This is a genomic window from Devosia riboflavina (genome assembly GCF_000743575.1).
In the GTDB taxonomy this organism is placed as follows: domain Bacteria; phylum Pseudomonadota; class Alphaproteobacteria; order Rhizobiales; family Devosiaceae; genus Devosia; species Devosia riboflavina.
In genome coordinates this window covers 402279-459949 of sequence record NZ_JQGC01000001.1, presented here as the reverse complement: position 1 = coordinate 459949, position 57671 = coordinate 402279, and the positions used below count along the sequence as shown (strand labels likewise).

At 62.5% G+C, this 57671-nt stretch carries 53 protein-coding genes (2 of these 53 cut by a window edge); 39 read left to right on the top strand and 14 right to left on the bottom strand.

Translation table 11 applies throughout. The features are described from left to right. The 10 genes from JP75_RS01975 to JP75_RS01930 all read left to right on the top strand — a co-directional run. Positions 1–544, top strand: the 3' portion of a protein-coding gene (locus JP75_RS01975) for an aspartate/glutamate racemase family protein (RefSeq protein WP_035078284.1). 158 nt of this gene lie to the left of the window's left edge; 544 of the gene's 702 nt are visible here — the last part of the coding sequence; the start codon falls outside the window, past its left edge; it ends in the stop codon at positions 542–544. A 292-nt stretch (positions 545–836) separates the two neighbouring features. Next, positions 837–1805 carry an ABC transporter permease gene (locus tag JP75_RS01970; protein WP_035078282.1) on the top strand — a complete coding sequence of 323 codons (969 nt, stop codon included), beginning with the start codon at positions 837–839 and terminating at the stop codon, positions 1803–1805. A 12-nt stretch (positions 1806–1817) separates the two neighbouring features. Beyond that, a complete protein-coding gene (locus tag JP75_RS01965; protein WP_035078280.1) occupies positions 1818–2756 on the top strand; it encodes an ABC transporter permease in 939 nt (312 codons plus the stop codon). A gap of 13 nt (positions 2757–2769) precedes the next feature. Next, the gene (locus tag JP75_RS01960; RefSeq protein ID WP_035078279.1) at positions 2770–3963 is read left to right on the top strand and encodes an amidohydrolase family protein; all 1194 of its coding nucleotides are present in this window, start codon (positions 2770–2772) and stop codon (positions 3961–3963) included. Next, positions 3960–5450, top strand: coding sequence for an amidohydrolase family protein (locus JP75_RS01955; protein WP_035078278.1), 1491 nt, complete (start codon positions 3960–3962; stop codon positions 5448–5450). The genes JP75_RS01960 and JP75_RS01955 overlap by 4 nt, the downstream gene beginning before the upstream one ends. Further along, positions 5443–6429: an ABC transporter ATP-binding protein gene (locus tag JP75_RS01950; protein WP_035078277.1), complete on the top strand. Its 987-nt coding sequence runs from the start codon at positions 5443–5445 to the stop codon at positions 6427–6429. The genes JP75_RS01955 and JP75_RS01950 overlap by 8 nt, the downstream gene beginning before the upstream one ends. After that, on the top strand, positions 6426–7388 hold the full coding sequence (locus tag JP75_RS01945; protein WP_035078275.1) for an ABC transporter ATP-binding protein: 963 nt from the start codon (positions 6426–6428) through the stop codon (positions 7386–7388). The genes JP75_RS01950 and JP75_RS01945 overlap by 4 nt, the downstream gene beginning before the upstream one ends. Positions 7389–7475: 87 nt before the next feature. Then, positions 7476–9044 carry an ABC transporter substrate-binding protein gene (locus JP75_RS01940; RefSeq protein ID WP_035078272.1) on the top strand — a complete coding sequence of 523 codons (1569 nt, stop codon included), beginning with the start codon at positions 7476–7478 and terminating at the stop codon, positions 9042–9044. 59 nt (positions 9045–9103) lie between these two features. Further along, positions 9104–10576: an amidohydrolase family protein gene (locus JP75_RS01935; protein ID WP_035078269.1), complete on the top strand. Its 1473-nt coding sequence runs from the start codon at positions 9104–9106 to the stop codon at positions 10574–10576. Between the two features lie 22 nt (positions 10577–10598). After that, positions 10599–12068 (top strand): amidohydrolase family protein, encoded by a 1470-nt coding sequence (locus JP75_RS01930; RefSeq protein WP_035078267.1) that lies wholly within the window; start codon positions 10599–10601, stop codon positions 12066–12068. 66 nt (positions 12069–12134) lie between these two features. Here the strand turns inward: JP75_RS01930 and JP75_RS01925 are convergent, their stop codons facing one another. The 5 genes from JP75_RS01925 to JP75_RS01905 form a co-directional block, all read right to left on the bottom strand. After that, positions 12135–13259, bottom strand: a complete 1125-nt coding sequence (locus JP75_RS01925) for an epoxide hydrolase family protein (protein WP_035078265.1) — start codon at positions 13257–13259, stop codon at positions 12135–12137. Between the two features lie 78 nt (positions 13260–13337). After that, positions 13338–14003, bottom strand: a complete 666-nt coding sequence (locus JP75_RS01920; protein ID WP_051960130.1) for a helix-turn-helix domain-containing protein — start codon at positions 14001–14003, stop codon at positions 13338–13340. A gap of 82 nt (positions 14004–14085) precedes the next feature. After that, positions 14086–14826 carry a 3-oxoacyl-ACP reductase family protein gene (locus JP75_RS01915; protein WP_035078263.1) on the bottom strand — a complete coding sequence of 247 codons (741 nt, stop codon included), beginning with the start codon at positions 14824–14826 and terminating at the stop codon, positions 14086–14088. Positions 14827–14917: 91 nt separating this feature from the next. Then, positions 14918–15505, bottom strand: a complete 588-nt coding sequence (locus JP75_RS01910) for a TetR/AcrR family transcriptional regulator (RefSeq protein WP_035078261.1) — start codon at positions 15503–15505, stop codon at positions 14918–14920. A gap of 50 nt (positions 15506–15555) precedes the next feature. Continuing rightward, the gene (locus JP75_RS01905) at positions 15556–16527 is read right to left on the bottom strand and encodes a bestrophin family protein (RefSeq protein WP_035078259.1); all 972 of its coding nucleotides are present in this window, start codon (positions 16525–16527) and stop codon (positions 15556–15558) included. Positions 16528–16710: 183 nt separating this feature from the next. Here JP75_RS01905 and JP75_RS01900 point away from each other — a divergent pair, with 183 nt between their 5' ends. The 6 genes from JP75_RS01900 to JP75_RS01875 all read left to right on the top strand — a co-directional run bounded on the left by JP75_RS01900 (position 16711) and on the right by JP75_RS01875 (position 22273). Beyond that, the gene (locus tag JP75_RS01900; RefSeq protein ID WP_035078253.1) at positions 16711–17466 is read left to right on the top strand and encodes an SDR family oxidoreductase; all 756 of its coding nucleotides are present in this window, start codon (positions 16711–16713) and stop codon (positions 17464–17466) included. A gap of 14 nt (positions 17467–17480) precedes the next feature. Continuing rightward, positions 17481–17945, top strand: coding sequence for a carboxymuconolactone decarboxylase family protein (locus JP75_RS01895; protein WP_035078249.1), 465 nt, complete (start codon positions 17481–17483; stop codon positions 17943–17945). Further along, positions 17935–18810 carry a sigma-70 family RNA polymerase sigma factor gene (locus JP75_RS01890; protein WP_035078247.1) on the top strand — a complete coding sequence of 292 codons (876 nt, stop codon included), beginning with the start codon at positions 17935–17937 and terminating at the stop codon, positions 18808–18810. Before JP75_RS01895 ends, JP75_RS01890 begins: the two co-directional genes overlap by 11 nt. Positions 18811–19054: 244 nt before the next feature. Further along, on the top strand, positions 19055–20578 hold the full coding sequence (locus JP75_RS01885) for a DUF4153 domain-containing protein (RefSeq protein WP_051960129.1): 1524 nt from the start codon (positions 19055–19057) through the stop codon (positions 20576–20578). 7 nt (positions 20579–20585) lie between these two features. Continuing rightward, positions 20586–21281 (top strand): response regulator transcription factor, encoded by a 696-nt coding sequence (locus JP75_RS01880; RefSeq protein ID WP_035078245.1) that lies wholly within the window; start codon positions 20586–20588, stop codon positions 21279–21281. Continuing rightward, positions 21278–22273, top strand: a complete 996-nt coding sequence (locus tag JP75_RS01875; protein ID WP_035078243.1) for a sensor histidine kinase — start codon at positions 21278–21280, stop codon at positions 22271–22273. The genes JP75_RS01880 and JP75_RS01875 overlap by 4 nt, the downstream gene beginning before the upstream one ends. A gap of 4 nt (positions 22274–22277) precedes the next feature. Here JP75_RS01875 and JP75_RS01870 read toward each other — a convergent pair whose 3' ends face one another. Continuing rightward, positions 22278–23012 carry a phosphotransferase enzyme family protein gene (locus tag JP75_RS01870; RefSeq protein WP_035078241.1) on the bottom strand — a complete coding sequence of 245 codons (735 nt, stop codon included), beginning with the start codon at positions 23010–23012 and terminating at the stop codon, positions 22278–22280. A 59-nt stretch (positions 23013–23071) separates the two neighbouring features. Beyond that, positions 23072–23818 carry an SDR family NAD(P)-dependent oxidoreductase gene (locus tag JP75_RS01865; protein ID WP_035078239.1) on the bottom strand — a complete coding sequence of 249 codons (747 nt, stop codon included), beginning with the start codon at positions 23816–23818 and terminating at the stop codon, positions 23072–23074. Between the two features lie 477 nt (positions 23819–24295). Here JP75_RS01865 and JP75_RS01860 point away from each other — a divergent pair, with 477 nt between their 5' ends. The 8 genes from JP75_RS01860 to JP75_RS01825 all read left to right on the top strand — a co-directional run bounded on the left by JP75_RS01860 (position 24296) and on the right by JP75_RS01825 (position 32209). Then, a complete protein-coding gene (locus JP75_RS01860; protein WP_035078237.1) occupies positions 24296–25873 on the top strand; it encodes an ABC transporter substrate-binding protein in 1578 nt (525 codons plus the stop codon). Positions 25874–25944: 71 nt separating this feature from the next. Beyond that, the gene (locus JP75_RS01855) at positions 25945–26925 is read left to right on the top strand and encodes an ABC transporter permease (protein ID WP_035078235.1); all 981 of its coding nucleotides are present in this window, start codon (positions 25945–25947) and stop codon (positions 26923–26925) included. A 4-nt stretch (positions 26926–26929) separates the two neighbouring features. Further along, positions 26930–27871, top strand: a complete 942-nt coding sequence (locus JP75_RS01850; RefSeq protein ID WP_035078232.1) for an ABC transporter permease — start codon at positions 26930–26932, stop codon at positions 27869–27871. Next, complete coding sequence (locus tag JP75_RS01845; RefSeq protein ID WP_035078229.1) at positions 27871–29511, top strand: ABC transporter ATP-binding protein; 1641 nt, start codon at positions 27871–27873, stop codon at positions 29509–29511. The genes JP75_RS01850 and JP75_RS01845 overlap by 1 nt, the downstream gene beginning before the upstream one ends. 16 nt (positions 29512–29527) lie before the next feature. Then, positions 29528–30139, top strand: coding sequence for a TetR/AcrR family transcriptional regulator (locus JP75_RS01840; RefSeq protein ID WP_035078226.1), 612 nt, complete (start codon positions 29528–29530; stop codon positions 30137–30139). Positions 30140–30191: 52 nt separating this feature from the next. Further along, positions 30192–30710, top strand: a complete 519-nt coding sequence (locus tag JP75_RS01835; RefSeq protein ID WP_035078222.1) for a sigma-70 family RNA polymerase sigma factor — start codon at positions 30192–30194, stop codon at positions 30708–30710. Further along, complete coding sequence (locus JP75_RS01830) at positions 30710–31474, top strand: anti-sigma factor family protein (protein WP_341872258.1); 765 nt, start codon at positions 30710–30712, stop codon at positions 31472–31474. The genes JP75_RS01835 and JP75_RS01830 overlap by 1 nt, the downstream gene beginning before the upstream one ends. 12 nt (positions 31475–31486) lie before the next feature. Next, a complete protein-coding gene (locus JP75_RS01825) occupies positions 31487–32209 on the top strand; it encodes a Bax inhibitor-1/YccA family protein (protein ID WP_035078218.1) in 723 nt (240 codons plus the stop codon). Positions 32210–32281: 72 nt separating this feature from the next. Here the strand turns inward: JP75_RS01825 and JP75_RS01820 are convergent, their stop codons facing one another. Both JP75_RS01820 and JP75_RS01815 read right to left on the bottom strand, forming a co-directional pair. After that, positions 32282–33448, bottom strand: a complete 1167-nt coding sequence (locus tag JP75_RS01820) for a hypothetical protein (RefSeq protein WP_035078215.1) — start codon at positions 33446–33448, stop codon at positions 32282–32284. An 11-nt stretch (positions 33449–33459) separates the two neighbouring features. Beyond that, complete coding sequence (locus JP75_RS01815; RefSeq protein ID WP_035078212.1) at positions 33460–34431, bottom strand: aldo/keto reductase; 972 nt, start codon at positions 34429–34431, stop codon at positions 33460–33462. Between the two features lie 193 nt (positions 34432–34624). Between JP75_RS01815 and JP75_RS01810 the strand changes: the two genes are divergently transcribed. The 10 genes from JP75_RS01810 to otnI all read left to right on the top strand — a co-directional run bounded on the left by JP75_RS01810 (position 34625) and on the right by otnI (position 45398). Beyond that, positions 34625–35629, top strand: coding sequence for a GntR family transcriptional regulator (locus tag JP75_RS01810; RefSeq protein ID WP_035078205.1), 1005 nt, complete (start codon positions 34625–34627; stop codon positions 35627–35629). Between the two features lie 24 nt (positions 35630–35653). Beyond that, positions 35654–37192, top strand: a complete 1539-nt coding sequence (locus JP75_RS01805) for an ABC transporter substrate-binding protein (RefSeq protein ID WP_035078201.1) — start codon at positions 35654–35656, stop codon at positions 37190–37192. A 66-nt stretch (positions 37193–37258) separates the two neighbouring features. Beyond that, positions 37259–38431, top strand: a complete 1173-nt coding sequence (locus JP75_RS01800; protein WP_035078198.1) for a M24 family metallopeptidase — start codon at positions 37259–37261, stop codon at positions 38429–38431. 30 nt (positions 38432–38461) lie between these two features. Further along, a complete protein-coding gene (locus JP75_RS01795) occupies positions 38462–39442 on the top strand; it encodes an ABC transporter permease (RefSeq protein WP_035078192.1) in 981 nt (326 codons plus the stop codon). A gap of 5 nt (positions 39443–39447) precedes the next feature. Further along, complete coding sequence (locus JP75_RS01790) at positions 39448–40302, top strand: ABC transporter permease (protein ID WP_035078564.1); 855 nt, start codon at positions 39448–39450, stop codon at positions 40300–40302. A gap of 16 nt (positions 40303–40318) precedes the next feature. Then, positions 40319–41263, top strand: coding sequence for a succinylglutamate desuccinylase/aspartoacylase family protein (locus JP75_RS01785; RefSeq protein WP_035078189.1), 945 nt, complete (start codon positions 40319–40321; stop codon positions 41261–41263). A gap of 66 nt (positions 41264–41329) precedes the next feature. Then, positions 41330–42334, top strand: a complete 1005-nt coding sequence (locus JP75_RS01780; RefSeq protein ID WP_425277247.1) for an ABC transporter ATP-binding protein — start codon at positions 41330–41332, stop codon at positions 42332–42334. Next, the gene (locus tag JP75_RS01775; protein ID WP_035078186.1) at positions 42324–43298 is read left to right on the top strand and encodes an ABC transporter ATP-binding protein; all 975 of its coding nucleotides are present in this window, start codon (positions 42324–42326) and stop codon (positions 43296–43298) included. Before JP75_RS01780 ends, JP75_RS01775 begins: the two co-directional genes overlap by 11 nt. A gap of 9 nt (positions 43299–43307) precedes the next feature. Further along, the gene (locus JP75_RS01770) at positions 43308–44543 is read left to right on the top strand and encodes a metal-dependent hydrolase family protein (protein ID WP_035078183.1); all 1236 of its coding nucleotides are present in this window, start codon (positions 43308–43310) and stop codon (positions 44541–44543) included. Between the two features lie 66 nt (positions 44544–44609). Next, positions 44610–45398 (top strand): hydroxypyruvate isomerase, encoded by a 789-nt coding sequence (gene otnI, locus JP75_RS01765; RefSeq protein WP_035078181.1) that lies wholly within the window; start codon positions 44610–44612, stop codon positions 45396–45398. Here otnI and gmd read toward each other — a convergent pair. The 4 genes from gmd to JP75_RS01745 all read right to left on the bottom strand — a co-directional run bounded on the left by gmd (position 45305) and on the right by JP75_RS01745 (position 50714). Next, complete coding sequence (gene gmd / locus JP75_RS01760) at positions 45305–46450, bottom strand: GDP-mannose 4,6-dehydratase (protein ID WP_051960125.1); 1146 nt, start codon at positions 46448–46450, stop codon at positions 45305–45307. The genes otnI and gmd overlap by 94 nt on opposite strands. A 39-nt stretch (positions 46451–46489) precedes the next feature. Then, positions 46490–47830 carry a UDP-glucose dehydrogenase family protein gene (locus JP75_RS01755; protein WP_035078180.1) on the bottom strand — a complete coding sequence of 447 codons (1341 nt, stop codon included), beginning with the start codon at positions 47828–47830 and terminating at the stop codon, positions 46490–46492. Between the two features lie 138 nt (positions 47831–47968). Continuing rightward, positions 47969–50155: a putative bifunctional diguanylate cyclase/phosphodiesterase gene (locus tag JP75_RS01750; RefSeq protein WP_051960123.1), complete on the bottom strand. Its 2187-nt coding sequence runs from the start codon at positions 50153–50155 to the stop codon at positions 47969–47971. 130 nt (positions 50156–50285) lie between these two features. Continuing rightward, complete coding sequence (locus tag JP75_RS01745) at positions 50286–50714, bottom strand: hemerythrin domain-containing protein (protein ID WP_051960121.1); 429 nt, start codon at positions 50712–50714, stop codon at positions 50286–50288. A gap of 236 nt (positions 50715–50950) precedes the next feature. On the opposite strand from JP75_RS01745, the gene JP75_RS01740 reads away from it, so the two are divergent. The 4 genes from JP75_RS01740 (at position 50951) to JP75_RS01725 (ending at position 53876) form a co-directional block, all read left to right on the top strand. Beyond that, complete coding sequence (locus JP75_RS01740) at positions 50951–52108, top strand: HPP family protein (protein ID WP_084587376.1); 1158 nt, start codon at positions 50951–50953, stop codon at positions 52106–52108. Between the two features lie 179 nt (positions 52109–52287). Then, positions 52288–52677, top strand: coding sequence for a hypothetical protein (locus tag JP75_RS01735; RefSeq protein WP_035078179.1), 390 nt, complete (start codon positions 52288–52290; stop codon positions 52675–52677). Between the two features lie 61 nt (positions 52678–52738). Next, positions 52739–53290: a copper chaperone PCu(A)C gene (locus JP75_RS01730; protein ID WP_051960119.1), complete on the top strand. Its 552-nt coding sequence runs from the start codon at positions 52739–52741 to the stop codon at positions 53288–53290. Next, entirely contained in the window at positions 53283–53876 is a 594-nt protein-coding gene (locus tag JP75_RS01725; RefSeq protein ID WP_051960117.1) for an SCO family protein, read from the top strand. The genes JP75_RS01730 and JP75_RS01725 overlap by 8 nt, the downstream gene beginning before the upstream one ends. Positions 53877–54395: 519 nt before the next feature. Here JP75_RS01725 and JP75_RS01720 read toward each other — a convergent pair. After that, positions 54396–56183: an adenylate/guanylate cyclase domain-containing protein gene (locus JP75_RS01720; protein WP_035078170.1), complete on the bottom strand. Its 1788-nt coding sequence runs from the start codon at positions 56181–56183 to the stop codon at positions 54396–54398. Positions 56184–56311: 128 nt separating this feature from the next. Between JP75_RS01720 and glpK the strand changes: the two genes are divergently transcribed. After that, on the top strand, positions 56312–57671 hold the 5' portion of the coding sequence (gene glpK / locus JP75_RS01715) for a glycerol kinase GlpK (protein WP_051960115.1). 170 nt of this gene lie beyond the right edge of the window; only the first 1360 of its 1530 coding nucleotides appear in the window; it begins with the start codon at positions 56312–56314; the stop codon falls past the right edge of the window.

Genomic DNA, 57671 nt, shown 5'->3' with positions numbered 1-57671 from the left:
CGTTCCCGCCATGCTGGCCGATATTCGCGCGGCAGAGGAGGCCGGCGCCGAGGCCACGGTCATCGCCTGTTTCGACGATCCGGGACTCGATGCTGCTCGTGAATTTGCCGCCGGTCCCGTGCTTGGCATCTGTCAGGCCGCCGTGCAGGCCGCCATGGTGGTAGCAAAGCGCTTTTCCATCATTACCACATTGCCGCGCTCCGTGCCCGCTATCGAAGATTTGGTGCTGCGCTATGGCGCCAGCCAGCATTGCCGCCGCGTCCGCTGTATCGACCTGCCGGTACTGACGCTCGAATCCGAGCCCGAGCGCGCCTTCGATCTGCTGCTCGCCGAAATCGCAAGGGCGCGTGATGAAGACCGCGCCGAAGCTGTGGTTCTGGGCTGCGCCGGCATGTCGGAAATGACCGATGCACTGACTGCTGCCACGGGCGTTGTCGTTATCGATGGCATCGTCGTCGCCATCAAGGCGGCCGAAGCGCTGGTCGGGGCGGGGCTGCGCACCTCCAAAGCCAATTCCTACGCCTTTCCCCGCCAAAAGGACTGATGCCTCTCGCGAGATGGGCCTCGTCAACGCGATTGCCGAGAGCTTTGAGGCAATTTTGTCTGTTATAGTGTCAGCATAATTGTCGACAATAGAATTGACAAAGGCATTTTCGACCGTAAGGATGACGGTCACGCGGTCGGGAGAGGGCCGCTGGAGGATGGAGGAAAAGATGGGTTTTGCCGGGAGCGCCATGGCGTCCCGAATTGACGGAATGACCGGTGGGGCCGGTCAGTGCCTGGTCCTGTGCCCGGCTCCGGTCTCAATGCTCTCTTTGCCAAACGGGAAATAGCCAATGCTGGTCTTCATCATCAAAAAGCTAGCCAATGCTCTACTGGTGATGCTGACCGTGGCCTTTCTGGCCTTCCTGATTTTCCGTCTGGCGGGCGATCCCGTGGATATGATGTCCACCGAGCAGACAACCCAGGCCGATAAGGAACTGCTGCGCGAAAAGCTCGGCCTCAACGACAATTTCTTCGTCCAATATACCCGCTTCGTCGCCAATGCGGCCCAGGGTAATTTCGGCATCTCCTACCGCAATGGGCGGGAAGTCCTGGGCCTCATCGCCGAGCGTTTCCCCGCCACCATGGAGCTGGTGATCGTCGCCACCATCCTCTCGCTCCTGATCGGCCTGCCTCTTGGCGTGCTGACGGCAATAAAACGGGGCGCCTGGTATTCCGAGGTCCTGCAATTCGGTTCGATTATCGGGGTGTCGCTACCGAGCTTCGTGGTCGGCATCCTGCTTATTCTGGTGTTTTCCGTCTCGCTTGGCCTGCTGCCCGCCTTCGGGCGTGGCGACGTCGTCGAACTTGGGTGGTGGTCGACCGGCTTTCTCACCCGCACCGGCCTCCTGGCGCTGATCCTGCCCTCGATTTCGCTCTCGCTCTATCAGGTGACCCTGGTGATGCGGCTCGTGCGCGCCGAAATGCTCGAGGTCATGCGCTCCGACTTCGTCAAGTTCGCCAGGGCCCGCGGCATTCCACGCTTCCGCATCTATTTCCGCCACGCCCTGCGCAATTGCCTCATGCCTGTCGTGACCCTTACGGCCATGAATATCGGCACCTTGATCGCCTTCGCCCTCATCACCGAAACCGTCTTCCAGTGGCCGGGCATGGGCATGTTGTTCATCCAGGCCGTGACCTTCGTCGATATCCCGGTCATGGCGGCCTATCTCTGCATTGTCTCCTTCATCTTCGTTTTCCTCAACACCATGGTCGACATCCTCTACGCGGTGATCGATCCCCGCTTGCGCGGCGCCCAGTAGGGGAGGCGAACCATGTCGATCCAGTCAACGCCCCAACGTCCCTCGCTTATCGAGCGCGTCCGTCGCAGCGATCTCTGGTGGTCATTTTCTCACTCGGTTCCGGCGCGCTTTGCCGCCGTGCTGCTGACCGTGCTCGTGCTCTCTGCCTTCCTCGCCCCGCTTATTGCACCGCAAAATCCCTATGATGCGATGCAGCTCGACATGTGGAAGTCCGAACTGCCGCCGATCTGGGTCGAGGGCAGCGAATGGCCCTATATCCTGGGCACCGATACCCAGGCGCGCGACATGCTCTCGGTCATGCTCTACGGCACGCGCACGTCGCTGCTGATCGGCTTGGCTGCCGTATCCTTCTCGCTGCTGATCGGTCTCAGCTTCGGCCTCATCGCCGGCTATTTCGGCGGCGTGGTCGATAACCTTCTTATGCGTATCGGCGACGTGGTCCTCTCCATCCCGACCATCCTCATCGCCATTCTCGTCTCAGCGATCGTTCGCCAGATGCTGCCGCCGGACCTGCGCGAAATTGGTGCATCGGCGGTTCTAGTGCTGGCTATTACGCTATCGGGCTGGGTGCAATATGCCCGCACGGTACGCGCCCAGACCATTGTCGAGCGCGGCAAGGAATATGTCATGGCCGCGCGACTGCTGCGCGTGCCGCCCCGCCGCGTCATGGTCAAGCATATCCTGCCCAATACGCTGACACCGGTTTTCGTCGCCGCGACGCTCAGCTTCGGCATGGCCATTCTCACCGAGGCGACGCTGTCTTTCCTCGGCATCGGCATGCCGCCGGGCCAGCCGTCCCTCGGCACGCTGATCCGTATCGGCAATCAATATCTGTTCTCGGGCATGTGGTGGATCGTCATCTTCCCCGTCATGCAGCTCTGCCTGCTGGTCATTTCGGTGAACCTCTTGGGCGATTGGCTGCGCGATGCCCTCAATCCCAAGCTGCGATAGTCGAGGGTAAGAAATGCACGACCTGCACCTCAAAAATGTCCGCCCCCTCGGCGAGGCCAACTGCGACATTCTCATCAAGAATGGCGTTATCGTCGAAATCGGCAAGGTTGCCGACCAGCCCGGCATGCCGGTGGAAGATGGCGGCAATGCCATCGTCTGGCCGGGCCTCATCGATGCCCATACCCATCTCGACAAGACCACCTGGGGCATGGGCTGGCACGAAAACAACCGCGAAGCCGTGCTGCGCAGCCGCATCGACTTCGAGCGCGAAAATCGCATCGCCCTCGGCATGGACCCGCATATCCAGTCCATGCGCCACGCCATCGGCCTTGCCGCCAATGGCGCAAGCCATATCCGCAGCCATGTCGATATCGACACCACACATGGGCTGAGCCTGGTTGAAGGTGTCGAGCGCACCCGCGAAGCCCTCAAGGGCATTATTGACATCGAATTGGTCGCCTTCCCGCAGTCCGGCGTCATGGGTCGTCCCGGTACTGTTGAGCTGCTCGATGCGGCCCTTGCCAATGGTTGCGAAGTTCTGGGCGGCATCGATCCCTGCGGTATCGATCGCGACCCCAAGGGCCAGCTCGGCGTGCTCTTTGATCTCGCACTCAAGCATGGCGTCGATGTCGACATTCATCTCCATGAAGTGGGCGATCTCGGCGCCTTCACCATGGAGCTGATTTTCGAGCGCGTCCGCGCCAATGGCATGCAGGGCCGTTTCGGCATCAGCCACGCCTTTGCGCTGGGCATGAGCGACACTGTCCGCGCCGGCAAGCTCATCGACGAAATCGCCGAACTCGACATCGCCATTCTCACCACTGGCGCGCCCTCGGCCACTGTTCCCTCGGTCAAGCGCCTGCGCGAGGCCGGGGTGCGCACCGGTGCCGGTTGCGATGGCATCCGCGACACATGGGGCCCCTGGGGTCAGCCCGATATGATGGACCGCGCCCGCATCATCGGCATGAAGACTGCCGTGCGCTCAGACATCGACCTCAGGCACATGCTGGAACTCGTTTCCCAGGGCGGCGCCGATGTCATGCGGCTCGAAAACTATGGCGTGAAGGTGGGCGCCAAGGCCGATTTCACCCTGCTGGTTGGCGAAACCGTCGCCCATTCCGTTGTCGAGATCGCCCCGCGGCCCATGGTCGTCAAGGGCGGCCGCGTCATTGCCCGCAACGGCACCTGCATCGTGGACATGCCATGAGCGCATTGGAATCCCTCAAGCTCGGCGCAAGGCCAGAGGGGCGCACGCTCCTCACCGCCGCCTGGGTTCTCGCCCATGAGGAGAACGGCCCCGTCCTCCTCAAAAATGGCGAAGTCGTCATCGAGGGCAACAGCGTCATCTTCACCGGCCATGGTTTTGCCGGCGAAGTCGCCCGTCGCGTTGATTTCGGCCGCGCCCTGATTTCGCCGGGCCTCATCGATCTCGACGCCCTTTCCGATCTCGACACCACCATCCTCGGCATCGACCATTTTCCCGGCTGGAAAAAGGGTCGCGTCCTGCCGCTGACCTATGTCGAAAAAGGGCCGTACGAAATGTATACGCCCGAGGAACTGGCCTTCCAGAAGCGCTTCGCCTTCGGCCAATTGCTCCTCAATGGCATCACCACCGCTGCCCCCATCGCCTCGCTCTTCTATCGCGAATGGGCCGAAACCGTCGCCGAGTTCGATGCCGCGGCCGATGCCGCCGGCGAACTCGGTCTCCGCGTTTATCTCAGCCCCGCTTACCGCGCCGGCGGCATGGTCCTCCACGCCCCGGGCGACATGCGTCCGCATTTCGATGAGCAACGCGGCCTTGATGGTCTCGCTGATGCCGTCTCCTATATCGAGCGCCAGTCGGGCCGCCACGAAGGCCTGATCCAGGGCCTTCTCGCCCCCGACCGTGTCGAAACCTGCACCACGGCGCTGCTCCGCGCTACCTTTGCCGAGGCCGAAGCGCTCGATTGCAAGGTTCGTCTCCATATGGCCCAGGGCACGATGGAGATGGATGTCGTCAAATCCCTGCACGGCACCACCGGCCCCGTCTGGTTGGCGCGCGAAGGCCTCCTCAGCAATCGCCTTATCGCCCCCCATGCCACCGTTGCCACCGACGAAGACCTTGCGCTTTACGCCGAACATGGCGTTTCCATCGTCCATTGTCCGCTGGTGTCAGGCAGGGGCGGGGGCACGCTCAGATCCTTCTCACGCGTCCGCGACATGGGCATCACCATTGCGCTGGGCACCGACACGACGCCGCCCGACATGATCATGAACATGCTGGTCGGCCTCATCGCCTGCCGCATCAATGACGGCGCGCCCGAACGCATCCTCTGCCGCGATCTCTTCGAGGCCGCGACCCTCGGCGGCGCCAAGGCTCTTGGCCGCGCCGACATCGGCCGCCTCGCCCCCGGCAGCAAGGCCGACATCGCGGTCTTCCGTCTCGATGACGTGCACATGGCCCCCTCCATCGACCCGATCACCACTTTGGTGACCGGCGGCTCCGGCAAGGTGACGCAAGCCGTCTTTGTCGATGGCCGCCTCTCCATGCGCAACGGCGAAGTCGCCGGCATCGACATGGCCGCAGCGCGTGATCAGGCCCAGGCCCAGTTCGATCGCCTCATCGCCCAATATCCGGCCCGTTCCTATGGGCATCCGCCGGTTTCGGAAATTTTCCCGCCCAGCTATCCCGAACGGGAGCAACCGCATGGCTGACGACAAGCGACCCTGCCTCGAGGTCAAAAACCTCGTCGTCGAATTTCCCAATCGCCACGGCACGCTGACCGCGCTCAACGATGTGTCGCTCAGCATCGCGCCGGGTGAAATCCTCGGCGTCGTCGGCGAATCCGGGGCCGGCAAGTCCATGACGGGCCTTGCCATCCTCGGCCTCCTCGAACGCCCCGGCCGTGTTGCGTCGGGCGATATCCTCCTCGAAGGCCGCTCCATAACCGGCCTCAGCGACAATGAAATGGAAAAAGTCCGCGGCCGCGAGATCGGCGCGATTTTCCAGGACCCGCTGACCTCGCTCAATCCGCTCTTCACGGTGGGTAGCCAACTCGGCGAAACCATCCGCCAGCACCTGCCCAATACGTCCAAGGCTCAGGCCCGCACCCGCGCCATTGAGCTCCTGCGCGAAGTGGGCATTCCCGGCCCCGATGAGCGCGTCGATCACTATCCTCACCAGTTTTCCGGCGGCATGCGCCAGCGCGTCGTCATTGCTCTGGCTCTCGCTGCGCGGCCAAAACTCATCATCGCCGATGAGCCGACCACCGCCCTCGACGTGTCGATCCAGGCCCAGATTACCGGCCTCCTGCGCCGCCTCTGCAAGGAAAACGGCACGGCGGTCATGCTGGTGACCCACGACATGGGCGTTATCGCCGAAACCGCCGACCGGGTCGCCGTCATGTATGCCGGCCGTCTGATCGAGATTGGCCCGGTGGAACAGGTGCTTAAGCACCCATCGCACCCCTATACCCGCGGCCTCATGGCCTCCATTCCGGCCCTCGGTGCCCGCGTCGAAAAGCTCAACCAGATCGATGGCGCCATGCCGCGCCTCAATGCCATTCCGCCCGGCTGCGCCTTCAATCCGCGCTGCCGCGAGGCGGGCCCGCGCTGCCGCCAGGACCTGCCGGCATTGGCGCCGACGCCCGCCGGTATGGCTGCCTGCTGGCTTCACAATGGAGGCGTCGCATGACCCGCTCCGCTATTTCTGCGCTCGACGTCGTCCATCTCGACAAGACCTTCGACGTCTCGGCCTCCTTCCTCAATCGCCTGCTCTACGGCCGCAAGCGCCAGATGCTGCATGCCGTCAACGATGTCAGCTTTTCCGTCCCCCTGGGCGGCTGCGTCAGCCTCGTGGGCGAATCCGGTTGCGGCAAATCCACCGTCGCCCGCCTCGTCACCGGCCTCTACGATCCAACCGCTGGCGAAATTCGTTTCGCGCCCGGCAAGTCAGGCGCACCGCTTTCGGCGCAGATGATTTTTCAGGATCCCTATGCTTCGCTCAACCCGCGTTGGCGAGTGAAGAACATTATCGCTGAGCCGCTGCGGGAGTTAAAACTGCGCAATTCCGAGGTCGAGATCGCCGAGCGCGTCGCTGAACTCCTCGGTATTGTCGGCCTCAACATCGCCGATGGCGAAAAATTCCCGCATGAATTCTCCGGCGGCCAGCGCCAGCGCATTTCCATCGCCCGCGCTCTCGCGTCCGAGCCCGAATTCCTCGTCTGCGACGAGCCGACCTCGGCGCTCGACGTCTCGGTTCAGGCGCAGATTCTCAACCTGATGCGCCGCCTTCAGGATGAGCTGGGCCTGACCTATCTCTTCATTAGCCATGACCTCAGCGTCGTGCGCCACATGTCCGATCGCATCGCGGTCATGTATCTCGGCCGCATTGTCGAGGAAGCGGAGACGGAAGTCCTCTTCGCAGATCCCAAGCACCCCTACACGCGCCTGCTGCTTGAAACCATTCCCGATGTGAACGAGCCGCATCGCGACCGCGAAGTGGTGGCCGGCGAAGTGCCCAGCCCTCTTGCGCCGCCGCCCGGCTGCACCTTCCACACACGCTGCCCCCTGGCCCAGGCCCAATGCAAGGCCGGACGCCCGGAGCTGCGAGACAAACCCGATGGCAGTCGCGTCGCCTGCCACTTCGCCTGAGGAGGGAAAGCTCAGGCCGGGACGAACCCGTTCCGGGGCCCAACACCCCCGGAACACCGAGAATAACGACATAACAGGAGAGAACGGATGTCTGTCGTAAAAACTATGCTGGCCGCCCTGGCGGTTTCGCTCTCGATGGGGGCGATGGCAGCGCAGGCCGAAACGGTCAAGTGGGGCTCGCGAGCCGATATCTACTCGCTCGATCCCAACTCGATCCCCTCGACCTCGAACCTCGCCTTCCTCAACCACATCTATGAAGGCCTCGTGCGCTACGACAAGACCTTCCAGATCGAGCCGGCTCTGGCCACCTCGTGGGAACTGGTCGACGGAAAATTCTGGCGCTTCAAGCTGCGCGAGGGCGTAAAATTCCACGACGGCGCTGACTTCACCGCCGATGACGTGGTCGCCTCCTTCCAGCGCGCTGCCGATCCGGCCTCGCCGCTCAAGGGCAATATGCCGCTCTATCAGGGCATCAGGAAGATCGACGATTTTACCGTCGAAGTCGATGTCAGCACCACTTCGTCGCTGTTCCTCAACGACATCACCAATATTTTCGTCTTCGACGCCGGCTGGCTCAAGGACAACAATACCGAAAAGCCGTCTGACTTTGCCCAGGGCATCGAAGGCTATGCCACGAGCCACACCAATGGCACCGGCCCCTTCATGCTCGAAAGCCGCGCGCCCGACAGCAAGACCGTGCTCATCGTCAACGATGGTTGGTGGGACGAGAAGCACCACAATGTCGATCGTCTCGAATTCATCCCGATCACTTCGGCGGCCACCCGCATCGCGGCGTTGCTCTCCGATGAAGTCGATCTGATCGACAGCGCCCCGATCCAGGATCTCGATCGTCTCAAGGCCGACCCGACCAAGACGGTGATCAGCCTCACCGAACTGCGCACGGTCTTCGTCGCCTTCAACCGCAACGAAACGCTGCTCGATGGTCGCCCGAACCCGTTCAACGACATCCGCGTCCGTCAGGCTTTCGAAGCCGCCATCGACCGCGACCTGATCAACCAGCGTATCATGCGCGGCCTTGCTCGCCCGTCCGGTTCGATGATCGCTCCCGATATCGCGGGCTATTCGGCAGCCCTTGATACCTATGAGCCGGCCGATCCGGCCAAGGCGCAGGCTCTCCTCAAGGAAGCCGGTCAGGAAGGCGCTGCCTTCACCTATACCTGCATGAACGACGAGAGCATCAACGAGGAAGACTTCTGCCAGGGCATTGCCAATATGCTGACCCGCGCAGGCTTTGCTCCCACCATCGATATGGGCCCGCGCGCCGTGCAGTCGCCCAAGCGTTCCAAGGGTGAAGTCGAAGTCTTCAACATTAGCTGGGCCAATGAACCGACGCTGGACGCCTTCTCGCTGCTCTCCCAGGTGCTCGCCACCCGCGATGGCGCCTATGGCGTATCCAACTATGGTGGCTGGTCGGTGCCAGCGCTCGACGATCTCGTCAAAGAGGCTGCTGCCGCGACCGATCCCGCCGAACGTCTGGCTCTTGAAGAGCAGGCCCTGCGCATCGCCAAGGATGAACTGCTCATGATCCCGCTGCATCAGCAGCCCATCGCCTGGGCTACCGGCAGTCGTATCGAAACCATTGACGTGCGCGCCGACAACAAGGCCCGCCACTGGTTCACGGTGGTCGGCGAGTAGCCAAAAATCCCCGGCGCCCTACAGGGCGCCGGTTCTTTCTTGTCGACGGGGAAAAGACTATGGCCGGCCTCAACGATCTCACGCTGGGCGCCCGACCGGGTGGCAAAACCTTGCTGACCGCCGAATGGCTTGTTGCCCATGAGGGCGGTACGCACGTCCTCATTCGCAATGGCGAACTGGTCTTCGAAGGCAACCGCATTCTCTATGCCGGCCGCCGCTTTGAAGGCGAAGTGGCCAATCGCATCGATCTCGGCGCAGCCCTGATCAGCCCGGGTTTCATCGACCTCGATGCCTTGTCCGATCTCGATACCTATACCCTTGTCACCGACAATCAGCCCGGCTGGCCGCGCGGTCGCGTCTGGCCCGAAAGCTACGTTGCCCGTGGCCCCTATGAAATGTATTCGCCCGAGGAACTGGCCTTCCAGAAGAGGTTCGCCTTCGCGACGCTTCTTCTCAACGGCATCACCACGGCGCTGCCCATCGCCTCGCTCTATTATCGCGAATGGGCCGAAACCGCCGAAGAGTTCGATGCAGCAGCCGAAGCCGCGGCCGCCCTTGGCCTTCGCGTCTTTCTCGGTCCTGCCTATCGCTCCGGCGGCGCCGTCGTCGACAATACCGGCATCTTTCATATGCGTTTCGACGAGGGCAGGGGGCTTGCTGGCCTCGATACGGCTCTCGGTTTTATCCGCCGTCATCACCGTACCCATGGTGGCCTCATCAACGGCCTTCTTGCTCCGGACCGAGTGGAAACCTGCACGCAAACGCTGCTTGAACGCACCATGGACGCCGCCCGCGAGCTCGATTGCCCCGTCCGCATCCATATGGCGCAGGGCAAGTTCGAGCTCGATATGATGGATCGTCTCCATGACGCGACCGGTCCGCAATGGCTTGCTCGCCTTGGCCTCCTCAACGACCACCTGATCGCCCCGCACGGCACCTACGCTACCGAGCGCGATGTCGCCCTTTACGCCGAGCACGGCGTCAGCCTCGCTCATTCGCCACTTGTCTCCGCCCGTATGGGTAGTGTCCTCAAATCCTTCGCCAGTTTTCGCGCTGCCGGCGTCAATATAGGCATGGCCACCGATACCGCCCCCGCGGATATGTGGATGAACATGCTGGTCGGCCTCATCGCCTGCCGCATCGCCGAACATTCAAACGCCGCCAGCTCGGCCGACTTTTTCAATGCCGCCACGCTCGGTGGCGCCAGGGCCCTTCGCCGCAACGATCTCGGCCGCCTCTCCGCCGGCTCGCTGGCCGATATCGCCATCTTCCGCCTGGACGATGCTTATATGACGCCCTCGGTCGACCCCATCACTACCCTGCTCATGGGTGGCAATGGCAAGGTGACCGAAGCCGTTTTCGTCGATGGCCGCCTTTCCATGCGTCATGGCAAGGTGCACGATTTCGACCTTGTCGCCGCACGAGAGCAAGCGCAGCGCCAGTTCGAAGGCCTCATCGCCAAGTATCCCGATCGGAGCTGGAAGCATCCGCCCGTGGAAGAGATCTTCCGCCCCAGCTTTCCGCTGCGCTGACCTTAAAGACCAGGAGCAAACCATGGCAGGTACTGTCTTCATCAACGGCACCGTGGTCCCGGTCGATGCCGATAGGCGGATTATAGAAGACGGCGCCGTCCGCGTGGTCGGCGACCGCATCACCGCTGTCGGTCCGAAGTCCGAAGTCACCATCGAGCCAGATGATCGCGTGGTCGATTGCCGCGGCAAGCTTATCATTCCGGGGCTCATCGACGCCCATGGCCATGCCGGCCACTGCCTCATCCGCAGCATTGGCGTCGACACTAACCCGCTTTGGATGAAGATCGTCACCCCGGTCTACTACCACTATGTCACGCGCGAATTCTGGTATGCCGATGGCCTGGTCTCCGGCCTCGAACGTCTTACCTCCGGCGTCACCACGTCGGTGAGCATCATCACGTCCATGCCGCGCAGCGACGATCCGCAATTCGCGATCAACCACGCTCGTGCCTATAGCGAGATCGGCCTTCGCGAAATCATCTGCACCGGCCCGGCCGGTCTGCCGTGGCCACGCACAGTTACCCGTTGGGAAACCGGCGAACCCGTTCGCCGCAGCGTCTCCTTTGACGAGATGATGGAAGGTACTGAGGCCACCATTCAAGCCCTCAATGGCAGCGCCAATGGCCGCATCCAGGTCTATGTGACCCCTTTCACCATCGTGCCCTCGCTCGACCCCTCAAACATGTCGACGCCCGACCAGGCGGTTTCCCTGACCCAGGCCGATCGCGACCAGGCCCGCGCTGTGCGCGAACTGGCGCGCAAGCATGGCGTCCGCATTCATTCCGACGCCTTTGCCGGTCATATTCGCCTCGCCTTCCAAGACAAGGAAAATGCCCTTCTTGGACCTGATATCCACCTCCAGCATTGCTGGGGCATTTCCCATGAGGAAATCGACATCCTCGCCGAAACCGGCACCCACGTCACCCATGCCCCGCCGGGCCGCTCCACCCCGGTCATCGAAATGCTCGCCCGCGGCGTCAATGTCGCTGTCACGTCGGACGGCACTGCGCCTAGTCGCTATTTCGACATGCTGCAGATCGCGCGCTCCTTCCAATCGACCCAGCACGTGCTGCGCAATCACGATCGCTACTATTTCCCGCCGGGCAAGGTGCTCGAAATGATCACCATCGACGCTGCCCGGGCCTTGGGCATGGAAAAGGAAATCGGCTCGCTCGAAGTCGGCAAGAAGGCCGATATCGTCGTCATCGACATGAACCAGCCGCACCTGACCCCCAATTGGCTCCCGGTCCACCGTCTCATTCATCAGGCAGTCGGCTCCGATGTCGAGACGGTTATGGTCGATGGTGACTTCGTTCTGCTCGACCGCAAGCCGGTCAATGTCGACATGTCTGCGGCCCTCGCCGAGGGCAATCGGGAGGCGCAGGCCCTGGTCAAGCGCGCCGGTCTTGAGCAGCATCTGCGTGATCCCGGCTGGGGCCAATTCTATCGTAGTTTTGAGACGCGCGTTGAATTGCCGGATCTGCCGATCTGAAACGTCCGCAAGAACGAAAGCCGACCACTCTTCACGAGCGGTCGGCTTCTTGTTGCTGGCCCCGTTTCAGCGCTTCAGGCTTGCGAAAAAGCTCGTGACTTCTTCGGCCCAGACCTGCGGCACTTCCATGGCTGCGAAGTGCCCACCACTGTCGAGTTCAGTCCAGCGGGCGATGGTATTGCCCTCTTCGGCAAAGCGGCGGATGGCGACTTCATCGCGGGCGAAGACAGCGACGCCGGTGGGAACGCCCGAATTGGGCTTTGGCGACCATGCTTCCGGATCATGCGCGTTTTCGTAGTAGAGCCGGATCGAGGAGGCCGCGGTTCCTGTGAACCAATAGACCAGCACATTGGTCAGGAACTTGTCCTTGGCCACGGCATCCGGACTGTCACCGAAGCCGGCGAACATGTCGCCCAGCCAGGCGATGAGGCCGGCCGGAGAGTCCGAAATCCCATAGGCCACGGCTTGCGGACGGCTCGATTGCAGGGCATTGAAGCCAAAACGTTCGGCCATGAACTGCTGCAGACGCTGCAGACGCGCGGTTTCGGCCTCGGTGAAGCTAGCGAATTCGGCAGGCTCGATCGGGCCCATCGGAATGAAGCCCATGGTAGCGGCGTTGACATGCACACCGATGACGCGATCCGGTGCTGCACGGGCAATGGTGGGAGCAATCACCGCGCCGGCATCGCCGCCCTGCACGCCGAAGCGCTGATAGCCAAGGCGAGACATCAGTTCGAGCAGCGCCGCGGCAATGCGGTTGTCATTCCAGCCGGCCTCGCGGGTCGGACCGGAAAAGCCAAAACCCGGGAGCGAAGGGATGACGAGATCGAAACCGGCACTGCTGAGCGGCGCGATGGCGTCGAGGAATTCGACGAATGAACCCGGCCAGCCATGCAGCAGGAGGAGCGGCGTGCCATTGGGCGTTGCGGTCTTGACGTGCAGGAAATGGATGGTTTGGCCGTCGATTTCAGTGATGAACTGGGGGTGCTGGTTGATCGCGGCTTCCTGCGCGCGCCAGTCATAGCCATTGCGGAGACGCTGGATCGCGCTGGTGACGAAGTCGGCGGTCGGGCCGGCAGCCCAGCCGGCGCCGAGGGCCTCGCTAGCGAGAATGGTATTGGCCAGGCGCTGATTGAGATCGGCCAACTGGGCTTCCGAGATGGCGATCTTGAAGGGGCGGATGTCGGTCATTTGCTGCGTCCTTGCTGGGGTGAAAGTGCATCCTTTCTAGCCAGCGGGCCGGTCGCGGGATTGAAGATTTCCGACAACTTATCGCGGGGCGATCTGACCGGGCGTTTGGCCCATGATCGCCTTGACAGAGCGGATCATGTGCGGCTGGTCGGCATAGCCGAGCGCGAAGGCGACATCGGCGGCCGGGCGCCCCTGTTGCAACAGGGTGAGTGCCTTTTGCGCCCGCTCGATCTGGGTAAAGGTCTTGTAGGTAAGGCCGGTGGTTTTCAGGAAATGCCGCTGCATGGTTCGCTCCGACATGGCCATGGGATGACCGGAAACGAGGGAGGCGACCAAGCTATTGTCCTCGACAATGCCGTTGCTGAGCAGCTTTGCAACAAACCGGTCGACATTGTCGAAGGTGGGGATTTCGATGATATCGCCGCCGAGCGAGAAGCGGTCGCGGCCGACATTGGAGAGCACGACGCCTTCGTCGAGCATCTTTTCGCCCGGCATCAGCGACATGAAGCTACTTGGCTTGAAGGCGATCGACAGGATCTCGTCGCCTTCTGCGAAGTGATGTGTGACCGCCGATGTCGTGAGACCGGTCCGCAGCACGGTTGTACCAGCCGCAGATTTGAGGATCACGAAATCCCAGCAGCCATCCGGCTGCATGAGCATGCTGCCGCTGGTGTTGAAAGTGGTGTGTGTCACCGCTTCCACCACCGGCGACGACCAGCCATCGAGTTTTGCGACAGTGTGCATGCCCGTCCGCCCGAGTTACGCCCCGGCAATCTGACCGGGTTTGGGAATTTGCGCAATCATCAGGCGGAACGGGCTGGCAAAGCTAGGCGGTCATGGCGCCGTCGATGGTGAGACCCGTGCCGTTGATAAAGCCGGCATCGGGACCGGCGAGATAGGCAACGAGAGCTGCGGGTTCGGAGGCGTCAGCCATGCGACCGGCCGGCACCATGCTGATGATGTAATCTTCCCGTCCTGCGGTCATGTCGGTCCGCGTGGGGCCGGGCTGAATGGCATTGACCGTGATGCCTCTGGGCGCGAATTCATGGGCCAGCGAGCGGGTCATTGCCGTGACGGCGGATTTGGACATGCCATAGACCGTCGATCCCGGCACTCTGGCGCTGACGGCGGTGTTGCTCGATACATTGATGACGCGTCCGCCAGCCTGCATGTGCCTCGCGGCTTCCTGCATGGCAAAGAATGGCGCACGGACATTGACGGCAATTGTCCGATCGAAATCGCTCGCGGTAAAATCGTCGATCAACGCATGGGCGATAATGCCGGCATTGTTGACGAGGATGTCGACGCCGCCAAGTTTTTCGGCTGCGGTGCGGATGGCGGCCTGGAGACTCGTCACGTCCGCGCTGTCCGCCTGTAGCGCGAAAGCCTTACCGCCTCCGGCGACTACCTCATCGATAAGCGCTTGTGCCGCGTCCGGGCTCGAAGTGTAGGTGAAGGCGACATGCGCGCCTTGCTCGGCGAGTTTTCGCACGATGGCAGCGCCGATGCCGCGCGAACCGCCGGTAACAACGGCGCGTTTGTCGAGGAGGGGGAGATATGCCGACATGCTGGATTCCTTTCGTCAGGCATGGATAGTCATTTTCTGGACTGATTAGTCCAAAATTAGGTGCGATAATTGGCGTTGAGGCTGGGAGCGGTTAGCGCATGGCTTTGAGCGCCTCTATGGTGAAATCAGCCACCCTGGCGAGTTCATCGTGGCTGGCGCCGGCCTGGGCCCGCACGGTGAGGCCTTGCAAGGTGGCATAGAGGAAACTGGCAGCTACCGCATTATCGACCCTGGCTGCAATTTCTCCCGCATCTTTTGCCGCGCCGACCAGTTGGGCCAGCATGTCTTCGACACTGGTAGCGGTATTGCGCGCCAGTTGCGTCACTTCCGGATTGTTGCGGCCGAAGGCTGTCGTGGCATTGATGCCCATGCAGCCGCGAGCGTTCTCCTCGTCGCTGCGGCGGGTGAAAATGGCGAGAAAGCCATGCAGCACCTTGAGGGGCGAAGGATTGTCCCCGAGGTGGTCGAAGAAGTTCTTGTTGTCGAGCTTGTGGTAGCAGCGCAGGCTTTCAAGAAAGAGCGCCTGCTTGTCGCCAAAGGTGTCGTACATGGACTGCCGGCCGATATTCATACCCTTGAGCAGGTCGTCGGTCGAAGCGCCTTCATAGCCCTTGGTCCAGAACACCTGCAGTGCTCCGGCAAGGGCGGCATCGCGATCGAATTCCTTGGGTCTGGCCATGGCGGGGAAATAGTCATTCTGGATCGTGGAGTCAAGAATGGCCTTCTCTATTATGTTGCAATGCCATTGATCGCGGGCAGGGGTTTTGGAATCTCGCTCTCACCCAACAGGGTCCGCAGCTCGATTTCGAGATCGCGGCAAATCTGCGAGATCGGCACGTCATTGGCATTGCCTTCAAATGGGTTGGACGTGCTCTCGCCGACCTGATCGAGCGACATGTACATCCAGCCGATCAGCGTGCTGAAAGGCACGGCTAGCCAGATGCCGATGCCCATTTCGGAAAAGAGCGCCACGACGCCGAAGGGCAGAAAGGTGCAGAAGCACCAGACCAGCATGGCGCTGACGATGGCATATTGGCGGGGATAGGGATTGTTCTTGATGCGGTCGCAGCGTGCCTGCTGGTCATGGCAATCGCGCAGTAGTTTTGTCAGCTCGACATAGATCTGCGGTGGCAGGCTTCCGGCCCTGAACAAGGCATTGAAGGCTTCGGCCTGGCGCGACAACAGGTCGATCTCTGGCCGCGTGCCGTCCGAGACTTTAGCCGCTTCGGGCGCGAGCCGCGCCAGCTCGGCGTTCAAGTTCGTCGTGTCTTCGAGGATATGATAGCGGCGGCGATATTCGATATTGGCGCGCCGGCTCATCGATTCCCAAGGCATTGGCCGGCGCAGGCCGAACCGCAGGGCGGTGAGCCAGGCGATGTGGCGATGGATGAGGATTTTCGCCACCTGCGGCTCACAGAAACCGCGACAGAACCCGGCCAGCATGCGGCTGGTCGCGGCAATCTGGGCAAAGGCCTGCAAGCCTTCGGCGCTGCGGCCAAGAACTTGCGAATTCTTGAAACCGGCGACGAGGGAGACGGTGGTACCCAGCATCACGACGACCTGCCAGGGTAAAGCAAAACCCTGTATCGGCGGCAAGAGGAACAGGGCTATGGCCAGGAGGCTGAGCAGGACCATGTAGACCACGCTGCGGCGCGACCACATGGCGAATTCGACGACGCGATACGACCGGCCCACATGCATGCGGCCTCTCCCTTTGGGTGGTGATACGGCGAAGACGAGACAGGCTATGCCTGTGTGACATCGCTGGCGAGGCGCGGGGCGAAAATTTTCGCGCCCATGTCACACCGGCTCACAGCCATCTCGTCTTTGCAGCAGAACCATCGGTCGGCTTATCGGCCGACGCTCGCTCGCAAGGATAGGAACATGAAAATCGTCGTTATCGGCGGCACCGGCCTCATCGGGTCCAAGGTCGTCCGGCTGCTTTCGGAGCGAGGCCACGAAGTCATCGCAGCCTCACCCAAATCCGGCGTCAATACCATGACTGGGGAAGGTCTGGACGCTGCCCTGCTTGGTGCCGAGGTTGTGCTTGATCTCGCCAATTCCCCGTCGTTCGAGGACAAGGCGGCGCTCGATTTCTTCGTGACCGCGGGCACAAATCTTCTCGCCGCGGAAGCCCGCGCCGGCGTCCGCCACCATGTGGCGCTGTCGGTCGTTGGCACCGAGGGCCTGCAGGAGAGCGGCTATTTTCGCGGCAAGCTGGCGCAGGAGCGGCTGATCAAGGCCTCTCCCACGCTGTACACGATCGTTCACGCCACCCAGTTTCTCGAATTCCTCGGCAGCATCGCCAATTCCGTCGGCGCTGACGCTGCAATCCCGCTCAGTACGGCGCTGATCCAGCCCATCGCCTCCGATGATGTCGCCGCCTTTGTCGCCGAGGCGGCGCTGGCGCAGCCGATCAACGGCACGATTGAAATCGCTGGGCCGGAAAAATTCCGGCTAGCGGACCTTGTTGCCCGCTATCTCGGCGACATCGAAGACAACCGGAAAGTCCAACCCGATCCGGAAGCAAAGTATTTTGGCGCCCGGCTCGATGAAGCCTCGCTTCTACCCCGCGGCGCCGCGCGCCTTGGCGCCGTGACCTATGCCAACTGGCTCAAGACTAGCCGTCCCACTCGCTAAATCAGGAAACCACCATGCACCCACGTATCGAAAATCATTTCGCGCTTGCGCCCGCAGCCATCAAGGCCATGATGACGCTCGAAACGGCCATTGCCGCCAGCGGGCTCGACAATACGCTGATCGGACTGATCAAGCTGCGCGCTTCGCAGATCAATGGCTGCGCCTATTGTATCCACATGCATGTCGAACATCTGCGTCAGGCAGGGGAGACCGAAATGCGTCTGCACTTGCTGAGCGCCTGGCGTGAAGCCCCGGTCTACTCCGAGCGGGAGCGCGCCGTGCTCGCCTGGACCGAAGCCCTGACGCTGCTGCCGCAAAATGGCGCTGCCGACGAAGACTATGCGCCAATCGCCACCCAGTTCTCTCCCGAGGAACAGGTGAACCTGACCCTCGCCATTGGCGCCATCAATGCCTGGAACCGGCTGCAGGTCGGTTTCCGCATCCGTCCGGTTGTCAGCGAGGGACAACATGCCGCCTGAGGCGGCCAATGATTTCGAGGTGCACCGGTCCCGACTGGTGCGCCTTGCCTATCGCATGCTGGGCAGCCGGGCCGCGGCGGAAGACGTAGTGCAGGATGCCTGGTTGCGCTGGTCGCAGGTCGACAAGGCGACAGTGCGCGAAGCCGGGGCTTTCCTATCGCGCATCGTCACGCGCCTCTGCCTCGATGAAATGAAGTCGGCCCGCGCCCGACGCGAGCATTATGTCGGCTCATGGCTGCCCGAGCCCATGCTTGAGCCCGAAGAACCCGAGGTCGATGCCGACGAATTGACGATGACGCTGATGCTGGCGCTCGAGCGCCTGTCGCCGCTCGAAAGGGCAGCCTTCCTGCTCCATGAAGTGTTCGGTCAGCCGCTCAACGAGATCGCCGCAACGCTCGGCCGGGATGCGACCTCGGTTCGCCAATTGGCCTCCCGGGCCCGCAAGCACGTGCAGGAGGCGCGTCCGCGCTATCCCGTCGACCGCGCTGAGGGCGACCGTCTTGCCCAGGCCTTTTTTGTCGCTGCGCACAATGGTGACATGACCACGCTTGAAACGCTCCTTGCCCAAGGCGTCGTCATGCATTCCGATGGCGGCGGCAAGGTCTTTGCCTTCATCAATCCCATCGAGGGCCGCGAACGCGTCCTGCGTCTCTATGAGGGAATGTTCCGCAAATATGGAGCGGGCTGGACCGAGATGGTCGAGCCGGTCTGGATCGACGGACTGCCCGGCTTTATCAGTCGGGAACACGGCTCCTTGTTGCAGACGACTGCGCTCCATATCGAGGATGGCAGGATCCTCGGCATCTATATCACGCGCAATCCGGACAAACTGACATCGGTTCGGGATCGCCTGCGCGAAAACTGAGCGACACGGGTTTGACGCGGCAAACCTGACTTTCTCCGATCCATCTGCACAAAAACTGCTGGCGACGATGTCAGGTTTGCACCCATGCGCAATCCTGATCGCCCATTGCTCCGTCCCGCCATTCAGCTTCCCAGCCGCATCATCAATGATAGCTGGTGGCTCGTGGCCGACCTCCCCATCCCATGCACCAGGGGGCAGGGGAGATCGGGTTGCGCCTTTCTCGTCATCGAAGGAGGCAAGCACGATGCAAGAGACCGATCAGTTTCACCCCGCGCCCAAGACGCTCGCGCTGGCCATGGCGGCCGGCTTCACGACACTCTTTCTGGTGGCGGTCAGTGACCTCCTGCTGTTCGATGCGGAGCCGGGTATCAACCTGTTCCTGGCGACGCTGGTCATTGCTTTCGCGATCACTGCCTTTGCGTGGCGAAGGGGGCGCATTCGAGAGGGCGCTCTTGGCTTCGTAACCGCGGCGGTCCTTGCTCTGCCTTTGGTCGAGCTACCATCGCTACTCGGCCTTTTGCTTGCCGGCCTCGGCCTTGGTCTGTCGGCGCTGATCGCCATCAGATTGCTGCCCGGTCGGCTCGAGCAGATGCCTCAAACGGTCATGCGATTTCTTCTGCCCGCCCCCATCACTCTGGCGCGTGATGCGGTGGCAATCAGGATCACGGCCCAGCCCCAGCTTTGGCAAAAAATCTTGCTTGGGCTCTTGGCCTGGATCGTGCCTCTCGGGCTCGGGCTGGTTTTCGTCGTCCTTTTTGCCGCCGCCAACCCTTTGGTCGAAGCCTTGCTCGCGGGGCTACGTGCGGATCGGGCATTTGACCTCCTCAATCCGATACGCGTGGTGTTCTGGCTCGTCATGGCGGCGGGTATCTGGGCCCTTCTCAGGCCAAGATTGCTGCGCCGGAAAAAGGCGCGCCTGGGAACACCGCTCTTTGCGCCGCGCGAGACGACCTGGCTCGGCCATGCGGCGATCCTGCGGTCGCTCGTGATCTTCAATGCGCTCTTTGCCGTCGAGACCGTGCTCGATCTCGCCTTTCTCTGGGGCGGCATGGAATTGCCCAATGGCATGAGCCACGCCGAATATGCCCATCGCGGCGCCTATCCACTCATCGTCACGGCATTGCTGGCTGCGGCATTCGTGCTGGTCGCCATGCGTCGGGACGGACCAGGCCAACGCAACGCGCTCATTCGGGGCCTCGTCTATGCCTTTATCGGCCAGAATATTCTGCTCTGTCTTTCGGCCATGCTGCGGCTCGAACTCTATGTCGAAGTCTATTCGCTGACCGGGTTGCGGCTAGCGGCCGGCATCTGGATGGGCCTTGTTGCCGTCGGGCTTGTGCTCATCCTGTTGCGCATCTGGTGGAAGCGCTCCAATGCCTGGCTCGTCGCCTGTAACCTCGTCTCTTTGCTCGTCGTACTTTACGGCACGGCTTTGATGGACGTTTCCGCCCTCATTACTCGCTTCAACGTCGCCCATAGCCTCGAAGTCACCGGCGAGGGCCTGGCACTCGACCTCAGCTATGTTAGCGAACTAGGCCCATCCGCCATTCCGGCGCTCGACACATTTATCTCCGCGCTAAAGCCAAATCTGCCGACCTGGCTTGCCGCAACTCATCTGCGCGAAAACCTTCATTATGAGTTTGGTTTCCGGAGGACCGACTGGCGAAGCTGGTCCTGGCGCCAGCAGCGGCTGGCCGACTATCTCGCGTCACGCCCGGTTGCCTATGACCCGCAGACGCTGCAAAACAATGCCTCGGGATCAAGGTAGCGGTTTGATGAGCAACAGAATTCTCGTCGTCGACGACGAGCCGCATATTCGCGATGTCATCACTTTCGCATTGGAACGAGCGGGCATGGCCGTTTCCATCGCCCGCGATGGCTCGGAAGCCCTCATTGCCTGGCGGCGCACCTCACCGGATCTGATCGTGCTCGATATCGGCATGCCTGAACTGGATGGGTTGGACGTGTGTCGGCAAATCCGCAAGACGTCCGATGTGCCAATCCTGTTCCTCTCCGCGCGTGACGAGGAAGTCGACCGGATCATCGGGCTCGAGATTGGTGGTGACGATTATGTCAGCAAACCTTTCAGCCCAAGGGAGCTGGTCGCGCGCGTCAAGACGATCCTCAAGCGCACTTCCGGCCCATCGACACAAGCATCAGACCAGATGGTTCGCGGGCCTTTAAGGCTTGATCGCTCCGCGCATAGCGTCATCTGGAAGGGGACGCCTATTGTCCTCACGGCTCTGGAATTTGAAGTGCTTTCCGCCTTGCTGGGCCGCCCCGAAATGGTGTTTTCGCGCGAGCAATTGATGACAACCGCCTATGGCGGGGACATCCATGTGTCCGAGCGCACGATCGACAGCCATATCCGCAACCTGCGCGCCAAATTCGCCGCTGCAGGTTGCGGCGCTGCGGTGACTACCGTGCATGGTGTCGGGTTCAAACTTGGTTCTATGGAGCCCGACCAGTGACCGAGGCGCCAAGAATTCCCACCAAATGGCGGCCTTCGATGGCCCTTGTGGTCTATTCCGTCCTGCTGGTGGTTCTAGGCCTGCCATCCGGGCTCATCGTCCTCGTGCGCACGCTCGGTGGGCGAGGCCTGTCGGCGCTCGAAACCGGTGTGCTGGTCGCTTCGCTGATCGTTACCCTTGTCATCGCCTATGTGCTCACCCGTGCGGTCACCAAGCCTATTGCGGCATTGGTTGGTCGGACGCGCGAGATCAGCCAAGGCGGGCGAGACGCCATCCGTCCGCTCGATGCCTATGGCACCGCGGAACTGGCGACGCTGTCGCAAGGGTTTCTCGATCTCGCATCGCGCCTCATGGACCGTACGGAATATATGCGGTCCTTCGCCGCCCATGTTTCGCACGAGCTGAAATCGCCGCTAACGGCCATCAGGGGTTCGGCTGAACTCATGCGTGACGACGGCGCCGGCATGACCGGTGCCGAGCGCCAGCGCTTCCTCGATCACATCATTGCCGATGCAGACCGCTTGACGCGCCACGTGGCCCGGCTGCGCGAACTGGCCCAGGCCGAAATGCCCCTCGCTCGCGGTGAAACCACCCTCGACGCCGTCCTGCCGGATTTGCGATCGCATTTTTCGACCCTGCGGGTGACGGCGTCCGGCGAGGATGTGGTGCTGGGACTTCCCAAGGAAGCCTTGGGCATCGTTCTGACGCATCTGGCCGAAAATTCAGCCGAGCATGGTGCGAAGCATCTGGAGATTGCCGCTCGCCGGGAAGAGGAGCGTGTTACCCTGACTGTCGCCGATGATGGCGAAGGCATATCGGAGGGCAATCGGGACCGTATTTTCCAGCCCTTCTTCACGACCCGACGCGAAAGTGGCGGCACCGGTATGGGCCTCGACATCGTCCGCGCCATGCTTGAGGCGCACGATGCTGGGATAGAGCTCGTGCCCTCGAACAAGGGGGCCACGTTCCGGCTCGGCCTGCCCAATCGCTAGCAGTTCAGACGGCTCGAACCTCGGCTAACCGCTTGACCGCATAGTCGTCCTTCCAGCACACAGCGGCTTCCCATGCGGCAGAGGCTTGGGCGGCACTATCCTGAGCAACACCCTGGAGCCCGGCAGCATTGTGGGGCAGCACCAGATCGAGGTCGGGGACGTCGACATGAGCCTCGTCCCAATCGATGAGGGCCACGCGGTCGGCATTCATGCGGATGTTTCCGGGGTTGTTCGGATTGCCGTGCACCGCACACGTCTCGCGCCCCTCAAGTCGCTTCCAGGCTGCCCGACATCGAATGACGGCCTCGGATGGCATGGCCGCAAGGTCTATCCGCGTCCCCTTGTCCGCATGGAGGAGATCGGTAGAGGATTTCCATCCCGGTCGTTGCGGCCAGCCGGCTGTCAGCCGATGCAGCTCACGCAGCGTGTTTGCCACACGGCGCCAGTCACTTGCGGTCTGCGGTGGCCCGCCCTCCATATAGTTCATCACTACCAGGCCTCCCACGAACAGCCTGTTGTCCATGGTTGGGATTGGTGCCGGAACAGTCAGCCCATTGCGGTCGAGATATTGGAGAAGTTCGGCTTCCCAGGCGAGGTCGGCGTCGCTCCTATTGCCGAGACGAGCGACTGCAAGGCGTCCATCGATTAGTACGCTCCAGACATCATTGGAACTACCGCCGGCCAATGGTTCGACGCGCGTCACATCCTTCCCCCAATATGCGAGCGCTTCCCATCCCATCGGCATTGTCCTCAATTTGGCCGGCTGCTGCCCGAGCACGGCGGGCGCCAAGCTCCATATCAGTAAGTGCACCGCCCGCCCGAGAGATCGAAAACCGAGGCGGTGGTAAAACTGTTCTCCTTGGAAACCAGCCAGGCCACCATGGATGCGGCCTCGTCGACTTCAAGGAAACGGCCCCTTGGGATGCGAGTCAGCATATATTGGATGAATTCATCCGTCAGGGTGTCGAGAATGCGGGTCTTGGCCGTGGCCGGAGTGACGGCATTGACCGCGATGTCGTAGCCGGCCAACTCCTTGCCGAGCGATTTGGTCAGGCCGATCACGCCAGCCTTCGCGGCCGAATAGGCTGAGAGATTGGGGTTTCCTTCCTTGCCGGCCACCGAGGAGATATTGACGATGCGCCCGTAATTGCGAGCCTTCATCGCGGGGACGACCGCCTTGTTGACATAGAACGTGCCGTTAAGATTGATCTCGACGACGCGCCGCCATTCGTTGGGATCATACTGATCAAGGCTTGCATTGTTGCCCGCGACCCCCGCCGAATTGACGAGGATCGATACCCCGCCAATCTCCGCCTCGACCCGCGCATGTGCTTCGACCAACCCGGCGAGGTCGGTTATATCAACTACCTGGCTTGATGCGCCCATGCCCAACGCGCCAACCGCCTTTGCCAGCGCCTCCTCGTCTCGGTCCCAAAGGCTGACCTTGGCGCCGGAATCGAGGATGCGCTTAGCCATGGCAAAACCCAGCCCCTGTGCGCCGCCGGTGATGACGGCCACCTGGCCGCTGAGGTCGATCTGATTCATAAGCTCTCTCCTGAAACGCCGAACCCCGCTTGGGTTCTTGGAGCGGACTAGTGCGCGAGGTCGTTGCCCGGCGCTGCAAAGTTAGCGGCAAGCACAGGAGAAAAGCCAGAGCCAACAGCGGGATATTCGGGAAATGGGCAGGGCAACGGCGCGATGGCTTCCGCCCGCCTCCGGGGAGCTATTCCAGCGGTCGCGCGAATTTTTATGCGGGCATGGAAGAAATCCCATCTTCCATCCGTATACATGACGTGCAAAACAGCACGTCATGTATTTTTGAAGAATTCTTTCGGTAAATTGCCGAACTGATTTCATAAAGTGCGTTCGGTGCAGTGTTTATAACAGCTTTGTGGTGCGGTTGTGACTATTGCGCTGCGGTTTGTGCAATTGCGCTCCTGATAAAATTGGGCTTTCGTATGCTCCAAGCCTTCCAAACATCTATTTCGAGAAGGCGTATATTCAGGAACGGAGAGAACGCTAATGCACACTTCACTGACTCGCATTGCCGTGGCGCTTGTCGCTTCGACCATGCTCGCCGGTGTGGCCAATGCCGAGACCATCCGCTGGGCCCGCTCATCGGATGCGCTCACGCTGGACCCGCATTCGCAGAACCAGGGCAATACGCACACGCTGGCCCACCACATCTATGAGACGCTGGTCGGCCGCGACAATGCCGGCATCCTGACGCCACGCCTCGCCACCGAATGGGCACTTAAGGAAGGCGACGACACCGTCTGGGTGTTCAAGCTGCGCGAAGGCGTCAAATTCCACAACGGCGCCGACTTCACCGCCGAGGACGTGGTCTACTCCATCACCCGCGCCAAGAGCGAATTCTCGAACATGAAGCAGCTGCATTCCGTGGTGGAAGGCGTGACTGCGGTCGACGACTATACCGTCGAGTTCCAGATGGCCGGCCCCTCGCTCATCTACCCGAACAACCTCACCAACACTTTCATCATGGACAAGACCTGGGCCGACGAGAACGATCTCGCCGTCGTCCAGGATTTCGCCAGCGGCGCCACCAACCATGCCGTGCTCAACACCAATGGCACCGGCCCCTATACGCTGGTGTCGCGTGAAGTCGACGTAAAGACCGTCCTCGCGTCCAACCCGGAATGGTGGGGCGAAGCCCCGGCCGTGACCGGCGTCGAGTACCTGACCATTGCCGATGCGCAGACCCGCATCTCGGCTCTACTCTCGGGTGAAGTCGACATCGTGCAGGACGTGCCGCCGCAGGATATCGAGCGTCTCTCCTCGACCGAAGGCTTCAAGGTCGAAACGGGCCCCGAAAACCGCTTCATCTATTTCGGCTACAAGTTCGGCGATGCGCCGCTGAAGTCGTCCAACATCACCGATAGCAACCCGTTCAACAATCCGCTGGTGCGCGAGGCCATGGAACTGGTGCTCGATCGCGACGCCATCCAGAAGGTGGTGATGCGCGGCCAGTCGATCCCGACCGGTATCCCGAACCCGCCATTCGTGGCTGGCTGGACCGAAGAACTCGACGCCTATCCCGCGCCGAACGTGGAACGTGCCAAGGAACTGATGGCCGAAGCCGGCTATGCCGATGGTTTCACCGTCACCCTCGACACGCCGAACAATCGTTACGTCAACGACGAAGCGATCTCGACCGCCTATGTCGGCATGCTCGGCCAGATCGGCATCCAGGTGACCCTGGCCTCGCGTCCGGTCGCCGAACACTCGCCGATCATCCTCGCCAACGAGTCCGACTTCTACCTGCTCGGTTGGGGCGTTCCGACCTTCGACAGCGCCTATGTGTTCAACGACCTCGTGCACACCAAGACCGAAACACACGGCACCTACAATGTCGGCCTCTATACCAATCCCGAGCTCGACGAGAAAATCATCTCGCTCGGCACCGAGAGCGACCAGGCCAAGCGTGACGCGAGTGTCGCTGACATCTGGGCCACCGTTAAGGCCGACCGCGTCCTGCTGCCGGTGCACAACCAGGTGCTGGCCTATGCGATGCGTTCCGGCGTGACGCTGCCGGTTCAGCCGGAAAACCAGCCGAACATGACCACGGTCACCTTCGAGTAAAGCGCTGAAATCCCGGGCCGCCGCGTGGAGTTTTTATGCTCTAGCGGCGGTCCGCCTTTTAAGGGGCGCCCATGCTTGCCTTTATCGCCCGACGGCTCATGCAGTCCGTCATCGTCATGCTTGTCGTGGCGTTTATTGCCTTCCTCGTCTTCCGCTATGTCGGTGACCCGCTGGCGAACCTGCTCAGCCAGGACGCGACCATGGCCGACTACGAAGAGGCGCGCGAACGCCTCGGGCTCAACCAGCCCTTCTACGTCCAGTTCTACCACTTCGTGGTCAACGCCCTGCAGGGCCAGTTCGGCGTGTCCTATCGCCTGCAGCAGCCTGTCAGCCAGTTGATCCTCGAACGCCTGCCGGCAACCATCGAGCTTGCCGTCGCCTCCTCGATCATTGCGCTCGTCTTCGGCGTCTTCCTCGGCGTCTATACCGCACTCAAGCAGCGCGCCTTTTCGACCGGCGTCATCATGACCCTGTCGCTGATCGGCGTATCGCTGCCCACCTTCCTCATCGGCATCGGGCTCATCTATGTCTTTGCCGTCGAGTTGAAGTGGCTGCCGTCCTTCGGGCGCGGCGAGGTCATCCAGATCGGCTGGTGGCGCACGGGTCTGCTCACCCAGTCGGGCCTGCGCTCACTGATCCTGCCGGCGATCACGCTGTCGCTCTTCCAGTTGACGCTGATCATGCGCCTCGTGCGCGCGGAAATGATGGAAGTGCTCCGCACCGACTATATCCGCTTCGCCAGGGCCCGTGGCCTCAGCTCGCGCGCCATCAATTTCGGCCATGCGCTGAAAAACACCATGGTGCCGGTGATCACCATTACCGGCCTGCAGCTGGGCTCGGTCATCGCCTTCGCCATCATCACCGAGACGGTGTTCCAGTGGCCGGGCGTCGGTTCGCTCTTCGTCAATTCGGTGGCTGCGGTCGATGTGCCCGTCATGGCCGCCTACCTCGTCTTCGTCGCGCTGGTTTTTGTCATCATCAACCTCATCGTCGACATCCTCTATTTCATCGTCGATCCGCGCCTGCGCGACGGCGCCAAATCCGGGAGGTAGCATCGTGACCGATCTGCCCCAGTCCCCTCCAAAAACCTCGCGCTGGAAAACCTTCCTTCGCTCGGACATCGTCTGGTCCTATCGCCGTTCGCCGGTCACGGTGGTCGCTTCCATCGTGGCGTTCCTCCTGATCTTCATGGCGGTCTTCGCGCCGCTTTTGGCGCCCTACAATCCGTTCAATCCGGCAACCCTCAATCTCATGGACGGCTTCACGCCGCCCAATTCCAGTTCCATGGGCGGGCGCTACTTCACCCTCGGGACCGACAGCCAGGGCCGCGACGTGCTCTCGACGATCATGTATGGCTCGCGCGTCTCGCTCTTCGTTGGCGCCATGGCGACGCTCTTCGCCATGGTCATGGGTGTCGGCCTCGGCCTCGTCGCCGGCTATGTCGGCGGCCTCTGGGACGCCGTCATCATGCGCGTCGCCGACGTGCAGCTCTCGTTCCCCGCCATCCTCATTGCCCTCCTCATCTTCGGCGTTGCCCGCGGCATCATTCCGCCCAACCAGCAGGAAGGCGCGGCCATCTGGGTGCTCATCATCGCCATCGGCCTTGCCAATTGGGCGCAGTTCGCCCGCACAGTGCGCGGTGCAACCATGGTCGAGCGGCAGAAGGATTATGTGGCGGCGGCGCGCATTTTGGGTGTCAATCCGTTCATCATCCTCCTTCGCCATGTCCTTCCCAATGTCGTCGGTCCGGTGCTGGTCATCGGCACCATTGGCCTTGCGCTCGCCATCATCGAGGAAGCAACGCTCTCCTATCTCGGCGTCGGCGTACCCCCGACCCAGCCGTCATTGGGAACGCTGATCCGTATCGGCCAGCAGTTCCTGTTCTCCGGAGAGTGGTGGATCCTGCTCTTCCCCGCCATCACGCTGGTGCTCTTGGCGCTCTCGGTCAACCTTCTGGGTGACTGGCTGCGCGACGCCCTCAATCCGAAGTTGCGCTGATGACCACACCTGTTCTGTCCATTAGAGATCTCGTCGTCGATTTTCCGTTCCACGACGAAGTTTTTCGCGCGGTGAATGGTGTCTCTTTCGACATCATGCCCGGCGAAGTCGTCGGCGTCGTTGGGGAATCGGGCGCCGGTAAGTCGATGACGGGGTCAGCCGTCATCGGCCTCATCGAGCGGCCCGGCCGCATATCGAGCGGCGAAATCCGCCTCAAGGGCGAGCGCATCGACAATCTAAGCGAACCCGAAAAAGCAAAACTGCGCGGCAAGCGTATCGGCATGGTGTTCCAGGACCCGCTGACGAGCCTCAATCCGCTCTACACGGTTGGCCGACAGCTCGTCGAAACCATCCGGGCCCACCTGCCGCTCAACGAAGCGGAAGCGAGACAGAAGGCCATCGACCTCCTCACCGAGGCGGGCATTCCCAAGGCCGCCGAGCGCATCGACTCCTATCCGCACCAGTTCTCGGGCGGCATGCGGCAGCGCGTGGTCATTGCACTCGCCATCGCCGCCGAGCCCGAACTGATCATCGCCGACGAACCGACCTCGGCACTCGACGTCTCGGTGCAGGCCCAGATCATCAAGGTGCTGAAAAAGCTCTGCACCAATCATGGCGCCGCCGTCATGCTCATCACCCACGACATGGGTGTCATCGCCCAGACGGCCGATCGGCTCGTGGTGATGCATCACGGCAAGGTGGTCGAGACCGGCACCGTGGGCGACATCATCCGCCGTCCACGCGAGCCCTATACGGTCAAACTCATCGACTCGATCCCGACCATCGAGCGCAAGGAAGGCCAGATCGCCGCGGCGACACCGGCCAATGACGACAGCGCCTATGTGCAGGTGAAAAACCTCGTTCGCGATTTCGAACTCGGCCGCGGCAGTTTTACCAAGCTCATCCCAGGCAAGGTCGAAATGTTCCGGGCGGTCAGCGATGTCAGCTTCTCGATCCCAAAGGGCCAGACTTTTGGGCTCGTGGGCGAAAGCGGTTCGGGCAAATCGACCTGCGCGAAAATGATTGTGGGCCTCGTGCGTCCGTCCTCGGGCCATATTACGGTCGATGGCCACGACATCTGGGCCGGTGGCGCCGGACATAAGGAGCGCCGCAAGCGTGTGCAGATGATCTTTCAAGATCCCTATGCCAGCCTCAATCCGCGCTGGCGGGTGAAAGATATCATCGCCGAACCCATGCGCACGCTTGGCCTTGCCCGCAACAAGACCGAAGTCGAGCACCGCGTAGCCGAACTCCTCAACAAGGTCCGTCTCGATCCCTCCGTCATGCGCAAATTCCCGCATGAATTCTCCGGCGGCCAGCGTCAGCGCATCGCCATCGCCCGGGCCCTTTCGAGCCAGCCCGAGTTCATCGTCTGCGACGAGCCGACCTCGGCCCTCGACGTGTCAGTGCAGGCGCAGGTGCTGGACCTGATGAGCGAATTGCAGTCCGAATTCGGGCTGACCTATCTCCTCATCAGCCACAACCTCGCCGTCGTGCGCCAGATGTCGACCTCCGTCGGCGTCTTGCACAATGGCGTGCTCGTGGAACGTGGACCAACCGACGCGATCTTCGACAGTCCGCAGGCCGACTATACGAGAATGCTTCTGGACGCCGTTCCAGACATCTCAAAAGTCGCCTGAGCGAGGCGTGCAAAAGATGAAGTCCCTCGAAGCACAGCGACGCAGGCACATCATCAATTGCACGATCGCCGTTCTGGTGCGGAACGGCGTCGTTGGCACCTCGCTCTCGCAGGTGGCGTCCGAGGCGAAAGTCGCCAAGGGCATCATCTGCTACTATTTCGGCAGCAAGGACGGCCTTTTCGACGCTGTCCTTGCAAGCGTGCGAGAGCGCATGGTGGACGCCGTCGTCGAAGATGCCGAAACTCTCGACGACGAATGGCAGCGCGTCGCCGCCTTCGTCACCGGCCACCTGCGCTATGTCCGAAAGCACCGCGCCGAAGTGCTGGCCCTGCGCCATCTCGCATCCACGCGGGCCGGGGGCTCGGAAGTCTCCGACCACCTCGCCATCTGGCGCGAACAGAAGGACTGGCTCGTCGGCACCCTGACGGCCGGGCAGGACCGCGGCGCCTTCAAGCCTTTCGATGCCGGCGTCGTCGCCACGGCCATATCAGGCGCCCTCGAAAGCGGCCTCCTTCAATGGGCCCATGACGCGACGATCGATCTCGATCTCTATGCGGGCCAGCTCCTCGACCTCTTCGAGCCCGGCGTCCGCGAACCCGCGCCCGAAGCCCAATTGGTTTCGGCGTAAGTTTTTCTCTTCCACGATGGAAGAGCCCAGCGGTTTTGTCCGTATATAGCGCATGGTCCCGCCAAAGCCCCGCAAATCCGAGGTCATGAACGAGCTTCCGGCTCTGCGCCGCTATGCGCTGAGCCTGACGCGGCATCCGACCGATGCCGAGGATCTCGTGCATGACGCGCTGGTGCGGGCGATGGAACGCAGCGTCACCTACAATCCCGCGGGCAACCTCCGCGGTTGGCTGATGTCCATCCTCCACAACCTGCACATCGACCGCGTCCGCTCCGGCAAGAGTTCGGCAGCCCGCGACCGCGATTTTGCCGCCCAGACCGCCGAAACCCTGCCGCCCAACCAGCTCGATAGCGTGAGGCTCAATCAGGTGCGCCGCGCCTTCGATACGCTGCCCGACGAGCAGCGCGAGGCCATGCATCTGGTGACCATCGAAGGCCTCAGCTACGAGGAGGCCGCCGCAGTGCTCGGTGTCCCCGCCGGCACGGTGATGTCGCGCATTTCGCGCGGAAGAGAGGCCCTGCGGCGCTGGGAAAGCGGCCCGGCCCTGAGACTGATCAAAGGAGGCGAATGATGCGGAACATTGAAACCGTAGACCCCCTGGAACTTGCGGCCTATGTCGACGACCAGCTCGACGTCTCGCGCCGTATCGAAATCGAGCACTGGCTCTCCCAGAACCCCGATGTGGCGGCCCAGGTCATGACGGACCTGCGCATGCGCGATGAACTGCGCCTGGCCCTTGCCGGCGACGAAGTCCCGCCCATGCCGGCGACCAGCGAAATGGCCCGTCGCCTCGAAGGTCGCCTCCACCGCGGCCAGTTCTTCCGTCGCCTGCGTCCCCTTGCGGCCGCGTCCTTCCTCCTCAGCGCGGGCTGGATCGCTCATGCGCAGCTTGGCGGCACCGTGCCGGCCCAGGCCTCCAGCGCCGTGCCGGAATATGTCACCGCCGCCGTCGAAGCCCACCACATCACGACCCTCCGCGCCGGCATGCATTCGCAGCCGCGCGTTACCGATTATGACCCGGCCGAACTCCTCGCCGAGACGGCCATCCGCATGCCAAAGCTGCCGGCCGGCTGGTCGGTGACCGATGTGCAGGTCTATCCCTCCCATTTCGGCCCCAGTGTCGAGCTTGCCGTCAATGCCGGCGAACTCGGTGCCGTCTCGCTCTTTGCGGCGCGGCCGGGCCAGTTCATCGTGGAGCGTCCCTCCACGCGCCATGTCGACGATACGACCACGGCCTATTGGCAGTTCGGCGACATTGCCTATGCGCTCGTTGCGAGCGCTCCGCCCGGCGAGGTGTCCCGCGCCGCCGGCTCCCTTTTCGATTCCTTATACTGACGGAGACTGACGATGGCTTTGCAGCCACAAACGCGCTGGAGCAATCCGGCATCCACCATGTCCGGTGCCGCCTTTGACGAGGGCCTGCGCAAGCACATGCTGCGCGTCTACAATTATATGGGCCTTGGTCTCGTCATTACCGGCCTCGTCGCCTTCTTCGTCGGCTCGACCCCGGCGCTCTATGTGCCGATCTTCGGCTCGCCGCTCAAATGGGTGGTGATGTTCGCCCCGCTCGCCTTCGTGATGTTTTTTTCGTTCAAGGTCAATTCGATCTCGGCCGGCGCCGCACAGACCATGTTCTGGGCTTTTTGCGCCGTCATGGGCCTCTCCATGGCCTCGATCTTCCTGGTGTTCACCGGCGCCAGCATCGCCCGCACCTTCTTCATCTCGGCCGCCATGTTCGGCGCGATGAGCCTTTACGGCTATACGACCAAGACCGACCTGACCAAGTTCGGCTCGTTCCTGATCATGGGCCTCGTCGGCGTCGTCATCGCCTCGATCGTCAACATCTTCCTCGGCTCGAGCATGCTGCAGTTCATCGTTTCGGTGGTCGGCATCCTCGTTTTCCTCGGCCTCACCGCCTGGGATACCCAGTCCATCAAAGAGCAGTTTGCCGAAAACAACGGCGCTGAAGCCAACCAGAAGCTCGCCGTCATGGGCGCGCTGTCGCTCTACCTGAGCTTCATCAACATCTTCCAGCTTCTCCTCAGCCTCACCGGCCAGACGGAAGAATAGGCGCTTCCAGGCACCCGAAATAAAAGGCCGGCGAGATCGCTCTCGCCGGCCTTTCCTTTTGCAGTCAGCCGATCAGGCCTTCCAGTATTTCTTGAGCGTCGTCGACGTGTGCATGTTGTCGTAGAGGAAGCTCCAGAAGTCCTTGCGCTCTTCCGGCGCGACAGTCTTCCACACCTCGTGTACGGCCATGTCGCCGCCGTAATAGGCGTAGACGAACGGTGCCCTGAGGTTGTGGCTGAGGAAGGCGAGCCGCGAGCGCACTGTCACCGGGTCCTGCAGCGCCTTGTCGGCCATGATCGGCACGATCTCATCAAGGCTCATCCCTTGCGCGTGCATCATCCAGGCCGCATTGCAGCGCATGGCGCTCCGCAGACGCTGCAGCGCCACGCCCAGTTCGTCCTCGGGCCCATTGACCCAATCGAGGAAGAACATGCCATTGTCGGCAATGCCTTCGAAAAGCGCGCTGCTCGCCGAACTCGTTACCACCTGCGCCCCGTCAAGCGGCATCTTGCCCTCGAGGACATAGCGCTCGCGCAGGTTCATGTGCACCAGATGCCCCGGGAACACTTCGTGCGTCGCCAGATGCTTCAGCGAAAACCGAGTGTACGGGAAATCGAGGTTCAGCAGCACTTTTCGCGTTGGGTAGTCGCAATAGGCCGAGAAGGGCACGGCCGTGACACCTGCAGGCTCCATCCATTCATGCGAGAAGGGATACATGCTTGCCGTCACGCGTTCTCGACCCTCCAGGATCAGCGCCTTCAGTTCAGCCAGAACGGCTTCCCTCGGCACGCGCGCCTGTGCTTCCCAGCGGTTGAAATCCTCGCTGAGGCTGCCGCCCGCATAGCCAAGCTCATCGAGCTTTTCGCGGATAGTCTGGCGATAGCCTTCCAGCTCACTGTCCGGCACGAGCTGCGTCTCAACCCGGATCTGCCGGGCCACGCGGTCAGCAAAGCTGATCGGCTTTTCCTCAAACGTCGTCACCAGCGCCAGGAGCGAGTCGATCATCTCGGCGACATAGCCACCACGCAACTGCGTTTCCGCCTCGCCGGCATTCCGCACCGCCAGCGCTTCGAGCTTTTCCCGAGCCTCGGCATAGTCGCGCAGCTTGATCGGCTCGACTTCGGCCATGGCGACTGGGATCAGGCCTTCCTTGTCCAAAAAGCCGTCGCTGCGCGGCGTGCTGCGATAGAGCGCGTCGATGCCGGCCGTCAGGCCCGCCAGTTCATTGCCAATCAGCATGGCCAAAACTCCTATTGGTGGCCGGCAACCGGCTTGGGATAGTAGGGGGCTTCCATCAGCGCCACATCCTCGTCGCTGAGCTTCACCTCAAGCGCAGCGACGGCATCATCGAACTGATGGAGCTTGGAAATGCCGACGATAGGCGCGGTGATCCCCGGCCTTGTGGCGACCCAGGCATAGGCGATCTGGGCCGGCGGCCGGCCATGGCGCTCGGCCACGGTGCGCACGGCAGCAACAACGGCATCGTCCTGTTCACGCGACCGATCATAAAGCGCCGAGGCGGTCTTGTCGGTCTGCGAACGCGTCGTATCGGCGTCGGTGCGGGCCGCCAGACGCCCGCGGGCGAGGGGGCTCCAGGGGATGACGCCAATACCTTCCGAGCGGCAGAGCGGCAGCATTTCGCGCTCTTCCTCGCGATAGATCAGGTTGTAGTGCGGCTGCATGGACACAAAGGGCGCCCAGCCATTGGCGCGCTGCATGCCGAGCGCCTTCATGAACTGCCAGGCGTGCATGGAGGAGGCGCCGAGATAGCGCACCTTGCCGGCGCGAACGACGTCATTGAGTGCATCCAGCGTCTCTTCGAGCGGGGTGCCATAGTCGAAGCGATGCAGCTGGTAGAGGTCGATATAGTCGGTACCCAACCGCTTCAGGCTGCCGTCCACGGCCTCAAAGATGTGCTTGCGCGACAGGCCCCGATCGTTGGGGTCGCCGCTCATCGGATTGTAGAGCTTTGTCGCCAGCACAAGGTTCTGCCGCTTCCGCGCGGACAGCACCTTGCCGACCACCTCTTCGCTTGCACCGGCCGAATACATGTCCGCCAGATCGAAGAAGTTGATCCCGTGGTCCACGGCCTTGTCGATGATCGGCCGCGAGGCCGCTTCATCCAGCACCCATGGGGCCCAGGTTGGCGAGCCGAAGGTCATGCAGCCGAGCGCCAGCTGCGACACTTTCAGGCCCGTCCGGCCCAGGTTGGTATATTCCATTAGTACACCTCAAGACGCAGAAAACGACCGGCAAACGGCGATAGCCCAGCGCAAAAGCCGGTAAAATTCGCCTGATTTCATGCATTTGTGCACATTCGTGCAGCGAAATCAAACGGTGTGCAAAAAAATTGCAGACCCTATTGCGGTGTCGGGAACTCGTGGTTACGGTCAGTGTATCAACGTGGTAGAACACATGTTCACGATAGACGCGTCCAGCATCGACAAGTCGCTTCCCGTCCCGGTCGGGACGCAATTGCATGGGCTCTTGAGCTACGTGCTGGCCTTCAGCGACATGCCCTATGGCACCAAGCTGCAATCGGTCCGGCAGCTCGCGAGCGAGCTCGGCATCGCCCCGATGACCGTCAGTCAGGTTTATCAGCAACTCCGCGATGAAGGCCTGATCGAGATGCGCGCGGGCCTTGGTGCCTTCACGGCGCGCGACCCGTTGGCGCTCGCCGCCTCAGGGCAGCCGATCAATGCCCTCCGTGCCGATATCGAGGCCATCCTCTCCAAGGCCGAGGCGCTTGGCGTCTCGTCCATGGCGCTGGTGTCGATGATCAATGCCGGCGCGCAGATGCGCCGCCCGGCCACCGGGCTCAACATCGTCTTTGTCTGCATCTTCGAAGGTCCGGGCCGCGACTATGTCGAGGAAATCCGCCCCGCGCTTGCCAGCAATGACCAGATCGAACTCGTCACGCTCGACAGCATCCGCGCCGATGGTCCGCAGCGCCGGGCCTGTGCCGCCGCCGATATCGTGCTGACCTTCAGCCACAGGGAAGCGGAAGTGCGCTCCCTCGTCGAAGGCGGCGAAGTGCTCGGTCTGCGCTTCATCCCTTCGCAGCGCACGCGGCAGAACCTTGCGGGCCTCGACTCCCGCGCCCGCGTCGCCGCCATCACTCACTTCAAGGAATATATCGCGATCATGCGCCCCAGCGTGCGCGAGTTCGCGCCGCACATTTCCGACATCCGCGTCACCTGGTCCTCCGCGCCCGATCTGGCGGAGGTGATCGAGGGGTCGGACGCCGTCGTCTACGCTTCCGGCGCTGATCACGTGGCCCAGCTCGTGCGGCCCGGCGTGCAGTGTTTCGAATATCGCCACGCGCCCGATACCGGCGCTCTCGACACCATTCTGGCTCCGCGGCTCGCCGATCTCAGGCGCGCCAAGGGTGGTCAGCTAGCGGGCCGACTATCCGCTTAATTAGTCACAGCAAGGGAACAGGGAATGAAGAAATTTTTGTTGACGACCAGCGCCTTGATAGCGCTGAGCCTCATGCCGGTGCAGACCGTTTTCGCACAGGACAGCAACGCGCTCATCGTGGGGATGGACGTGGATGCCGGTACGCTCGATCCGCGCCTGATGCGCGATACGACAGCCTCGCGCACCGCTGACCTGATCTATTCTGGTCTCGTTCACATCACCCCGAGCCTCGAACCGGTGCCGGACCTGGCCGAAAGCTGGGAAACGCCCGATCCGCAGACCTTCATCTTCAAGCTCCGCCCGGACCTGAAGTTCTCGGATGGCAGCCCGCTGACCGCCGATGACGTCGTCTATACCTATACGACGCTGGTCAATCCCGACTTCAACGCCCCGAGCCGCGCACTCTATGCGCCGATCTCGGCCGTCGAAGCCGTCGGTCCGCAGACCGTGAAGTTCACGCTCTCTGCGCCCTATGCACCGCTCCTCACCTATCTCGATATCGGCATCGTGCCGAAGGCCCTCGTCGAAGGCGGCACCGATATCGCGCTCAACCCGGTCGGCGCCGGCCCGATGAAGCTCGTCTCGTGGAACCGCGGCAGCGAGATCGTGCTCGCAGCCAACGAAAACTACTGGCGCGGCAAGCCGACGATCGAGAACGTCACCCTCAAGATCATCGGCGACAACTCGGCCCGTTCGCAGGCTTTCGAAGCTGGCGATCTCGACGTCATCCAGTCTCCTCTGGCCCCGCAGGATATCGAACGCCTCAAGGCCGATGACCGCTTCGGCAATGTCATCACCGCCGGTCTCGGCGTGAACTACCTCAACTTCAACGTCAACGATCCGCTGCTGTCTGATCCCAAGATGCGCCAGGCCTTCGCCAAGCTCGTCGATCAGGCAACCATCGTGAACGACATCTACCAGGGCGTCGATCAGGAAGCACACTCGATCATCCTGCCATCGTCCTGGGCCTTCTCGGATGCCATCGCGCAGCCGACCTTCGACATCGAAGCGGCCATTGCCCAGTTCAACGAACTCGGCTGGACCGACAGCAATGCCGACGGCGTACTCGACAAGGACGGTAAGGACCTCGAAGTGGTTCTCTCGACCCACAGCGAAGACACCAACCGCGTCCAGAGCGTCGAGTTCCTGCAGGCTCTGTTTGAAGCCGCCGGCGTCAAGGCAACCGCCCAGATCAGCGACTGGCCGTCCTTCTCGACCAACTACGTGCAGCAGGGCAAGCACCAGATCGCGCTCCTCGGCTGGCTCAACATCGTCGATCCCGATCGCCTGATGTTCGCCCAGCTGTCCACGGGTGGCCCGACCAACTGGGGTGGCTATTCCAACCCTGAAGTCGACGCGCTCCTCCAGGAGGGCCGTTCGACCCTCGACCAGGCTGGCCGCGCCGCTGCCTATCAGAAGGCCGCAACCATCCTGGCCGAAGAGCTGCCCTACTACATCATCTCGGCTCAGGGCTATCAGCTGTTCTACGCCAAGGACCTGCCGGTCGAAGTGCAGGCCACGCCGCGCGGCAATCTCCGCGGCCTGATCGGCTTCACCGACTGATCGTGACTATCCCGGCCGGCGCTTCGGTGCCGGCCGGCCTTGTGGCCCCACTCCAAGGACATCGCCATGGCCTTCTCCCAGCGCCTCAGCGCCGACTATTACGCATCCGTACATCGCGACATTCGTGCGCGCATGGCCGAAGACGGCGTCGACGTGCTGCTGCTCGATTCCAATGACGACGTCATCTACACGACCGGCTTTTCCCACTACACCACCGAGCGTCCCGTCGTTTTCGCGCTGACGCAAACCGATGCCTACCTGCTGATCCCCGAGCTTGAGCGCCACCATGCGCTCGACCAGAAGACCGCAGCCGAACTCGTCGTCTATTTCGAATTCCCCGGCCGCGACCGGCCCTTTGCCGTGCTCGCCCGCACTGTCGGCGACATCAAGGGCACCGTCGCGCATTCACCGGGCATCTCTCTCGCCCGCGTCGGCCAGATCGAAGCGGCCTTCCCCAATGCCAAGGTACGCGCCTCCGGCATCGTGGGCAAAATGCGCCTCACCAAGCGCCCTGAAGAACTGGTGCTGCAGCGCGAAGCCGCGCGCATTTCCGACTCCATGGTTGCCGCCGGCGTCGCCGTCATCGACGAGGCGCTCCGCACCGGCAAAACCATGCCGACCGAAATCGAGATCGAGGCCCACATCATCCGTCATGCGCTCGATACAATGTATCGCGAGCACGAGGACATCATGCTCGTCCAGGGCATTGCCGGTGGGCTTGTCTATTCCGGCCTGCGTTCCGCTTTCCCTCACGGAATGCCGACCGGCCACCGCCCGCAACGCGGAGAAAGCATGATTCTTTCTCTCGGCTGCCGGGTGGGTGGGCGCGCCGCCGAAAGCGAGCGCACCTTCATTCTGGGCGAGCCGAGCAAGGAGCAGGAACGCTTCTACAATCTGGCCCAGCAGGCCCAGGCCATCGGCACGATGGGCCTGATTGCCGGCGCCACCTGTTCCTCCGCCGACGACCGAGCTCTCGGCTTCATCCGCGAGCAGGGCGTCAGCGAATTCTGCCTCCATCGCGTCGGCCACGGCATGGGCGTCATGTTCCACGAGCCGCCGTGGGTGGAAGGGGGCGACGACACTCTGCTTCTCCCCAACATGGTCTGCTCCTCCGAACCCGCTCTCTACGTGCCCGGCCTCGGCGGCTTCCGCCTTGCCGACACGGTTCTCGTCACCGGACAGGGGCCCGATAGCCTCACCAAGTACCCCCGCAAGCTCGATGAGGTGATCCTTGGCTGAGCGTAATCCAGTCCCGCAGAGGCAAAGCCAATGGTAGCCTATGTCATCCGCAGGCTCCTGCTGCTCATCCCCATGGCCATCGGCATGGTGGTGGTCACCTTCGGCCTCTTGCTCATTATCCCAGGCGATCCGGCCGCCGTCCTCCTCGGTCAGGACGCGACGCCAGAAGCGATCGAAACCCTGCGCAATACGCTGGGCCTGAATGACCCCTGGTACATCCGCCTCTGGGACTACTTCGCCTCGCTGCTGCAGGGCGATATGGGCCGCTCGATCTTCCAGAACCAGCCGGTCTCCGAGATCATCCTCGGCCGCCTCGGTGCGACCATCGAACTCGCCGTCGTCGCCCTGATCCTTGCGACCCTCATCGGCCTGACGCTCGGCGTCCTCGCGGCGATCCGCCAGGGTACGTGGGTGGATACGGTCACCATGCTCTTTGCCCAGCTTGGCGTCTCCATGCCGGTCTATTGGCTCGGCCTCCTTTTGATGCTGCTCTTTGCCGTGCAGCTCGGCTGGCTCCCCGCCATCGGCCGCGGCGTGCCGCTGCCCGAAGCTTTCCTTGCCGCCATCACCGGCCGTCCGCAGGTTCTCTGGGATTCGATCGGCCACATCGCCCTGCCGGCGCTGGCCCTCGCGGCAAACTCGGCGGCCATCATCTCGCGCCTCGTTCGTGTCTCCATGCTCGAAGTGCTGCGTGAAGACTTTGTCCGCACCGCCTATGCCAAGGGCCTGCGCAAGGGGCGCGTCGTCATCCGCCACGCCCTCCGAAACGCACTCCTGCCGGTACTCAGCGTCATCGGCCTCCGCTTCGGTGCCCTCCTTGGTGGCGCCGTGCTCACCGAATCCATCTTCGCCTGGCCCGGCCTCGGACAGCTCACCATCGCCGCGATTTCGCAGCGTGACCTGCCGCTGATCCAGGGCATCGTGCTCACCTTCGCCATCGTCTTCGCGCTCGTGAACCTGGTGGTGGATCTTCTCTACGCAGCGGTCGACCCGCGTATTCGGTTGGGTTGATGATCATGCGTTTGCCTAAAGCCTTCACCAATGTGTCGCTCGTCGTCGGCGCGCTGATCTCGCTGACCATCATCCTCCTCGCCATTTTCGCGCCCTATGTCGCGACCCATGGCATCGAGCAGATGGACATGCGCAACCGCTTCGATGGCCCGACCATGGAGCACATCCTCGGCACCGACAATTTCGGTCGTGACCTCTGGTCCCGCCTCGTCTTCGGCGCCCGCATCTCGCTCACCATCGCCGTCATCGCAGTGACGGTCTCGGCTGCCATCGGCACCGTGGTCGGTCTCGTCGCCGGCTATTTCGGCGGCTGGGTCGATCAGGTCCTGATGCGGATCACCGATATCTTCCTCGGCTTCCCGGCCATCGTCCTGGCCCTCGCCATTGTCGCGGTTCTCGGCCCGGGCATCATGAACGTGTCGCTCGCGATCATTGTCGTCGCCTGGACCGAATATGCCCGCGTCGTGCGCTCGACGACCCTGGTGCTGCGCGAACAGAACTATGTGCAGGCGGCCAAAGCCATCGGCGCCAGCCCTGCCCGCATCATCTTCCGGGAAATCCTGCCCAACGCTTTGGGCCCGATCATCGTGCTGGCCTCGCTTGGCCTCGGCACGGCGATCATCTCGGAATCGGCCCTGAGCTTCCTCGGCTTCGGTCTGCCGCCACCGGCCCCGACCTGGGGATGGACCCTTGCCTATGGCACCCGCTTCATGCGCGACGCGCCGTGGCTCTCCATCGTCTCGGGCGCGACCATCATGGTGACGGTGCTCGGCTTCAATCTACTCGGCGATGGTCTGCGCGATGTGCTCGACCCCCGCCAGCTCTCTCGCGGCGGCGGCAAGTCCGCCAAGGCAAAGTAACTAAAGGAATATTCGAATGGTCAAATCCATCAACCAGCTTCGTCCCAAGTTCACGACGCATGCCGATGGCAGCGATGCAGTGCTGTTCATCCATGAGCTGGTCGGCGAAGAGGATGGTCCCACCATCGGCATTTCCGCCTCCATCCACGGCAACGAGAACACCGGCTCCCAGGCCATTCTCGATCTCTATCGCGCGCTAAAGGACCAGCCCCTCAAGGGCCGCATCCTCTTGCTGCCGGTCGCCAATCCCTATGCCTTCGCCGTCAACGAGCGCTTTGCTACCATCGACAAGGTCGATCTCAATCGCCAGTTTCCGGGCAATCCCAAGGGCACCTATTCCCAGCAGCTCGCCCACGCGATGACCAATGAGTTCCTCAATGTCATCGACGTGCATATCGACCTGCATTCGGGCACCGATCGCCCGACCGTCGACTACGTCTACATCTGGAACGACGAGCGCCTGTCGCGCGCCTTCGGCTCAAAACTCCTCTACCGTCCGGTCGAGAACAAGCAGGGCACCGTCTTCGGCGGCACCACCAAGTCGGTGACCATCGACACCCGCAATATCCCGGTGGCCGTGATCGAGCTCGGCGGCGGCATTGTCGACCAGACCCCCTATGTGAAGCAGACGGTCGACGGCGTGCTCAATATGCTGAAAACCATCGGCGCCATTCCGGGCGATCCGTGGACCAATCCCAAGCAGATCGTCGTCAACGAACTGGCCGGCATCCGCCCGACCCAGGGCGGCTGGCTCGAACCGCTGGCTCCGGCCAATGGCGAAGTCATCAAGGGCGGCCAGCTCCTTGGTCGCGTCGTCAGCCCCTACACGTTCGAAGTGCTCGAAGAGATCCCGACGCCCTTCGCCAATGGCGTGATGATCATGCAGCACCTCACCCGCAATCTCGTCCACAGCGGCGACTACGGTTTCATGGTCGGTAACCTCGAAGGCTCCACCGACTAAGACGCGCGAAAGCGACCCCAAACATGCCGGGCGTGCCCCACTAGCCCGGCATTGGAGACGACGGCAATGAGCGAAATGAACACAGCAACCCATGTCCCGGTTCTGGAAGTCTCCGGTCTCGATATCGAGATCAGAGGCGTGAATGGCGCTTTTGCCGTCGTCTCCGACATGAATTTCTCGGTCAGGGCAGGGGAGACCCTCTGCATCGTCGGGGAAAGCGGCTGCGGCAAATCCATGACCGCCCTGTCCCTCCTGCGGCTCCTGCCCGATGCTGCCACCATTGCCGGTGGCAAGGTGCTGATCGAGGGCCAGGATTTCCTCGCCATGGATCAGCGGCAGGTCGAAGATTTCCGCGGTGAGAAGATCGCCATGATTTTTCAGGAGCCGCTCACCGCGCTCAATCCGGTGCTGCGCATCGGCGAACAGATCGCCGAATCCGTCCGCCAGCACCGCAAGTGCAGCCGCCGCGAGGCCGATGCCCGCGCCGTCGACGTGTTGCGTCTCGTGCAGATGCCCGATCCCGAGCGCCGCGCCAGCCAGTTCCCGCATGAGCTTTCCGGCGGTATGCGCCAGCGCGCCATGATCGCTTTGGCGCTCGCCTGCGACCCCAAGATCATCATCGCCGACGAGCCGACCACGGCGCTCGACGTGACCATTCAGGCGCAGATCCTCGGCTTGATTTCCGACCTGCAGAAGCGCCTCGGCACCGCGCAGATCCTCATCACCCACGATCTCGGCGTCGTCTCGGAAGTCGCCGACCGCGTCATCGTCATGTATGCGGGCCGCAAGGTCGAGGAAGCGAGCATTTTCGACCTCTTCGATCGCCCGTTTCATCCCTACACGATCGGGCTGATGGGCGCGGTTCCGGGTGCTGGCGCCTCAAGCGAAGCCGGCGATCGTCTCGCCGATATTCCGGGCACCGTTCCTCCGCTCTGGAACCTGCCCAAGGGCTGCGCCTTTGCCCCGCGTTGCCCGGGCGCCTCGGCTCGGTGCCTCGAAGAGCGCCCGCCATTTGAAGAAAAACGCCCCGGACACTGGGCCGCCTGCTGGGAGCACGACGATGCAGCCTGATCGCACCCCCTTGCTCTCGGTCGAGAACCTCGAAGTCCACTTCCCCATCCGTGCCGGCGTGCTCCAGCGGCAGGTCGGCGCGGTCAAGGCCGTCGATGGCGTCAGCTTTTCGCTCAATCGCGGCGAAACCCTGAGCCTTGTGGGCGAGAGCGGCTGCGGCAAGTCGACCACCGGCCTGGCCCTCATGGGCCTCGTCAAGCCGACCGGTGGCCGCGTGCAGTTCGACGGCCAGGAAATCCGCGGCTTCAATCGCGCGGCGCTGAAAAGCTATCGCCGACGCATGCAGATTGTCTTCCAGGATCCCTTCTCGTCCCTCAATCCCCGCCAGCGCGTGAAGGACATTATTCGCGCCCCGCTCGACATCCATAAGGTCGGCACCCCGGCCGAGCGCGAGACGCGCGTTGCAGAACTCATGGAACGCGTCGGCCTCCGTCCCGATCAGGCCGACAATTTCGCCCACCAATTCTCGGGCGGCCAGCGCCAGCGTATCGGCATTGCCCGCGCCCTGGCGCTTAACCCCGACGTCATCGTCTGCGACGAGCCGGTTTCAGCGCTCGACGTGTCGGTGCAGGCGCAGATCCTCAATCTCCTCAGCGACCTGCAGCGCGATCTCGGCGTTTCCTACCTGTCGATTTCGCACGATCTTGGCGTGGTCGAATTCATCTCGCACCGCGTCGCCGTCATGTATCTGGGCAAGATCGTCGAGATCGCCCCCAAGACGCGTATCTTTGCCGAGCCGGGCCATCCCTATACCGAACTGCTGATGCGCTCGGCGCCCTCCCGCGACCCGCGCAAGCGCCACAGTTTTAGCGCCACCAATGACGACATCCCGAGCGCAACGAAGAAGCCGAGTGGCTGCCCGTTCCACACGCGCTGCCCCCTCGTCACCGCCGTCTGCAAGACCACCGAACCCGCCCTGACCGCCCGCGAAGGTGGCCAGATGGTCGCCTGCCACAACCGCTGAGTTGCTTTCATGACCACGTCCTATCTTTTCACCGGCGGCAATGTTCTCGACGCCGAAGCCGGCATCCTGCGGCAGGGTCTCGACGTGCTGGTCACCAACCAGCGCATCGCCGCCATCGGCACCGGCCTTGCGCGGCCCGAAGGCGTGGAAGTGATCGACCTCGCCGGCAAGACCATCATGCCCGGCCTCGTCGATTGCCACGTCCATGTCGTCGCCGAAACCCTCGACCTTTGGGCCAATATGATCGCCCCTGCTTCCCTCGCCGCCCTGCGCTCCGCGCGGGTTATGGAAGAAGCCCTACAGCGCGGTTTCACCACGCTGCGCGATCTCGGCGGTGCCGATTACGGCCTCGTCCGTGCGGTTAACGAGGGCCTTATCGCCGGCCCCCGCCTCATCATCTGCGGCAAGGGCCTCACCACCACCGGCGGCCATGCCGACCTGCGCCAGCGCACCGATGATCGTCCGGGCCTTTTCTCCGATCGCTTGGGCTCCATGGGCCTCATCGTCGATGGCGTCGACAATGTCCGCGCCGCCTGCCGCACCATGATCAAGGAAGGCGCCAACTTCATCAAGGTCATGGCCAATGGCGGCGTCTCCTCGCCCAATGACCCGATCCACTCCATCCAGTATTCGCGCGACGAAATCAGCGCCATGGTCGAAGAGGCCGAAAACGCCGGCCTCTATGTCGCCGCCCACGTCTATACCGACAAGTCTATCGCTCGCTGCGTCGAACTCGGCGTGCACTCGCTCGAACACTGCAACCTGATCGAACCCGACACCGCCAGAAAGGCGGCTGAGAAGGGCTGCATCGCCGTCCCCACCCTCGTCGCCTATGATGCGCTCGCCCTCGAAGGCGAAGCGCTCGGTCTCGGCGCAGCCGAATTCGCCAAGATCGACGTCGTCCGCAGCGGTGGACTGCGCTCCCTCGAAATCATGCGCGATGCGGGCCTGCCCATGGCCTTTGGCTCCGACCTCCTCGGGCAACTGCGAAAATACCATGGCATGGAATTCGAACTCCTCGCCAGGGTCCTCACACCACAAGAAATCATCCGCTCCGCCACCGTCATCGGCGCCAAGCTCTGCCGCCTCGAGGGACAGGTGGGTGTCGTCGCCGAAGGCGCCTTTGCCGATCTCCTCGTGGTCGACGGCGACCCGCTTTCGGACATCTCCCTCTTACAGGACGACGGCGCCAACATGCCCATCATCATGGCCAGTGGCCGTATCGTGAAGAACGCGCTGAACTAGTCCAAGTTCGTGCACTCGGCTATCTGAGTGAGTGGGTACTACCCACTCACATCGGAGCCCCCAGACATGCCGCGTTTCTCGGCCAATATTTCGATGCTCTACCCCGAGCTGCCCTTCCTCGACCGCTTCGCGGCAGCAGCATCAGATGGCTTCAAGGCTGTCGAATATGTCGGCGCCTACGACCAGCCCACAGCCGTTCTGGTGGACCTCCTGCAAGAACACGGCCTCACTCAGGCCCTTTTCAACCTGCCCGCCGGAAACTGGGCCGCCGGCGAGCGCGGCATCGCCTGCCATCCAGATCGCGTCGCAGAATTCCGCGAAAGCGTCGACAAGGCCATCGAGTATGCCAAGGCGAATGGCTGCACCCAGGTCAATTGCCTCGCCGGCATCGCCCCGGCTGGCGTCGCCCGCGCTGAACTCGAAAGCGTGCTCGCCGAGAATCTCCGCTACGCCGCCCCACGCCTCGCCGCGGAAGGCATCATGCTCCTACTAGAGCCAATCAACACCCGCGACATGCCGGGCTTCCTGATCAACTCCACCGATGATTACGAGCGCATCGCCGCCGCAGTCGGCCACGAGAACCTCTATCTGCAATACGATTTCTACCACATGCAGATCGTTCAGGGCGACCTGATCCCAACGTTCCAGCGCCTCCAGTCCCGCATCGGCCATGTCCAGATCGCCGATCATCCCGGCCGCCACGAGCCGGGTACGGGCGAGATCAATTATGCCAATATCTTCAAGGTCCTGGACGAAGCCGGTTACTCCGGCTGGGTCGGCGCGGAATATCGGCCCAAGGCTGGCACGAGCGCAGGGTTGGGTTGGTTCGAGACATGGCGCAGTGCAGCGCGGTAGTCGGCCTCGACCATTTCACGGCACATTTCCCGGGCGCTGATCTCGGGAACCCAACCCAGCTTTTCCCGCGCTTTGGTGGGATCGCCGAGCAGGGCGTCGGCCTCGGTCGGGCGAAAATATTGCGGGTCGATGCGCAGGATCACGTCTCCCTCTGAAACTTGGGACGCCCTGTCGCCTGCCACATGCGCGACTATCCCAATCTCGCTTGTCCCGGAACCGGAAAATTCCAGCGTGATGCCGAGGTCGGAAGCCGCCCAGCGAATGAATTCGCGGACGGAATATTGCTTGCCGGTGGCAATCACGAAATCCTCTGGAACCGCCTGCTGCAGCATCAGCCATTGCATGCGGACATAGTCCCTCGCATGGCCCCAGTCACGCAGCGCGTCGATGTTTCCCATATGGAGGCAGCGCTCCAATCCCAGCGCGATATTGCAGAGGCCACGCGTAATTTTGCGCGTCGCAAAAGTCTCGCCGCGACGCGGGCTTTCGTGATTGAAGAGAATGCCATTGCAGGCATAGATGCCATAGGCCTCGCGATAGTTGATCGTGGTGCAGTGGGCGAAAAGCTTGGCCACGGCATAAGGCGAGCGCGGGTAAAATGGCGTCGTTTCCCGCTGCGGCGTCTCCTGGGCGAGACCATAAAGCTCCGAGGTGGACGCCTGATAAAAGCGGGTCTTGTTCTCGAGCCCAAGCAGGCGGATTGCTTCCAGCAGCCGCAAGGTGCCGAGGCCGTCGACATCGGCGGTATATTCGGGCGCGTCGAACGACACCTTCACGTCCGATTGCGCCCCAAGATTGTAGATCTCGTCGGGCGCAATATCCCGGACCAATCGCGTCAGGCCCGAGCCATCCGTAAGGTCGCCATAGTGCAGGGTGACGCCGGATGAGGAGGTTTCCGCGTCGACGAGATGACCAATGCGTTGGTCGTTCGGGAGCGAGGCTCGACGCTGTATTCCGTGGACCCGATATCCCTTTTCCAGCAAAAATTCGGCGAGATAGGAACCGTCTTGTCCGGTAATGCCAGTGATCAGAGCAACCTTGCCCGAATTCATACTGCCCCCACAGTTTATGAAATACGGTATTAGTCCGGTCTATTCTGCCGCTTGCGCCGCCGTATCTGTAGCGCCTTGCGGGCGGCCGATGCTGACATAGTTTAGGCCCGCCGTCTCGACTTCCTTGCGGCGATAGACATTGCGCAGGTCGATGAACACGTTCCCGGCCATTGCCTGTTCAATCCGCTTGAGGTCGAGCGAGCGGAAGGCGTTCCATTCGGTGATCAGAACCAGCGCGTCGGCTCCGGATGCAGCGTCGTAGACGTCCGCGGCATAGTCCACGCCGCTCAGAAACGTCTTGGCCGCTTCCATGCCTTCGGGGTCATAGGCGCGGATCCTGACCCCGGCATCCTGTAGCGATTGGATGATGGCGATCGAAGGGGCGTCGCGCATGTCGTCGGTATTGGGTTTGAAAGTCAGGCCCAGGATGCCGATGGTTTTACCGCGCACATTGCCGCCCATGGCCGATATGACCTTGCGGCCCATGGCGCGCTTGCGGCGGTCGTTGACTTCGATGGTGGTTTCGACGAGCCGCAGGGGCGTCTCGAAATCCTGGCCGGTCTTGACGAGGGCCAGCGTGTCCTTGGGGAAGCAGGAGCCGCCATAGCCGGGGCCGGCATTGAGGAATTTGCCGCCGATTCGGTTGTCCATGCCGATGCCGCGGGCGACGTCCTGAACATTGGCGCCGGTGCGTTCGCAGAGATCGGCGATCTCGTTGATGAAGGTGATCTTCATGGCGAGAAAGGCATTGCCGGCATATTTGATCAGCTCGGCGGTGCGGCGTCCGGTGAACATGAGCGGCGCCTGATTGAGATAGAGCGGGCGATAGACGTCGGTCATCACCTCGCGGGCGCGGTCGTCCTCGAGGCCGACGACAATGCGGTCGGGCCGCTTGAAATCCTCGATGGCCGAGCCTTCGCGCAGGAATTCAGGATTGGTCACGACCACCACGTCTGCGGCCGGATTGGTTTCGCGGATGATGCGTTCCACCTCGTCGCCGGTGCCGACCGGCGCCGTGGATTTTGTGACGATGACCGTAAAGCCTTTGACGGCCCGGGCGATATCGGCGGCGGCGGCGTAGACATAGGAGAGGTCGGCATGGCCATCGCCGCGGCGGGACGGCGTGCCCACGGCAATGAACACGACGTCGGAATTGGCAACGGCGGGGGCAAGATCGGTGGTAAAAGTCAGGCGGCCGGCTCGGGCATTGTCGGCGACGAGCACCTCGAGACCGGGCTCGAAAATCGGAATTCTGCCGGCCTTGAGGGCTTCGATCTTTTGTTCATTGAGATCGACGCAGGTGACGTCATGGCCGAAATCGGCAAAACAGGCGCCGCTGACGAGGCCGACATAGCCACTGCCTATCATGGTGATGCGCATAGCGATGCTCCCCGACCTGCTGCGTTTTATACATAATGCTGAGACGAAGGAACCCAACCCGACTCTCCAGCCACATGGTGTTTCCTTGGGGAAAGCGCTTATGCGCTGCGCGTGACCTTTGCGTGAAGCCCGAGGGGATCAGGCGAGCTTCTGGTCGATGCCGGTCTTCATGTTCCGGGAGAAGGCGTCCCGCATGTCGTCAGGCGAGAGTGGGCGAGCAAAAAAATAGCCTTGGAGATAGGTGCAGCCCATGGATGTCAGCTTGCGGCGCTGGTCCTGGTTTTCGACCCCTTCCGCCGTAACGGACATGCCCAGAGCACGCGCCGTTTCGACGATCAGGCGAACGATATGGCCCACAACCGGATCGGTACCGACGAGCTGAGAATAGGATTTGTCGATCTTGAGTTTGTCTACGGCATAGCTGCGCAGATAGCTGATCGATGCATAGCCCGTGCCGAAATCATCGAGCGCTATGCTGACGCCCGCCTGTCGGAGTGTAGCGAGGATTTCCTGGGTCTGGGTGGAGTTTTGCAGCAAGACGCCTTCGGTAATTTCCACTTCCAGCCGGTCCGGCGCCAGGCCTGTTTCGACGAGGATTGCCAGGATGCGCTCGGCAAGCCGGGCATTGTGGAACTGGACCGGCGAGACGTTCACGGCGATCCGGGGCAGGTCGGACGACACGGCGAAGCGGCATGCCTCGCGCAGAACCCATTCGCCCAGTTGATCGATGATGTCGCACTCTTCGGCGAGGGCGATGAAATGGTCGGGGGAGAGCAGGCCCCGCGTAGGATGCATCCAGCGGATCAGCGCTTCGGCCCCCGCGATCTTGCTGCTGAGGCTGCCATGGATGGGCTGGTAGAGGAGATGCAGGCCTTCTCCGGTCAGAAGAGCATTGCGCAACTCGATTTCGAGCGTGCGCCGCTCGCGCTTTTCGCGGTCCATGTCGGGGCTGTAGAGCGCGAAGCCGTCGCGTCCGGCCAGTTTTGCGGCATAGAGAGCAACGTCGGCGCGGCGCAGGATCTCCTCCGGTGTCACCTCGTCTCCCTTTTCGAGGGCGGCGCCCAGGCTCAGCGTCACATTGATCCGCTCGCTGCCGATGGTCAGGGGTGTCCGAGTATATTGGACCAGCCGCTGGCAGATCCAGCGCGCCTGGCCCTCGCTCAGAATCCCAGGATGGATGATGGCGAATTCGTCGCCGCCGAGGCGGGCGACGGTCGCCTCTTCGGGCATCTCGATCATCAGGCGTTTGGCGACTTCGCGGAGCAATTGATCGCCCGCGGCATGCCCCCATGAATCATTGATCTCCTTGAAGCGGTCGATGTCCACCGAGATCAGCAACACCTTGGTTTCAGCCAGGAATTCATAGTCCTTCGCCTGCCTGAGGCGCGTTTCGAAGAGGGCGCGATTGGCGAGGCCCGTCAGGGGATCGTGCAGGGCGAAATAGGTGGCGTGGGCACGGCTCGCCTCCATGGTGAGCGAGGTTCGCCGCAGCCAGACCAGCAGGGCGGCCATGGCGACGCCCACCATTGCCAGCATGGTGATCAGGGCCGGCGCCGCCTCGCCCAGCAGGGCCTGTGCCGGCTTGGCCGGCGTCCAGGCGAGATAGGTCAGCGTAGCGCCTTCCCAATTGAGTATCGGAAGCCAGCCGACGCTGCTGGGATGGGCGACGCGCCTGATATTGGCTATGCCGAACTGCTTGCCGATATCGTGCAACATGGTCTGGTCGATCAGCTTGATCGAGATGAGCAGGTGATCGTCGATGGCCTCGTCGTCGCTGAGGGACGTCATGGGGCGAATGCTGACAAAGCCTTGGCCGCTATCAGCAAATCCCACCGTTCTCAGCGCCAGGATGCCCGCGGCATCGTTGGAGCGCAGGCTGGGGTCGTCGAAGGCGGCCCTGGCGATCCGCAGGCGCAGGCGGTCGATGATCGGTTGCAGGACGAAGGAATCGGCGAGGGTAAATATCTTGCCGGCATAGTGGCCATCGACCGAGGCACGGAGGACCTTGCCATCGGGCGCCAGGATATAGGCGCGGTCGTGTCCGAGTGCCGTCGTCAGGCGGCGGTCGAGCTCTTCCGTTTCGGAAGCAACTTCTTCAAGCGTAACGGTGGTTGCGGCCTGGTCGGCGGCGAGGCGGGCGCGGGCCTCAAATAGAGCAACTTCAATGGTTTGCCTTTGCTCGCCAAGGGCGCGGTCATCGATACGCCCCATGGCCCAGGAGACCGAAACGACGGCGACGACAGCGAGGCAGATCGCCAGAACCACAGCGGCCCAGACGATTTGTGCAGAAACGGAATGGCCCTCAGGAGAAGGCGAAAGCGTCATGGTGCTGCCTCTGATTCATTCAGATATGCACCAGCGAAGTGACGAATTGGTTTATCCGACCCCGCCATTTCTGCGTGGTCGCGGGAGACCTTTGTTAAATACGGTGAAAATTTCCCTTATGTGGCAAAGACTAAGGCGTAAGGTTCGAGATGATGGCGAGGAGATCTTTGTCGGCCCGGACATGACGGCGGAGGCTTTCGAAGAAGGAGCGGAGGAGGTAGCCGGTGGCGTCGGCGGACTGGAGGGGATGGTGCGCGGCGAGGGCGAGAAGGGTTTCGCGGACTTCGATCACGGCGTCGTCGTCATAGTCGTGTTCCTCGCGGAGGCGACGGGCGAGCTGGCGCAGTTCGGGGCGAGATGAGGCCGCGAGGAGGGGGAGCAGGATGGTTTCTTCTTCGCGATGCGTGAGGGCCAAAAGATCAACGATTTCAATCGTAAGCTGACCGCATTGGCTGGCGGAGACATTGTTGGGCAAGCTGTCTGCGACCGCTTCGAGCTGGTCGCAGAGGCCGAGCAGATCGGCGTAGCGGCGGTTCAATGTTTCAATCGGCGCGCTCATGATGGTGCCCTTGCGAAATTTTGGGAGACGCTAGCCGATTGTTTCGGCCGTGCTTTGCTCGGGATCAAAGCGTGGGGATTGAGAGCGGGTTCGGACGTCTATTGGTTAGCAGACTGGTAACGTTGAGCGTCGCATCGGCGGCTGATTGGTGAAAGAAGAAGGCCGTTTTAGTTTTGCCGATGCATTTGGTTGGGCATGCCTTGGCGAAGGCGGGCTCTGGCCTTAGGAAGCGGGCCATGACCATTCCCTCCTTCTTCTCCCGCCTCGTGCCCCATCTTGTCGCCGTCAGTCCGGTTGAGCGCCTGCGCGCGGCCGTGGGGGCGTGTCTTGGCATTCTGGTGGTCGGAATTATCGGGCGGCTGGCTTTGCCGGCCGCGGCGGCGCCGCTGCTGATTGCGCCGCTGGGAGCTTCGGCGGTTTTGCTCTTTGCGGTGCCGGCAAGTCCCCTGGCACAGCCCTGGTCGATCATCGGGGGCAATGGGATTGCGGCGGTGGTGGGGGTCGTGGCGGCCATGCTGGTGCCGGACCAGAGCGTGGCGGCAGCGCTGGCGCTGGGGGTGAGCATCGGCTTGCTGCTGACCTTCAAATGCCTGCATCCGCCGAGCGGGGCGGTGGCGCTGACGGCGGTGCTGGGCGGACCGGCCATTCATGATCTGGGATTTTTCTACGTGCTCTGGCCGGTGCTGGCGGGATCGTTCGCGCTGCTCGTGGCGGCAGTCGGCTATAACAAGCTGACGGGGAAGGTCTATCCGCACCGGGCGCAGGTGCATGTGCCTGTCGCTTCGGCGGGACGCTCGGGCGGGCTGGGGGTGACGATCGATGATCTCACCACGGCCATTCGCGAGCGCGATGAGGTGGTGCCGGTCGATCCCGATGATCTCGAAGAGGTGTTGCAGCGGGCCGAAGTGCTGGCGTTCAACCGGCGTTCGGGCGGAGTGGTCGCTTCGGCGGTGATGTCGCAGAAGGTGGCCAGCGTCATGCCGGGCACATCGCTGCGGATCGCGCTCAGATTGCTGCGCGCCAATGGCGTCAAGGCGCTGCCGGTGGTGGATGCGGAGCGGCGCGTGGTGGGGATCGTCACGCAGACCGATCTTTTGGACAAGGCGGATTGGGGGCCCTCGGCGACGGGGTCCGGGCTGGGCTGGCGGCTGCGGTCCATCGGTAATTCGGACCGGCCGCTGCGCGGCAAGGTGCGGGACGTGATGACGAGCGACGTACGCTCTGTTCCAGTGACGACGCCGATCGCGCGGGTGGTGCAGGTGATGGCCGAGACCGGCCACCATCATGTGCCGGTGGTCGATGCGGCCGGCACGCTGGCCGGCATGGTGACGCAATCGGACGTGGTGGCGGCGCTGTTCCATGTCAATCAGGCAGAGCTTGCCCGAACGGCCTAAAGCGCGTCGCGATCCTTCAGGTTCGCTTCCTGCGCTTTAGGTCTCTGGTTTTGCGCATGTCTCCCGAAACCGGTACCCACTTTCGGGAGACATGCGCTAGGATTTTGGCTCTGCGACACTGCGTGCCTTGCTTCTTGAACGTGCAAGGCGTAGCAGCAATCCCATATCGGGGAGACGTCATGCCCAATCGCATGCGCCAGATCGGACGAGAAGTGGGCGCCGCCATTGCGGTTCTGGCGCTTTATATGCTCGTGCTGCTGGCGCCGCTGCACCAGGGGGCGGGGCTGCAGCGCGAACTGGCGCGGCTCGGATTTGAATCCAGCGTTTCCTGGTCGGTCTGTACGTCGGTGGCCAATCCCGGGCGCGGCGACAGCGACACGCCGACGGCGGCGAAATGCCCTCTGACCGGTGTCGGTAAATCCCAGTTCGTGGCCGTGCTGCCGCCGCTGGCGCAGCCGCCGCTGCTGCGCAATGCCGATCCCGTTCACTTCGAAGCCAATGCTCAAGCGGGCCCAGCAAGGCCGATGGAGCATCCGGGGCAGCCGCGCGGCCCGCCTCAAACCGCCTGATCCACGGTTTTTCGCTTTTCCGGCTGCCTTGCGGCCACTTCCTGTTTCCTTCGAGGATCACATGACGCTTCGTCGTTCCGCCATTGCCATGGCCTTTCTTGCTGCCTTTTCGCCCGCCCTGCCGGTCTTTGCCCATGAGGGCCATAGCCATGATGCTACGGAAACCGCCGAGCATGCTGGGGCTGCTGTAAAACTTGGCGCGCTTGAAATCAGCGGTGCATTCACCCGCGCCACGCTGCCCAATGCTCCTGTGGGCGGTGGCTTCTTCACCATTACCAATACCGGCACGGAAGCCGATCGGCTGGTTTCGGTCACGACCGATATCGCCAGGGAAGCCCAGATTCATGAAATGGCCATGGAAGGCGATGTCATGAAGATGCGGCAGCTCAAGGACGGGCTCGAAATCCCGGCCGGCGAAACTGTCGCCCTGGAGCCCGGTGGCTTCCACCTGATGTTCATGGGCCTCAATGGCACGATCAAGGAAGGCGATGTCGTTCCCGTCACGCTGACCTTCGAAAAGGCCGGCACGGTGGTCGTGGATCTGGTGGCGGGCGCGGCTTCCGCCGATGCGCCGGCCGGTTGCGAACATGGGGACAAGGCGAGCCATGAGTAATCTCGGGCTCCTGCGTGCCGTTCTCTGGACGCTGGTTGCGGTGGCCGGGCTCGGCGCTGTCGGGCTCTATACCTATTCGGCGACGCGCCCTAGCCTCACGCAGAACCTTGGCGATGGCGACTATCAGTTGACGACGGCGAGTGGGGAAGCGTTCGACCGGCAGAGTTTTGCCGGCGCGCCCTCCATGCTGTTCTTCGGCTTTACCCATTGCCCGGAAGTGTGCCCGACCTCGCTCGCTGAAATGACCTCGTGGTACGAGGCGCTGGGCGAGGAGGCCAAGGACCTCAAGGCCTATTTCGTGACGATCGATCCGGAGCGAGATACGGCCGATATCATCGGCGATTATGTCGCCTGGACGGGGCATGTCACCGGGGTGACCGGCACGCCGGAAGAGATCGAGAAGGCGGCAAAGGCCTGGGCGATCTACTACCAGAAGGTGCCGCTCGAAGACGGCGACTATACGATGGACCATACGGCTTCGATTTTCCTGCTCAACAGGGAAGGAAATTTCGAGGGCACCATCGCCTATCGCGAGGATAGCGCGACGGCTTTGGCCAAGCTGCGGAAGTTGCTGGCGGAGGGGTAGGTCACTTGGGTTGGGGGTGGGGGGCATCGCTCCCCAGCCTCCCTCCATGAAAGGGTGGAGTGTGGGTTTTGGGAGCTTTCCATCCCATCCACCGGGCTGCCCTCGGGCTTGACCCGAGGGCCAACCATTACAAGCATAAGCGCCGTGGCTCCCGCACCGGCCCTCGGGTCAAGCCCGAGGGAGGCCCGGTGTTTTTGGAAGCTTCAGCGCCCCAAATGCGTCCCAAGCGAACACTCCCCAGCATGGGGGCTATCGCGTACGGCTCCGCATCCTGCCGCGTCATCCCCCTCCCCAGCCCTCCCCGCAAGGGGGAGGGTGCTGGGCCGGTGGCTTCAGCAATATCCAGCCACATACTCGATATCGCACCTCCCCCTTGACGGGGGAGGATGGGAGGGGGTGCCGATACGCTCGGGGGGAGGTGGAGGGACGGCGAAGGGCGGGATCCATCTTGAGATCTCGGGATGGGCCCAGGCTCAAGGCCGGGGTGACAGCCGGTGGGTGGGAATGGCTCGCTTCCGTTTATGGCGAGATCGCTTCCGCCTTTTCCTCCAGCCCGGCCCTGGCAAGGCCGTCGACATATTTTTCCAGCAAATCCGGGTGCATGAAGCGCAGGCTGTCGCGGATGGTGGCGAGGTCTATACCGGGGCGGGCGGCACGGAATTTTTCGAGGGCGGCGGTAGCCGCGGTCAGGTCGCCCAAAGCCCCATAATAGCTCGCGAGATCGCGAAACGGCCAATTGAGGTTCGGGCGCTCGGCGAGGGCCCGGCTGGCAAAATCCACAGCCTCCTCTGGGCGACCGGCTGCGAAATGGGCGAGGGCCGTGCCCAGCAGCATGTTGAAGGCGAAGGGGTCCATGGGGCTGAGGCGCAGCGAGGCCTGGAACGCCTTGATCGCCTCGTCGGGCTGGCCGAGATAGACAAGGCCGAAGGCTTTTCTGAGCCAGGCCCAGGCGTGGTTGGGGTCGAGCACCAGGGCACGCTCGGCAAGGTCTTTAGCGCGGGCGACATCGCCGCCGGTCTGCATGATGGCGGAGGCGAGAGCCGCCATGGCGGTGGGATTGCCGATGGCGGTTTCCGAGGCACGGTCGATGGCCTTTTGGGCCTCGGCGCGCTCGCCCGGAATGTCGTCGGTCCAATTGTAGGCGATCTGCTGGCCATGGGCCCAACCGACAAGGGCGGCGGCGAGGCCGTAATTGGGTTCGAGTGCCAGTGCCTGCTGCAAAAGCACGATGGCTTCGCGATTGGCGGAGGGCTGGTGGGCCCAGAGCTGGGGCATGGCGCGCATGACGAGATCGTAGGCGGCGAGCGTATCGGGGCGCTTTGAGAGGGCGCGTTCGATTTCGGCCTGGCGGATGGAGGGCTGGATGGCGCTGGCGACGAGAGCGGCCATGGTGTCCTGTAGATCGAAGAGGTCCTCTACGGTGCCATTGACCTTGTCGGACCAGATGTGGTTGCCGCTTTCGGTTTCGACCAATTGGGCTGTTATCCGCACCTTGTGGCCGACGCGGCGCACGCTGCCTTCCACGGCATAGCGCACGCCCAATTCGCGGCCGACCTGGCGCACGTCGAGCGAGCGGCCCTTGTAGGAAAAGGCGGAATTGCGGGCGATGACGAAGAAATCGCGAATGCGCGCCAGGGTGGCGGTGATTTCTTCGACCACGGCATCGGCGAAATAGGCCTGGTCGGCCTCGCCCGAAAGATTGTCGAAGGGGAGGACCACGACCGAAGGGCGGCTCGACGGAGCGACGATGGGTTGCTCGTCCTTCTTGGGCAGGGCTTTTGCCGCGCCGCTCGGGTGCCAGACATAGAGATGCACGGTGCGCGGGATGTTTTTGAGGATCGTCGGGCCGATATCGGTGAAGGCAAGATCGGTTTCTGCGCCGAGATAGGCGTGCATCCATTTGGTGACGGCCATGCCGCCGGGCGGGGAAACGCCTTGGACGCGCACGGCGAGATTGACGCCATTGCCGAAGAGATCGTCGCCATGCACCAGCACATCGGCCATGACGATGCCGGCGCGCACCTGCAGGATCTCCCCGCCCGGCGCCTTGATCTGGCGCTGGTGCAATTCGCGCTGGGCGTCGGCAACCCAATCGAGCGCGGTGAGGGCGCTGCTGAACTCGGCGAGGAAGCCATCGCCCATGGTCTTGAAGATGGTGCCGCCGCGTTCGGCAATGTCCTTGGTGAAGTGGCCATAGGTCTGGCGGACGAGGCGTACCGTCTTGGGCTCATCGTGCTGGACGAGCCGGGAGAAGCCGACGACATCGACCGAGACTATGGGAACCAGACGACGCTCGGACTTCACCATGAACGTGTGCTTTCGCAAGGGCGATCAAATCTAGCATTTCCCGGCGCTCTGCACGAGATGAAGCGATTGCCCAAAGTGGTTTTTTGGCGCTCTACTTGAAATGGGCAAGTATAGGGGCGGGCGGCGTCATGGGAGCCTATATTCTGGTCATAGACCAGGGCACGACGTCGAGCCGCGCCGTGATTTTCGATGCCGCGCAGAATATCGTGGGCATGGGGCGCATGGATTTTACCCAGCACCAGCCCGCGCCCGGCATGCTGGAGCATGTGCCCGAGGAAATCTGGGCCACGTGTCTCTGGGCCAGCAAGACGGCGCTGCGCAAGGCGGGGATTAGCGCAACTGATCTCGCCGGGATCAGCATTACCAATCAGCGCGAGACGACGGTGGTCTGGGATCGCAAGACCGGCAAGGCGATCCACAATGCGATCGTGTGGCGCGATATCAGGGCGACAGAGACGTGCCAGCGCCTGCTCGAGAAGCGGCCGGAGGCGGGCAAATTGGTGCGGCGCCGGTCGGGGTTGATGCTGGCGCCGTATTTTTCGGCGCCCAAGGTCAAATGGATCCTCGACCATGTGAAGGGTGCGCGGCAGCGGGCGCGGCGGGGCGAATTGGCCTTTGGGACGGTGGATAGCTGGCTGATCTGGCGGCTGACCGGGGGCAGGGTGCATGCGACCGATGCCACCAATGCCAGCCGGACGCTGTTTTATGATCTCAAATCCGGCGACTGGCATGAGGACCTCGTCGATCTCTTCGATGTGCCGCACTCCATGCTGCCGCGCGTGCTCGATAGCGCCGATGATTTCGGGCTGACCGATCCCGATGTGCTCGGGGCGGCGGTGCCCATCCATGGCGTCGTGGGGGACCAGCAGGCGGCACTGATCGGGCAGGGATGTTTTGCGCCCGGCATGGCGAAATCGACCTATGGGACGAGCTGCTTTGCCCTCCTCAATACCGGGAGCACATGCGTCAAATCCAGCCACCGGCTGCTGACGACGGTGGCCTATCGGCTTGGGGGCAAGACCACTTATGCGCTCGAGGGGGTGATCTTCACCATTGGCGGGGCGCTGCAATGGCTGCGCGATGATCTGGGGATTATTCGGGATTGGCCGGAGGCAGATGCCCTGGCGGCGGCTTCCGATCCTGATGAAGCGGTTTATCTCGTGCCGGCGTTTTCGGGGCTCGGGGCGCCGTGGTGGGACAATGAGGCGCGCGGGGCGCTGGTGGGGCTGACGCGCAATAGTCGCCGGGCGGAGCTGGTGCGGGCGGCGCTGGAGGCGGTGGGGTATCAATCGCGCGACATGTTCGAGGCGATGCGGCGCGATCTCAAGCTGGAGCAGGCCATGGTGCTGCGCGTCGATGGCGGCATGGTGGCTTCGGATTGGACCATGCAGTTCCTGGCCGATATTCTGGACCTGCCGGTCGATTGCACGCGGGTGCCGGAGGTGACGGCGCTGGGGGCGGCGTGGCTGACGGCGTGGAAGACCGGGC

Bases quoted from the DNA above. Each gene is read 5' to 3' on its own strand.
- JP75_RS01845 (WP_035078229.1), top strand. From the start codon at position 27,871: ATGACCACACCTGTTCTGTCCATTAGAGATCTCGTCGTCGATTTTCCG.
- JP75_RS01965 (WP_035078280.1), top strand. From the start codon at position 1,818: ATGTCGATCCAGTCAACGCCCCAACGTCCCTCGCTTATCGAGCGCGTC.
- JP75_RS01945 (WP_035078275.1), top strand. From the start codon at position 6,426: ATGACCCGCTCCGCTATTTCTGCGCTCGACGTCGTCCATCTCGACAAG.
- JP75_RS01895 (WP_035078249.1), top strand. From the start codon at position 17,481: ATGCACCCACGTATCGAAAATCATTTCGCGCTTGCGCCCGCAGCCATC.
- JP75_RS01935 (WP_035078269.1), top strand. From the start codon at position 9,104: ATGGCCGGCCTCAACGATCTCACGCTGGGCGCCCGACCGGGTGGCAAA.
- JP75_RS01970 (WP_035078282.1), top strand. From the start codon at position 837: ATGCTGGTCTTCATCATCAAAAAGCTAGCCAATGCTCTACTGGTGATG.
- JP75_RS01855 (WP_035078235.1), top strand. From the start codon at position 25,945: ATGCTTGCCTTTATCGCCCGACGGCTCATGCAGTCCGTCATCGTCATG.
- JP75_RS01840 (WP_035078226.1), top strand. From the start codon at position 29,528: ATGAAGTCCCTCGAAGCACAGCGACGCAGGCACATCATCAATTGCACG.
- JP75_RS01720 (WP_035078170.1), bottom strand. From the start codon at position 56,183: ATGGTGAAGTCCGAGCGTCGTCTGGTTCCCATAGTCTCGGTCGATGTC.
- JP75_RS01790 (WP_035078564.1), top strand. From the start codon at position 39,448: ATGCGTTTGCCTAAAGCCTTCACCAATGTGTCGCTCGTCGTCGGCGCG.
- JP75_RS01750 (WP_051960123.1), bottom strand. From the start codon at position 50,155: ATGACGCTTTCGCCTTCTCCTGAGGGCCATTCCGTTTCTGCACAAATC.
- JP75_RS01905 (WP_035078259.1), bottom strand. From the start codon at position 16,527: ATGCATGTGGGCCGGTCGTATCGCGTCGTCGAATTCGCCATGTGGTCG.
- JP75_RS01835 (WP_035078222.1), top strand. From the start codon at position 30,192: ATGGTCCCGCCAAAGCCCCGCAAATCCGAGGTCATGAACGAGCTTCCG.
- JP75_RS01725 (WP_051960117.1), top strand. From the start codon at position 53,283: ATGAGTAATCTCGGGCTCCTGCGTGCCGTTCTCTGGACGCTGGTTGCG.
- JP75_RS01795 (WP_035078192.1), top strand. From the start codon at position 38,462: ATGGTAGCCTATGTCATCCGCAGGCTCCTGCTGCTCATCCCCATGGCC.
- JP75_RS01775 (WP_035078186.1), top strand. From the start codon at position 42,324: ATGCAGCCTGATCGCACCCCCTTGCTCTCGGTCGAGAACCTCGAAGTC.
- JP75_RS01900 (WP_035078253.1), top strand. From the start codon at position 16,711: ATGAAAATCGTCGTTATCGGCGGCACCGGCCTCATCGGGTCCAAGGTC.
- JP75_RS01755 (WP_035078180.1), bottom strand. From the start codon at position 47,830: ATGCGCATCACCATGATAGGCAGTGGCTATGTCGGCCTCGTCAGCGGC.
- JP75_RS01825 (WP_035078218.1), top strand. From the start codon at position 31,487: ATGGCTTTGCAGCCACAAACGCGCTGGAGCAATCCGGCATCCACCATG.
- JP75_RS01865 (WP_035078239.1), bottom strand. From the start codon at position 23,818: ATGAATCAGATCGACCTCAGCGGCCAGGTGGCCGTCATCACCGGCGGC.
- JP75_RS01735 (WP_035078179.1), top strand. From the start codon at position 52,288: ATGCCCAATCGCATGCGCCAGATCGGACGAGAAGTGGGCGCCGCCATT.
- JP75_RS01870 (WP_035078241.1), bottom strand. From the start codon at position 23,012: ATGGGATGGGAAGCGCTCGCATATTGGGGGAAGGATGTGACGCGCGTC.
- JP75_RS01910 (WP_035078261.1), bottom strand. From the start codon at position 15,505: ATGGCCAGACCCAAGGAATTCGATCGCGATGCCGCCCTTGCCGGAGCA.
- JP75_RS01745 (WP_051960121.1), bottom strand. From the start codon at position 50,714: ATGAGCGCGCCGATTGAAACATTGAACCGCCGCTACGCCGATCTGCTC.
- JP75_RS01800 (WP_035078198.1), top strand. From the start codon at position 37,259: ATGGCCTTCTCCCAGCGCCTCAGCGCCGACTATTACGCATCCGTACAT.
- JP75_RS01955 (WP_035078278.1), top strand. From the start codon at position 3,960: ATGAGCGCATTGGAATCCCTCAAGCTCGGCGCAAGGCCAGAGGGGCGC.
- JP75_RS01890 (WP_035078247.1), top strand. From the start codon at position 17,935: ATGCCGCCTGAGGCGGCCAATGATTTCGAGGTGCACCGGTCCCGACTG.
- gmd (WP_051960125.1), bottom strand. From the start codon at position 46,450: ATGAATTCGGGCAAGGTTGCTCTGATCACTGGCATTACCGGACAAGAC.
- JP75_RS01815 (WP_035078212.1), bottom strand. From the start codon at position 34,431: ATGGAATATACCAACCTGGGCCGGACGGGCCTGAAAGTGTCGCAGCTG.
- JP75_RS01730 (WP_051960119.1), top strand. From the start codon at position 52,739: ATGACGCTTCGTCGTTCCGCCATTGCCATGGCCTTTCTTGCTGCCTTT.
- JP75_RS01885 (WP_051960129.1), top strand. From the start codon at position 19,055: ATGCAAGAGACCGATCAGTTTCACCCCGCGCCCAAGACGCTCGCGCTG.
- JP75_RS01860 (WP_035078237.1), top strand. From the start codon at position 24,296: ATGCACACTTCACTGACTCGCATTGCCGTGGCGCTTGTCGCTTCGACC.
- JP75_RS01925 (WP_035078265.1), bottom strand. From the start codon at position 13,259: ATGACCGACATCCGCCCCTTCAAGATCGCCATCTCGGAAGCCCAGTTG.
- JP75_RS01960 (WP_035078279.1), top strand. From the start codon at position 2,770: ATGCACGACCTGCACCTCAAAAATGTCCGCCCCCTCGGCGAGGCCAAC.
- JP75_RS01810 (WP_035078205.1), top strand. From the start codon at position 34,625: ATGTTCACGATAGACGCGTCCAGCATCGACAAGTCGCTTCCCGTCCCG.
- JP75_RS01950 (WP_035078277.1), top strand. From the start codon at position 5,443: ATGGCTGACGACAAGCGACCCTGCCTCGAGGTCAAAAACCTCGTCGTC.
- JP75_RS01740 (WP_084587376.1), top strand. From the start codon at position 50,951: ATGACCATTCCCTCCTTCTTCTCCCGCCTCGTGCCCCATCTTGTCGCC.
- JP75_RS01930 (WP_035078267.1), top strand. From the start codon at position 10,599: ATGGCAGGTACTGTCTTCATCAACGGCACCGTGGTCCCGGTCGATGCC.
- JP75_RS01940 (WP_035078272.1), top strand. From the start codon at position 7,476: ATGTCTGTCGTAAAAACTATGCTGGCCGCCCTGGCGGTTTCGCTCTCG.
- JP75_RS01770 (WP_035078183.1), top strand. From the start codon at position 43,308: ATGACCACGTCCTATCTTTTCACCGGCGGCAATGTTCTCGACGCCGAA.
- JP75_RS01820 (WP_035078215.1), bottom strand. From the start codon at position 33,448: ATGCTGATTGGCAATGAACTGGCGGGCCTGACGGCCGGCATCGACGCG.
- JP75_RS01830 (WP_341872258.1), top strand. From the start codon at position 30,710: ATGCGGAACATTGAAACCGTAGACCCCCTGGAACTTGCGGCCTATGTC.
- JP75_RS01880 (WP_035078245.1), top strand. From the start codon at position 20,586: ATGAGCAACAGAATTCTCGTCGTCGACGACGAGCCGCATATTCGCGAT.
- JP75_RS01920 (WP_051960130.1), bottom strand. From the start codon at position 14,003: ATGCACACTGTCGCAAAACTCGATGGCTGGTCGTCGCCGGTGGTGGAA.
- JP75_RS01915 (WP_035078263.1), bottom strand. From the start codon at position 14,826: ATGTCGGCATATCTCCCCCTCCTCGACAAACGCGCCGTTGTTACCGGC.
- otnI (WP_035078181.1), top strand. From the start codon at position 44,610: ATGCCGCGTTTCTCGGCCAATATTTCGATGCTCTACCCCGAGCTGCCC.
- JP75_RS01780 (WP_425277247.1), top strand. From the start codon at position 41,330: ATGAGCGAAATGAACACAGCAACCCATGTCCCGGTTCTGGAAGTCTCC.
- JP75_RS01785 (WP_035078189.1), top strand. From the start codon at position 40,319: ATGGTCAAATCCATCAACCAGCTTCGTCCCAAGTTCACGACGCATGCC.
- JP75_RS01805 (WP_035078201.1), top strand. From the start codon at position 35,654: ATGAAGAAATTTTTGTTGACGACCAGCGCCTTGATAGCGCTGAGCCTC.